The organism is Gymnodinialimonas mytili (assembly GCF_037544085.1).
Lineage (GTDB): Bacteria > Pseudomonadota > Alphaproteobacteria > Rhodobacterales > Rhodobacteraceae > Gymnodinialimonas > Gymnodinialimonas mytili.
Genome location: NZ_JBBIFW010000001.1, coordinates 338,094 through 395,764, shown reverse-complemented (window position 1 = coordinate 395,764; position 57,671 = coordinate 338,094). Strand labels below are relative to the sequence as shown.

49 protein-coding genes and 1 tRNA gene (2 of these 50 cut by a window edge) are annotated in these 57,671 nt (G+C 61.0%); 19 read left to right on the top strand and 31 right to left on the bottom strand.

Annotated elements, in window-relative coordinates:
* On the bottom strand, positions 1–668 hold the 5' portion of the coding sequence (locus V8J82_RS01975; protein ID WP_339971602.1) for a glycosyltransferase. 574 nt of this gene lie to the left of the window's left edge; only the first 668 of its 1,242 coding nucleotides appear in the window; it begins with the start codon at positions 666–668; its stop codon lies beyond the left edge, outside the window.
* An 11-nt stretch (positions 669–679) separates the two neighbouring features.
* On the bottom strand, positions 680–1,885 hold the full coding sequence (locus V8J82_RS01970) for a glycosyltransferase family protein (protein WP_339971600.1): 1,206 nt from the start codon (positions 1,883–1,885) through the stop codon (positions 680–682).
* A gap of 208 nt (positions 1,886–2,093) precedes the next feature.
* Between V8J82_RS01970 and V8J82_RS01965 the strand changes: the two genes are divergently transcribed.
* Both V8J82_RS01965 and V8J82_RS01960 read left to right on the top strand, forming a co-directional pair.
* On the top strand, positions 2,094–3,671 hold the full coding sequence (locus V8J82_RS01965; RefSeq protein ID WP_339971598.1) for a sensor histidine kinase: 1,578 nt from the start codon (positions 2,094–2,096) through the stop codon (positions 3,669–3,671).
* Positions 3,668–4,378, top strand: a complete 711-nt coding sequence (locus V8J82_RS01960; protein ID WP_339971596.1) for a response regulator transcription factor — start codon at positions 3,668–3,670, stop codon at positions 4,376–4,378. Before V8J82_RS01965 ends, V8J82_RS01960 begins: the two co-directional genes overlap by 4 nt.
* Positions 4,379–4,462: 84 nt before the next feature.
* On the opposite strand, the gene V8J82_RS01955 is transcribed toward V8J82_RS01960, so the two are convergent.
* Both V8J82_RS01955 and V8J82_RS01950 read right to left on the bottom strand, forming a co-directional pair.
* Complete coding sequence (locus V8J82_RS01955; RefSeq protein ID WP_439650043.1) at positions 4,463–6,841, bottom strand: YbcC family protein; 2,379 nt, start codon at positions 6,839–6,841, stop codon at positions 4,463–4,465.
* 16 nt (positions 6,842–6,857) lie between these two features.
* A complete protein-coding gene (locus V8J82_RS01950; protein ID WP_339971592.1) occupies positions 6,858–8,423 on the bottom strand; it encodes a proton-conducting transporter transmembrane domain-containing protein in 1,566 nt (521 codons plus the stop codon).
* 100 nt (positions 8,424–8,523) lie between these two features.
* On the opposite strand from V8J82_RS01950, the gene V8J82_RS01945 reads away from it, so the two are divergent.
* On the top strand, positions 8,524–9,417 hold the full coding sequence (locus V8J82_RS01945; RefSeq protein ID WP_339971589.1) for a LysR family transcriptional regulator: 894 nt from the start codon (positions 8,524–8,526) through the stop codon (positions 9,415–9,417).
* 11 nt (positions 9,418–9,428) lie between these two features.
* On the opposite strand, the gene egtD is transcribed toward V8J82_RS01945, so the two are convergent.
* The 8 genes from egtD to V8J82_RS01905 all read right to left on the bottom strand — a co-directional run bounded on the left by egtD (position 9,429) and on the right by V8J82_RS01905 (position 17,955).
* Positions 9,429–10,379 (bottom strand): L-histidine N(alpha)-methyltransferase, encoded by a 951-nt coding sequence (gene egtD, locus V8J82_RS01940; protein ID WP_339971587.1) that lies wholly within the window; start codon positions 10,377–10,379, stop codon positions 9,429–9,431.
* Positions 10,379–11,641, bottom strand: a complete 1,263-nt coding sequence (egtB, locus tag V8J82_RS01935) for an ergothioneine biosynthesis protein EgtB (protein ID WP_339971585.1) — start codon at positions 11,639–11,641, stop codon at positions 10,379–10,381. Before egtB ends, egtD begins: the two co-directional genes overlap by 1 nt.
* Positions 11,642–11,900: 259 nt before the next feature.
* Positions 11,901–13,049 carry an ABC transporter ATP-binding protein gene (locus V8J82_RS01930; protein WP_339971582.1) on the bottom strand — a complete coding sequence of 383 codons (1,149 nt, stop codon included), beginning with the start codon at positions 13,047–13,049 and terminating at the stop codon, positions 11,901–11,903.
* Positions 13,050–13,124: 75 nt separating this feature from the next.
* A complete protein-coding gene (locus tag V8J82_RS01925) occupies positions 13,125–14,342 on the bottom strand; it encodes an ABC transporter substrate-binding protein (protein WP_339971580.1) in 1,218 nt (405 codons plus the stop codon).
* Positions 14,343–14,367: 25 nt separating this feature from the next.
* Positions 14,368–15,210 (bottom strand): carbohydrate ABC transporter permease, encoded by an 843-nt coding sequence (locus V8J82_RS01920; protein ID WP_339971578.1) that lies wholly within the window; start codon positions 15,208–15,210, stop codon positions 14,368–14,370.
* A complete protein-coding gene (locus tag V8J82_RS01915) occupies positions 15,207–16,085 on the bottom strand; it encodes a carbohydrate ABC transporter permease (protein ID WP_339971576.1) in 879 nt (292 codons plus the stop codon). The genes V8J82_RS01920 and V8J82_RS01915 overlap by 4 nt, the downstream gene beginning before the upstream one ends.
* Positions 16,085–17,236, bottom strand: coding sequence for a Gfo/Idh/MocA family protein (locus V8J82_RS01910; RefSeq protein ID WP_339971574.1), 1,152 nt, complete (start codon positions 17,234–17,236; stop codon positions 16,085–16,087). Before V8J82_RS01910 ends, V8J82_RS01915 begins: the two co-directional genes overlap by 1 nt.
* Positions 17,233–17,955, bottom strand: a complete 723-nt coding sequence (locus V8J82_RS01905; RefSeq protein ID WP_339971572.1) for a copper homeostasis protein CutC — start codon at positions 17,953–17,955, stop codon at positions 17,233–17,235. Before V8J82_RS01905 ends, V8J82_RS01910 begins: the two co-directional genes overlap by 4 nt.
* A 145-nt stretch (positions 17,956–18,100) precedes the next feature.
* Between V8J82_RS01905 and V8J82_RS01900 the strand changes: the two genes are divergently transcribed.
* Genes V8J82_RS01900 through V8J82_RS01870 form a run of 7 tightly spaced genes read left to right on the top strand, consistent with a single transcriptional unit; the run spans position 18,101 to position 26,541 of the window.
* Positions 18,101–18,976 carry a DeoR/GlpR family DNA-binding transcription regulator gene (locus V8J82_RS01900; RefSeq protein WP_339971570.1) on the top strand — a complete coding sequence of 292 codons (876 nt, stop codon included), beginning with the start codon at positions 18,101–18,103 and terminating at the stop codon, positions 18,974–18,976.
* The gene (locus tag V8J82_RS01895) at positions 18,973–20,043 is read left to right on the top strand and encodes an AgaS family sugar isomerase (protein ID WP_339971568.1); all 1,071 of its coding nucleotides are present in this window, start codon (positions 18,973–18,975) and stop codon (positions 20,041–20,043) included. The genes V8J82_RS01900 and V8J82_RS01895 overlap by 4 nt, the downstream gene beginning before the upstream one ends.
* Entirely contained in the window at positions 20,040–20,954 is a 915-nt protein-coding gene (locus V8J82_RS01890) for an ROK family protein (RefSeq protein ID WP_339971566.1), read from the top strand. The genes V8J82_RS01895 and V8J82_RS01890 overlap by 4 nt, the downstream gene beginning before the upstream one ends.
* Positions 20,941–22,191, top strand: a complete 1,251-nt coding sequence (locus tag V8J82_RS01885) for a class II D-tagatose-bisphosphate aldolase non-catalytic subunit (RefSeq protein WP_339971564.1) — start codon at positions 20,941–20,943, stop codon at positions 22,189–22,191. The genes V8J82_RS01890 and V8J82_RS01885 overlap by 14 nt, the downstream gene beginning before the upstream one ends.
* Positions 22,185–23,267, top strand: a complete 1,083-nt coding sequence (locus tag V8J82_RS01880) for an N-acetylglucosamine-6-phosphate deacetylase (protein WP_339971562.1) — start codon at positions 22,185–22,187, stop codon at positions 23,265–23,267. The genes V8J82_RS01885 and V8J82_RS01880 overlap by 7 nt, the downstream gene beginning before the upstream one ends.
* Positions 23,264–25,171, top strand: coding sequence for a beta-N-acetylhexosaminidase (locus V8J82_RS01875; protein ID WP_339971560.1), 1,908 nt, complete (start codon positions 23,264–23,266; stop codon positions 25,169–25,171). The genes V8J82_RS01880 and V8J82_RS01875 overlap by 4 nt, the downstream gene beginning before the upstream one ends.
* The gene (locus V8J82_RS01870) at positions 25,168–26,541 is read left to right on the top strand and encodes a M81 family metallopeptidase (protein ID WP_339971558.1); all 1,374 of its coding nucleotides are present in this window, start codon (positions 25,168–25,170) and stop codon (positions 26,539–26,541) included. The genes V8J82_RS01875 and V8J82_RS01870 overlap by 4 nt, the downstream gene beginning before the upstream one ends.
* Positions 26,542–26,553: 12 nt before the next feature.
* Here the strand turns inward: V8J82_RS01870 and V8J82_RS01865 are convergent, their stop codons facing one another.
* Together V8J82_RS01865 and V8J82_RS01860 are read right to left on the bottom strand one after the other, a co-directional pair.
* A complete protein-coding gene (locus tag V8J82_RS01865) occupies positions 26,554–28,437 on the bottom strand; it encodes an SLC13 family permease (protein WP_339971556.1) in 1,884 nt (627 codons plus the stop codon).
* 60 nt (positions 28,438–28,497) lie between these two features.
* Positions 28,498–28,719, bottom strand: a complete 222-nt coding sequence (locus V8J82_RS01860; RefSeq protein WP_339971554.1) for a hypothetical protein — start codon at positions 28,717–28,719, stop codon at positions 28,498–28,500.
* Between the two features lie 441 nt (positions 28,720–29,160).
* On the opposite strand from V8J82_RS01860, the gene V8J82_RS01855 reads away from it, so the two are divergent.
* From V8J82_RS01855 to V8J82_RS01830, 6 genes are all read left to right on the top strand, one after another.
* Positions 29,161–30,258, top strand: coding sequence for an ABC transporter ATP-binding protein (locus V8J82_RS01855; protein WP_339971552.1), 1,098 nt, complete (start codon positions 29,161–29,163; stop codon positions 30,256–30,258).
* A 55-nt stretch (positions 30,259–30,313) separates the two neighbouring features.
* A complete protein-coding gene (locus V8J82_RS01850) occupies positions 30,314–31,429 on the top strand; it encodes an extracellular solute-binding protein (protein ID WP_339971550.1) in 1,116 nt (371 codons plus the stop codon).
* 67 nt (positions 31,430–31,496) lie between these two features.
* A complete protein-coding gene (locus V8J82_RS01845; protein WP_339971548.1) occupies positions 31,497–31,787 on the top strand; it encodes a DUF1330 domain-containing protein in 291 nt (96 codons plus the stop codon).
* The gene (locus tag V8J82_RS01840) at positions 31,784–33,403 is read left to right on the top strand and encodes an ABC transporter permease (protein ID WP_339971546.1); all 1,620 of its coding nucleotides are present in this window, start codon (positions 31,784–31,786) and stop codon (positions 33,401–33,403) included. Before V8J82_RS01845 ends, V8J82_RS01840 begins: the two co-directional genes overlap by 4 nt.
* A gap of 6 nt (positions 33,404–33,409) precedes the next feature.
* Positions 33,410–34,267: an ABC transporter permease gene (locus V8J82_RS01835; RefSeq protein ID WP_339971544.1), complete on the top strand. Its 858-nt coding sequence runs from the start codon at positions 33,410–33,412 to the stop codon at positions 34,265–34,267.
* 86 nt (positions 34,268–34,353) lie between these two features.
* A complete protein-coding gene (locus V8J82_RS01830; protein ID WP_339971542.1) occupies positions 34,354–35,394 on the top strand; it encodes a Hint domain-containing protein in 1,041 nt (346 codons plus the stop codon).
* Here V8J82_RS01830 and V8J82_RS01825 read toward each other — a convergent pair.
* The 7 genes from V8J82_RS01825 to V8J82_RS01795 form a co-directional block, all read right to left on the bottom strand.
* Positions 35,391–36,317 carry an AEC family transporter gene (locus V8J82_RS01825; RefSeq protein WP_339971540.1) on the bottom strand — a complete coding sequence of 309 codons (927 nt, stop codon included), beginning with the start codon at positions 36,315–36,317 and terminating at the stop codon, positions 35,391–35,393. The genes V8J82_RS01830 and V8J82_RS01825 overlap by 4 nt on opposite strands.
* Positions 36,318–37,115, bottom strand: coding sequence for an MBL fold metallo-hydrolase (locus V8J82_RS01820; protein ID WP_339971538.1), 798 nt, complete (start codon positions 37,113–37,115; stop codon positions 36,318–36,320).
* The gene (locus V8J82_RS01815) at positions 37,116–37,919 is read right to left on the bottom strand and encodes a TatD family hydrolase (RefSeq protein WP_339971536.1); all 804 of its coding nucleotides are present in this window, start codon (positions 37,917–37,919) and stop codon (positions 37,116–37,118) included. It abuts the gene before it with no gap.
* Positions 37,920–37,925: 6 nt separating this feature from the next.
* The gene (locus V8J82_RS01810) at positions 37,926–39,047 is read right to left on the bottom strand and encodes a DNA polymerase III subunit delta' (protein ID WP_339971534.1); all 1,122 of its coding nucleotides are present in this window, start codon (positions 39,045–39,047) and stop codon (positions 37,926–37,928) included.
* A 230-nt stretch (positions 39,048–39,277) separates the two neighbouring features.
* Positions 39,278–39,904: a dTMP kinase gene (gene tmk / locus V8J82_RS01805; RefSeq protein WP_339971532.1), complete on the bottom strand. Its 627-nt coding sequence runs from the start codon at positions 39,902–39,904 to the stop codon at positions 39,278–39,280.
* Positions 39,905–40,132: 228 nt separating this feature from the next.
* On the bottom strand, positions 40,133–41,314 hold the full coding sequence (locus V8J82_RS01800) for a D-alanyl-D-alanine carboxypeptidase family protein (protein WP_339971527.1): 1,182 nt from the start codon (positions 41,312–41,314) through the stop codon (positions 40,133–40,135).
* Positions 41,315–41,321: 7 nt separating this feature from the next.
* Complete coding sequence (locus V8J82_RS01795; protein WP_339971524.1) at positions 41,322–42,323, bottom strand: SPOR domain-containing protein; 1,002 nt, start codon at positions 42,321–42,323, stop codon at positions 41,322–41,324.
* A 216-nt stretch (positions 42,324–42,539) separates the two neighbouring features.
* Here V8J82_RS01795 and V8J82_RS01790 point away from each other — a divergent pair.
* A tRNA-Ser gene (locus tag V8J82_RS01790) sits at positions 42,540–42,629 on the top strand.
* Between the two features lie 557 nt (positions 42,630–43,186).
* Here the strand turns inward: V8J82_RS01790 and V8J82_RS01785 are convergent.
* The 3 genes from V8J82_RS01785 to V8J82_RS01775 all read right to left on the bottom strand — a co-directional run bounded on the left by V8J82_RS01785 (position 43,187) and on the right by V8J82_RS01775 (position 47,249).
* Positions 43,187–44,149, bottom strand: coding sequence for a YHYH protein (locus tag V8J82_RS01785; RefSeq protein ID WP_339971522.1), 963 nt, complete (start codon positions 44,147–44,149; stop codon positions 43,187–43,189).
* Positions 44,146–44,790 carry a PEBP family protein gene (locus V8J82_RS01780; protein WP_339971520.1) on the bottom strand — a complete coding sequence of 215 codons (645 nt, stop codon included), beginning with the start codon at positions 44,788–44,790 and terminating at the stop codon, positions 44,146–44,148. Before V8J82_RS01780 ends, V8J82_RS01785 begins: the two co-directional genes overlap by 4 nt.
* Positions 44,791–45,389: 599 nt before the next feature.
* Positions 45,390–47,249, bottom strand: a complete 1,860-nt coding sequence (locus V8J82_RS01775) for a glycoside hydrolase family 9 protein (RefSeq protein WP_339971518.1) — start codon at positions 47,247–47,249, stop codon at positions 45,390–45,392.
* 572 nt (positions 47,250–47,821) lie between these two features.
* Between V8J82_RS01775 and V8J82_RS01770 the strand changes: the two genes are divergently transcribed.
* Positions 47,822–49,477 carry a sulfatase-like hydrolase/transferase gene (locus tag V8J82_RS01770; RefSeq protein WP_339971516.1) on the top strand — a complete coding sequence of 552 codons (1,656 nt, stop codon included), beginning with the start codon at positions 47,822–47,824 and terminating at the stop codon, positions 49,475–49,477.
* Positions 49,478–49,858: 381 nt separating this feature from the next.
* A complete protein-coding gene (locus V8J82_RS01765; protein ID WP_339971514.1) occupies positions 49,859–51,895 on the top strand; it encodes a DEAD/DEAH box helicase in 2,037 nt (678 codons plus the stop codon).
* 88 nt (positions 51,896–51,983) lie between these two features.
* On the opposite strand, the gene V8J82_RS01760 is transcribed toward V8J82_RS01765, so the two are convergent.
* From V8J82_RS01760 to V8J82_RS01730, 7 genes are all read right to left on the bottom strand, one after another.
* On the bottom strand, positions 51,984–52,355 hold the full coding sequence (locus V8J82_RS01760) for a VOC family protein (protein WP_339971512.1): 372 nt from the start codon (positions 52,353–52,355) through the stop codon (positions 51,984–51,986).
* 212 nt (positions 52,356–52,567) lie between these two features.
* Positions 52,568–53,485, bottom strand: a complete 918-nt coding sequence (locus V8J82_RS01755; RefSeq protein ID WP_339971510.1) for a dihydrodipicolinate synthase family protein — start codon at positions 53,483–53,485, stop codon at positions 52,568–52,570.
* Entirely contained in the window at positions 53,478–54,158 is a 681-nt protein-coding gene (locus V8J82_RS01750) for an aspartate/glutamate racemase family protein (RefSeq protein WP_339971508.1), read from the bottom strand. Before V8J82_RS01750 ends, V8J82_RS01755 begins: the two co-directional genes overlap by 8 nt.
* Positions 54,155–54,544: a VOC family protein gene (locus V8J82_RS01745; RefSeq protein ID WP_339971506.1), complete on the bottom strand. Its 390-nt coding sequence runs from the start codon at positions 54,542–54,544 to the stop codon at positions 54,155–54,157. The genes V8J82_RS01750 and V8J82_RS01745 overlap by 4 nt, the downstream gene beginning before the upstream one ends.
* Positions 54,541–55,971: a dihydropyrimidinase gene (hydA, locus tag V8J82_RS01740; RefSeq protein WP_339971504.1), complete on the bottom strand. Its 1,431-nt coding sequence runs from the start codon at positions 55,969–55,971 to the stop codon at positions 54,541–54,543. The genes V8J82_RS01745 and hydA overlap by 4 nt, the downstream gene beginning before the upstream one ends.
* A 427-nt stretch (positions 55,972–56,398) precedes the next feature.
* Entirely contained in the window at positions 56,399–57,505 is a 1,107-nt protein-coding gene (locus V8J82_RS01735) for a catalase family protein (protein ID WP_339971502.1), read from the bottom strand.
* A protein-coding gene (locus V8J82_RS01730; RefSeq protein WP_339971499.1) for a lipoxygenase family protein crosses the window boundary here: on the bottom strand, positions 57,502–57,671 show its end. 2,050 nt of this gene lie beyond the right edge of the window; only the last 170 of its 2,220 coding nucleotides appear in the window; its start codon lies off the right edge, out of view — the gene reads right to left on this strand; the stop codon is at positions 57,502–57,504. The genes V8J82_RS01735 and V8J82_RS01730 overlap by 4 nt, the downstream gene beginning before the upstream one ends.

Sequence of the window (57,671 nt, the reverse complement as noted above, 5' to 3'; positions counted from 1 at the left end):
GCGAGGATCTCGGTCGCGTCCTTCCGGGGCGGCGCGTATTGAAACCGCGTCAGATCCAACCCGTTATAGATCCGCGCCAACCGTCCCGCGCCATAGGTCTCGCGCAGATAGGCAAGGTTATAATCCGAGACCGTGACGGTCACGTCGGCGTCGCGCAGTTTAAGATCCAGGTGCTGGGGTTTTTCATAGTGATGGTAGATGTCCTTGGCATGGGCGGTGAAGCTCCAACTGATGCTGGCCATGGCGGCTGCAAGGCGAGCAACGCTGGCTGACACGGTGCCGAAATGCGCATGCAGATGCGTGATTTCGCGGATCCGCACCTCGACTGCCAGTTCCAGCGCCTGCGCGACATCCTGACCTCCGGCGATCCCGTCAATCCGCGCCAGCGTATCCCATGCGTCAGGCAGTACGTCACGGGCGCGCGCCATGCGGTCCCAGATGGCGTCAGGTCCTGAGAAGCGATCCTTTATATGGGTCACCGGCGCCCGCACGCGGCCCAGAATATCCTGGTAGTGGGTCTCATCGACCGGGCGCAGGGCGAAGATCTCGATCTCTTGTCCCACCGCCTCATGGGCGAGGATTTCATTGATCACAAAGGTCTCAGAGAAGCGCGGATACCGCTTGAGTACATAGCCGATCCGGCCGATTGGGGGACAAATGTCGGTCACGTAGGCTCTCCTCAAGCGGCGGTCGGGATCAGGGTCGCGATGGACCGGGCCAGGGCCTGCACGCCAGCCAGGCCAGTCATGTTGGGCGCGGGACCTGGCTCTCCGACCGGGGATGCCATCCAATTCCCCAGGGCGGCGGGTGTCAGATCTTCGGGCAACAGCATCGAGACAAGCCCGCGTGCCGCCAGACGTTCGGTGCGCATGACCTGTTCGCGGCGCGGCGCACACCGCGGCACGATCAGGGACGGCCTGCGGAGGGCAAGCATCTCGACCGTGGTGTTGTACCCCCCCATGCCAATGATCCGGGCGGCCCGGTTCATCACCTCTATGGGTTCGCGCAAGAAGGGCAGAACCATCAGATCATCACGCCCGGCGGCCAAGGCGGCGATATGGGCCTTTTGATCCTCGGGCATCTGTGTGCCAGTCACCAATATACCGCGATGGCCCTGGGGCAGCGTTGCGGCTGCAAAAGCCTCGCACAAAGCGACCCCGTCTCGGCCACCACCGACAGCGCAATAGACATAGGGCCTGGGATCTGAGCCCATGACCTGTGCCAAATCGGCGGCGGCCTGAATCGCATCGCGGCGCCCCGTCGGATCGAGATAGCCGACAAACCGGCAGCGCGCACCGATCGGGTCGGACATGCCGCAATCTGTCAGGATGTCGTAAACATCAGGATCGCCGTAGATCCATACCTCGTCGAAATGGCGGCGCACGGTTTCAAAGTTGCGCTGACGCAACCATTGGCGACGTGTCACAGACCGCTCATCGATCACATCGCGCAGGCCCAGCACGACGCGGCAGCGATCTTGACGGGTCAACATCGCGAGTGTCTCGTCCAACTCGTATTGCGCACCGCGCGGCACGTTGTCGACGATCATCAGATCAGGATCAAAGCCTTTGACTGCGCTGCGGATCATGCGCGCGCGCAAGGCGGTCAAGCGCCTGAGATCCGAGCCGAGATCGCGCGGACGATAGCTGCCGTCACCCTGCTTGGCATAGGCGGGCAAGGTGACGCAATCGACGCCAGCGGGCAGCACGAAGGCACCCGCCTCGCGCATCCCGCCGATTAGCAGGATTTCAGGGCGCGGGGTCATCTCGGACAGGGCGGCGGCGATCAGAAGGTTCCGGCGCAAATGCCCATATCCCAGCGTGTCGTGCGAATAGAGCACAATCCGCTGCGGACGAGATGATATGCCATCTAGGATGTCGAACACGGGGGCGTTCCTCTCTGCATCGCCGCGGTATCGCGGTGTCATCAAACTGTCTTACTTTGTAGCGTCCGACCTGCCCGATCCCCTCATTAAAGTTTGATTAGAGACCCTGCCCGGCGGTGGCGCAGGCGGAAAACTGCTGTAGGATCAGAGGTGTCGTGAAGGCGGAACGCCGGAATGGTATGTATGAGTGAGTTCAGTGGGAGGCGACGTGCGGTTCAAGACCAAGATCGGGATCGCGCAGGCTGGACTGACTGCCATCGTTGCCACCCTGACGGCTGCGATGCTGATGTCTCTCGCGACCGGTGGCGATGCGGCCCGCGAAATCAGTTATTCCTACGAACAGACTTTGTCGGTCACCTCGATTGCCAAGGCGGCTGACGACTATTCCGAACAGATCGCCGAGATGTTCATTTTGGGCCCGAATCCCCGCCAAGCCGAAGCGGCGCGCAATGCGTTGCTGGAGGTGGTGGCGCGTATGGAAGCGGAGCTTGAAGAAGAACTGCTGGGGCTGATCGGACCACGCCATGCGGTTGAGCGCGAGGCGGAGCTTGAGGAGCTTGCCCGCATGCAGGCGATCCGCGGATTGATCGACCGAATCGAAGGCGCGCGGGTGCAGATCGGGTCGCATCTGCGCGATGGACGTTTCAACGACGCGATGACGATCTATCGCGATGAGATCGAGGGCAATCTTGACCGGACGTTGGATCGGCTTGCCGATGAGGCCATTGCGCGTGAGACGGGCGAGGTGGTCGAGGCCCTTGAACAAACCGCCGGTGTCGCGCAGCGGATGAGATTGGCGGTTCTGGCATTGGCCTTCGCGGCGGTGGCAGCGCTGATTGCCTTGTCGGTGTTTCTGTATCGCAGCGTCTTGCGTCCGGTCGGGGCGCTGGCCCACGGGGCCGAGGTCGTCGCTGCAGGCAATTTGGATCATATCGTCGCGGAAGACGGGCGCGGCGATGAGCTGGGCGAGCTGACGCGCCGTTTCAACCGGATGACGGCCCAGATCAGTGCACAGCGCACCGCCCTGTTGGGATCCAAGGCGGATCTTGAGCGCGAAGTGAGCGCCCGCACCGAAGAGCTTCGCGATGCCCTGGACAGCTTGAAGGTTCAATCCGAGGGCCGCGCGCGCTTCCTGGCCGATATCAGCCATGAATTGCGCACGCCGCTGACGGTTGTGCGCGGCAAGGCCGAGATCGCGCTGCGCGACCCGTCTGCCACCCCAGAGCAATTGCGCGGCGCGTTGGACCGGATCGTGCGCAAATCCGCGGATATGAGCCGTCTTGTCGAGGATCTGCTGTTCCTGGCCCGCAGCGAGGCCGGAACGATCCAGATCCAACGCGGCCCGGTGATCATGCAAGAGGTCTTGGATGATACCATCCTCGACAGTCGGACCCTGGCACTGCCCAAACGGGTCACGGTCTTGCCGAGTGAGCCGCAAGAACCTGTCATCGTCAACGGCGATGCCGACAGGTTGCGCCAGGCCATCCTGATCGTGTTGGACAATGCCGTGCGCGCGGCACCAACCGGAAGCAATGTGCATGTCGAGCTCGCCGTTGACGGCAATATGGCGCGCGTGACCATCACAGATGAGGGCACCGGCTTCGCGCCGGAAGAGATCGGAGAGGCGATGCGGCGGTTCTATCGCGGGCGATCCGGCGGTGCGGGTTTGGGTCTGTCGATTGCCCACTGGATCATGGAGGTTCATGGCGGCGATGTCCGGCTCGCCAATTCCGATGACGGTGGCGCTCAGGTCTCGCTGGTCCTGCCGTTCGGAGCGAGCGCATGACATCCGCGCATATTCTCGTCGTCGAAGACAATCCCGAGATTTGCGAGGTCATCGACGACGCGCTCACCATGGAGGGCTACGAGGTCGATGTTGTGAATGTCGGCGCGGGCTTGGCCCATCGCCTGGCCGAGGGGCGCTACGACCTTGTGGTGCTGGATCGGATGTTGCCCGATGCCGAAGGTGCTGATTTGTGTCGCGCGTTGCGCGCGGCTGGCAATGGTGTGCTGATCTTGATGCTCACCGCCCGCGACGCTTTGGATGAGAAGGTCGAAGGGCTGGAGGCGGGCGCCGACGATTATTTGACCAAACCGTTCGCGCTGTCTGAATTGGTGGCACGCGTGCAAAGTCTCTTGCGACGGGTTGGTCGGGGAGAGCCAAAACCGAACCTTTTGCGGCTCGGGCCGCTGATGCTGGACCGCGCGCGTGTTGCTGTGGAGGCCGATGGGCACGCGTTGACACTGACCGCGACCGAATTCGCGCTTCTCGAAGCGCTGTTGGCGAATGCGGGGCGTGTGCTCAGCAGGACTGAACTGCTCAAAGAGGTCTGGGGTTATGATTTCGATCCGCAGACCAATAGTGTTGAGGTCTATGTGTCGTATCTGCGTCGTAAATTGCGCGCGGTCACTGACCGCGTTGTGCTGCGCAATGTCCGTGGGTTCGGCTATACGATTGAGGTCCAGGAAAGCGAGGCGCGACAGGATCTGTGATCGGCGCTCTGCGTGATGGCCGATGTCCGCCCCCGACTGGACCAAAAGCCAAACGGGGACAGCGGCACCACAACCGCGGCTGTTCTAGGCGGCGAGAGGTTTGGCGATCTGATCTTCCCAGATCAAACCGGGCCGATACCGGGCATCCACTCGCCCGTCTTTGAGCGTGAACAGGTGCAACCAGCCATTGTCGACCAAGGCGCGGACATCCAGGTGAGCATTCAGGACATTGACGATGGCTTCACGCGGAGCCTCGATCATTACCGATAGGCGCAGTGGCTCATGCATCAGCTTGTCACCATCATGGACCGCTTGCCAGGGCAGGCCGGGGCGCAACCCGCCGCCATTGCCCTCGATCACACCGAGGCCTCCGACCACGTTGTGGATCAGTTTGTTGCCCCCGCCAAAGACCGACGGCGCCACGGCGGACCCATAATATTGCAGGCTGATCCAACTGGCGACGACAACAGGGGCGGTCAGGATCAATTCCAGCGTGCCAAAGCTCTCATCGGCCTGCCAATCGTAGCTGTGCAGGAAGGCCCGCCCGCCCAGATCCTTGCCAGAGGTCGCGCCGCGCGGTGCGGCGATGAACGCGGCGCAACCCGCCAACCCCCATTCGGGCCGCACCTCGGCCCAGTTATGGGCCCGCGCGGCAACGGTATCGGCGGTTGATCCCGGCAGGGTCGCCGCACGTTCGGCCCGCGCGATCTTGCCCGCCTGGGCCAACCAGCCTTTTGCCGTGGCAATCTGATCGGCCCAGGCGTTGACCTCAACATCATCGTAGAGCGTGATGTCGTCCGTGGTTGTGTCATGCAAACCGGCGACAAACAGCGTATCCTCAGGCACCAGGATGCCGCGCGCCGCCAGACCTGCGCGCGCCTCGGGATCGTTCAGCAACACGGCCAACAGCCGGGCCGAGACCTCACCGGTATGCCCACCGCACGCGCCGCAATGATAGGCGCTTTCGTGGGGATTATTTGTGACCTGACCACCATGGCCCAGCAGCAGGACAACCTTGCCGTGCCCCGTGGTCAGGCTCATCGCATTTAGGACGGCGGCCGCTGTTTCGGCCTTCGCCTCGGCGCTCATCCCGCCGATGACCTGCGGCACCGGGCTCTGCGCGCGCTCCTTGCCGCCAAGCCCCAGCGCATCCCGCACCAATTTGCCCGCGTAGAGCGGCCCCGCGGCCTCAACGAACGCAAAGGAGGACACCGCGGCCTGCCGGAACCGGCCCCATGCCCGCTGCGCCCGCGCGGCGATCCGCATCTCCGCCTCGGCGGCGGCATCGCCCTGACTGGTTGTCTCAACCGACGGGGTTAGCAGGACCGGCAGATGCGCCTCGACCACATCGGATCCCTGAGCCTTATGGGCCAGGGGCAGCCCGAAAAAGCCCGCAAAGCCAATCGTTTGGATGCAGGGGCTCACGCTTTCCAGCGCCCGCCTGAATACTTCGGACCGAACATCGATACAGAAGGCGGCTTGCAGTGTCGGCCTTTCGTCGGTGATTTTATTGCCATCGAGCGCTGTGCTGAGACTGCGTTGATGGGCGCGTTCGGCGGCCTCTTGCAAGATCGCCAGGGCGATTTGTGTGGCATTGGGCACGATGGGTGCGGCGTGCTGCGCCACGATCTCTTCCCACTCTGCGGCGATGCCTGGCACATGCGCCAACAGTGCCTCTTCCCAGATCAGGCGGATCGCCAGCAGATCGGCCAAGCTGCGATCGACGTCACCCACAAGCTCCGCCTGCCACAGCCGCCAGCGCGCATGCTGCGACCATCCGCCCAGATCCATATAGAGCCGATGAAATGCCGTCTCAGCCGCCTCATCGCTGAGCCCAAGCGCGTCGGCCGCGCGCAGAATGGCCCGCTCGGCGCTATCGGGAGCATGGGTGACATGGGCGCAAAATCCGGTCAGCCCGGCCACCTCTGGCGTCAGATCATGCATCGCCCAGGCTTTCCAAGCCGAATAGGCATCCGATCCCGGCGTCGGCGACCACAGCGCCTGGCCGCGGTCGAAATGTCCGGCGGCCCAGAGCCCGAAGGTCTTTTCGATGACCGAGGGCCAATCGATGCCCGTGGCCTTGGCGGCCAGATCGGCGACGGTGGGCAGCGGGACGGCCTCATTTTGAGCTTCGGCCAAGGTGGCCTTCAGCGCTGCGAGATCTGCGGGTTTGCCAGCCAGATCACAAGCATCCAGCGCGTCGCTCAGATCCGTGTCCGTGATCGTGCCATTAGCAATGGCTGCGGCGTAGTCGGTGGCACTTTGGGTGATCTGCGCACCGGCCACGCGGGTCATGCGCGCCGAGGCATTCGCCAGATCCTCGCCGGTTTGGCCTAGAAACGGATTCACCGCGACGGTCACATCCAGCGGGAAGGCCGGGGGTATAGCACGCGCCGCCGCTTCAGCCGAGGTTAGAATATCGGACAGCCGCGCCGGGGTGATCTGGGAATGCTTCATGAACATAGTCGTCTCCATCACGTCAGTCTGATTTTGCCACGCGGAACCCGCCAATGGCGCGGTCCAGCACTGCGTTTAGGTAGAGGCCATTGGCCAAATGTACGCGGAGCCCTGACGTCGCCGGATGATGCGCCCATAGTGGGAACAGGGCCTGGGCAAAGGCCACCAAGCCGAAGGACACGACCGCCAACCCGATCAACGCCCATTCCAGGGGCCCCGGAACAGGGGCCGCTGGCAACGACGCGCCCCAAATCGCCTCGGCCACAGCTTGGAAGGTGAAGTAGGCGATCGCGGTGATCAAAGAGGTCGTGACCGTGCGCTTGGTCAGGGCCGCAGGCGCCAAATCGGCCAGGCCCTGGGCCACCAGATAAGCGACACCAAAGATCAGGATGGCCCCCAAGGCCAGGGCTTGTGCGGTTTTCGGTCCAAGCAACAGCGTGAACAGAGCTGCGATGATCGCGTAAAGAACCAGCGCCAAGCCAAAGGATTTCAGCACAGCACCGATATCTGGCACCGCAACGGGGCCCGGGCGGCGCAGTCCCGCGACGGCGGCGACGGCCCCGCCTGAAGATAGGAAGGCATGCGCCTTGTAGAGCGAGTGCGCCACGATATGCAAAAGCGCCAAGGCCCACAGGCCCAAGCCGCATTGCAACAGCATGAAGCCCATCTGAGATACTGTGGACCACGCCAACGAGGTTTTCACCGCGCTTTGCGTCAGCATGACCGCCGCCCCGAAGAGGGCGGTGAACCCGCCGATCATGACCAAAGCCGCCATGGCCCCGGGGCTTAGCTGCACCAGGCTTGCGGCAGTGATTAGCAGTACGCCGCCCGAATTGATGATCCCGGCATGCAGCAGGGCGGAAACGGGGGTTGGCGCCTCCATCACTTCGGTCAACCAGCCGTGCAGCGGGAAGGCTGCGGTTTTCAGCACCGCCGCGAGGATAAGGAAGGCCACCGCGATGTTGCCCGACAGGCCCAAGCCAGCGGTCGCCGCCGCATTTCCGAGCGCTGCAAGATCTCCGGTGCCGAAGGCCAGTATCAGCAAGGCTGCCGCGACGGCCAGAGCCACATCGCCGCCATGCCAGACAAGGCCAAATTTCGTGGCCGCGCGGCGCGCCTCGGCCCGTTCGGGGTAGAACAACAACAGCCGTTTCAAACCGAGTCCGACGGCCAATGCCGCAGCAATCAGAACCAGCAGGCTGCCCGATTGCACGAAAACCAGCACAGCCGCCAAGGTGGCCAGCATCAATCCATGAAAGGTGCCTTCGCGCGCTTCACCATCCAGGTATGTTCGGCTGAACCGGATCACGACCCAGCCGATGAAGGCAACCAGAGTGGCCATGGTCAAGCTGACCAGATCGGCGCGCAGGGCCAGCATCACCCCCCCGTCCAGCAGCAAGATCCGTGCCGGACCAAATCCCAGAAACTGCACGAACCCGGCAACCGATAGGGCCAAAGCCGTAAGGGCGGCAATCTCGGACAATTTGGGGAATGCACCGGGGCGTCGGCCCGGCCGAGCCAAAGCCAACGCCGCGACGGCCAGCAGGGCCAGGGGCGCAAGGAACGATAGCGAAACCGCAGATGCCATAGTGTGAACTCCCGCTCAGTTGATCTTTCGGTGAATTAGCCCCTGGCACACTTCAAGAAAATTTCATATTTTCAGGAAAACCATTCTGTTTTGTGGAAGCATGTCCTCAATCAATCTGCATCATCTGCGTTTGTTCCGGGCTGTCGCGCGCGATGGAACGCTGACCGGGGCCGCGCGGGCACTGAATATCTCGCAATCCGCGGTTTCCACGCAGATCAAGGTACTGGAGGGCTCGCTTGGCCATGACCTTTTCGAGCGCAGTGGCCGGAACCTGGTTCTGACCGAGGCGGGGCGGATTGCCCTGGACCATGCCGAAGAGATTTTCCGCACAGCGGAGGATCTGTCGGCCACCCTGAAAACTTCAGGCGGTAAGCGGCAGGCATTGCGCGTCGGCGCGTTGGCCACGCTGTCGCGCAATTTTCAATTGTCGTTCCTTGAGCCAATCATCGGGCGCGATGACGTGGAGGTCATCCTGCGCTCAGGCTCTCAGGAAAATCTGCTTCGGGGGTTGGATGCGTTGGCGTTGGATGTGGTGCTGACCAATCTGGTACCGGCCCGCGACGCATCAAGCCCCTATCTGGTGCATCGTCTCGACGAGCAATCGGTCAGCCTGGTCGGAACACCCAGCCGTGTTGGGGCAGGGCAGGCGACGATTGCCGAGATCATCAAGGCGCATCCTTTGATCCTGCCGACACCGGAATCGGCGCTACGTGCCGGTTTTGACGCGATGCTCGAACGGTTGGGTCTGCTGCCTCGCATCGCCGCGGAAGCAGACGACATGGCCATGCTGCGGCTCTTGGCGAGGGCCGATGTGGGTGTTGCGGTGCTGCCGCCGATTGTGGTCAGGGATGAGCTGGAAACGGGCAAGCTGGTGGAATGCATCCGATTGGATGACATCACTGAAGTGTTTTGCGCCGTCACCATCCGGCGGACCTTTCCCAACACGCTATTGGGAGAGGTTTTGGCCGCGCAAGGCAAGGCCGCGCCCGGTTGATCATCCCGCTGCTAGTTCGGGCGCAATACGGCAATTGCAAATAGCCCATCCGGGTCGGTCAGCACTGTATTCACCGACCAGCCCGCTGCGCCGACCAGGGCCGACAAGCTTTGATCGGTGAATTTGCGTGCCGCGCTGACATGGATCGGCTCGTCTTTGGCAAAGGCAATTTCATGGCCTTGCAGATGAACGATCTGGCGGCGAGCACTAATCAATCGCATATCAATTCGGGCGAGCCTGTCGTTCCACAGCGCCTCGTATCTGAAATGATCCAGGTCGAAATCAGCGCCCAGTTCTGAATTGAGCCGCACGAGGATGTTGGAGATGAACGCCGCTGTGACGGCTTGCGCATCGTCATAGGCGGCGACCAGCGTGTCGGCGCTCTTGACCAGATCGGCGCCCAAAATGAACCCCTCCATGGCGGGCCATTTGCGCGCGTGAGCCAGAAGATCCCGGGCCGCATCCGGGGCTAGGTTTCCGATGGTCGAGCCCGGAAAAAACCCGATCTTCGGCAGATCGGCGACGGCATGGGGCAAAGTGAGAGGCCCGGTGAAATCCCCGACCTTGGGATGGATCGCAAGATCGGGATAGCGTTGCCGCAGACCATCAGCGGTGTCGTGCAGAAATCCCTCTGAGATATCCACCGGCACATAGGCCCCGAAATGCCCGCCCGCATCCAGCAAAATGCGCGTTTTGACCGAGGCGCCGGATCCAAGCTCGACCAATGCGCCATCCTCCGGCACCAAACCGGCCAAAAGATCGGAATTGGCCCGCAGAATGCCTGCTTCGGTTCGGGTCAGATAGTATTCAGGCAATGTGGTGATCTGTTCAAACAGCGCGCTGCCGCGCTGATCGTAGAGCCATTTGGGGCTCAACACTTTTTCCGGTCGGGTCAGCCCGTGCAGGGCGTCGTCCAGCAGGGCTGTCGCAGTGGGGTCAAGATACCTCGGATTGCCGTCCATCAAACGACATCCCGCGCTAGACGCAGCCCCATCATTTGCCACCGCTGATGCGGGTAGAAGAAGGTGCGATATGTGGCCCGCATCTGTTCGCGGGGCGTGGCGCAGGACCCGCCGCGCAGCACGCGCTGATTGACCATGAACTTGCCATTGTATTCGCCGAGCGCGCCCTCGGGCGGGCGAAAGCCGGGATAGGGCGCAAAATCGGAGGCTGTCCATTCCCAGACATCGCCCCAAATGCCGGGACCGGGCAGGGGGCGCAGCGCGCCAATGGCATCCGCATCACCCATCAGATTTCCGGTGAGGGGCACATCGCGAAAGGCAAGCTCATGCTCGGCCTCAGTTGGCAGACGTGCCCCTGCCCAACGCGCAAATGCGTCGGCCTCGTAATAGCTGACATGGACCACCGGCGCATCCAGCGCCACGGGTTGAGGGCCGCGCAACGTATAGGTCCACCATGCGCCAGCCTGCCGCCACCAGTAGAGCGGATGCTCCCAACCTTCGCGCTCGGCCACCGCATGGCCCTCCATCAGCCAATGGCGCGTTTCGGCATAGCCGCCGTCTTCCATGAACGCGATCCAGTCGCGGTTGGTGACGGGGCGGTCGCCGATCTCAAAGGGGCGCAGAAACGTCTTGTGGCGGGGGCCTTCACAATCATAGGCAAAGCCCGGGCCGTCATGGCCGATCTCGACCAGGCCACCCGCATGGCGCGTGTAGCTCAGCGGCACTTCTACGGTGACGGGCAAGGGCGCGGGGTCTTTGTAGACCGGCAAAAGCGGATTGAAGCTCAGCCCATGGAGCAGGTCTGTGACCAAAAGCTCCTGATGCTGCATCTCGTGGTGACAACCCAGTTCGACAAGGCCCGCAATCTCATCGGCATCCTCGCGCGACTGCGCCATTAGTGTCGCCAGACTGTCCTCGACATGGGCACGATAGGCGCGCACCGCCGCGCCGCCGGGGCGCGAGACCAAGCCCCGCCGATCCCGTGCATGGCGCGGTCCGGCCTGAGTGTAGTAGGAGTTGAACAGAAACGCGAAGCGATCATCGGGCGAGCTATAGTCGGAAACGCGGGGCTTGAGGATAAACTCCTCAAAAAACCATGTCGTATGGGCCAGGTGCCACTTCGCGGGCGAGGCATCCTCCATACTTTGTAACATCGTGTCCTCGGGGCTAAGAGCGGCTGCCAGCGCATCCGTGCGGGCACGGGTCCGGCTGAACAGATCCATCGCCTCGTTGGGGGCCAAAGGGGCTAGCGCTGCCGTCATGGCGATCCTCCGGTGTCGTCGCGCATCAAGTTCCGCATATGTGTCCCGCACCGTCGCGGTGCACCAGAACGCGCACCGAAAACCGGGATCAAAGCTGCGTGAAGCTTATGTCAGCCGTATCCGACATTGAACGTCAAACCCTCGGCCAAACTCAGTCTGGTGCCATCACATGCCATCGTGAGACGGGACTATTTCATCCGTGTGAGAGGGCTGCCACCAGTGTCGGGACGGGCGGCTTGGATTGTCGGATATCCGCCGATCAGCTGGCCGCGCCGGGCAAGCTCAGCGCTGCGTTTTCCAGATCAAACTCGCTGAGATTTATGCGCCGTGTCAGCGCATTACCGTCGGTGTCGAACAGATGCGCATCCGCTGGCTGAAAGGTCAGGGTAACCGATTGGCCCACCGTAACCCGCGCCGTTCCCGCGGTGGTGATGCAAATCGGGGTCTCGTCCGGCGTCCGGCCATAGCAGACGGTTTGGCTACCCAACCGCTCGACCACTTCGGGGATAAAGCTCAGCCCCGTTTGCGCGTCGGTCTGCTGTAATTCATCGGGCCGGATGCCAAGGGTCAGGGCCTCGCCGGGCTGCACCGTGTCGGGATCGACGGGCACCACGATATCGGCATTGCCGCCGCGCAGGGTGATCCGAACGCCATCTGGGCCAGTCCGCGTGCAGGTGACCGAGACGAAGTTCATATTCGGGTTGCCGATAAACCCGGCGACAAACTGATTGGCGGGTTTGTGGTAAAGTTCCAACGGCGTGCCAACCTGTTCAATCCGCCCGTCGCGCAACACCACGATCTTGTCGGCCATGGTCATCGCCTCGACCTGATCGTGGGTGACATAGACCATCGTATTGCCCAACGTGCTGTGCAGCCGCGACAGCTCCACCCGCATATCGGCGCGCAGGGCGGCGTCGAGGTTCGAGAGCGGCTCGTCAAACAGGAAGATCTTAGGCTGCCGCACGATCGCGCGCCCGATGGCCACACGCTGACGCTGGCCGCCCGAGAGTTGTCCGGGCCGTTGGGTCAGCCGCTCCTCCAGCTTCAGCACCTTTGCGGATTCAGTGACCAAGCGGTCAACCTCAGTCTCCGACAGTCGCGCGACACGCAAAGGGAAGGCGATATTCTCGTAAACGCTCATATGGGGGTAGAGCGCGTAGGATTGGAACACCATGGCAATGCCACGATCCACGGGCGCCATATCATTGACCACCTTGCCGTCGATCTCGATCCGACCCGAGGTGATTTCCTCCAGCCCGGCGATCATGCGCAGCATGGTGGATTTGCCGCAGCCTGAGGGGCCGACAAAGACGACAAATTCGCCCTCCTCGATCTCAAGATCGGTCGGATGGATTACCTTCGCCGTCCCGAAGCTCTTGGTGACGTCGCTGAGTTTCAGTTGTCCCATGGATCCTGTCCTGCCTCGGCTTGGGTCAAGAAATGCCCCGCCCGGATGCGTTGGCCGGGCGGGGCAGTGTGAGAATTAGCCGTCCTGAAGGTCGCGCAATTCTTCGGCGGCCTGAGTGGCGGCCTCTTCAGCAGTCAATTCACCCAGGATCACACCCTGCAAGGCTTCGTTGATCACGTCTTGCATCGACAGGAAATCGACCATCTGCGGCTCTGGCCCGCCGATTTCGATCGTATCCAGGAAGAACGCCCAATTGGCGTCATTCTCGCGCAGGGCGGCGGTGAATTCCGACTCGCGGATCGGGGTCCAACCGGCAGTGTCGTCGAAGACCGCTTGGCGCTCCGGCGCCGTGAGATACATCGCCAGCGACATCGCGGCCTCTTCCTGGCCCGAGCCGTCGAACACGGCCAGGCTATCGGTGATCAGCAATGTGGAGTGATCGCCATTGGGACCGGCCGGAACCGGGATGATCTGCCAATCCACATCGCCCGCCCGCGCCGCAAAGCTGTAGCCGTGAATCATCATCGCGATTTGACCGTTCTGGAACAGCGGCTCAAGCTCTGCGCGGTCGTAGGCGACAGGACCGTCTTGCGCATAGGGCGCCAGATCGGCGTAAAGCTGGAAGGCGGCGATGGCCTCGGGGCTGTCGATCACGACATTGCCCTCGGCATCGATCACTTCGGCCCCATTGGAATAAAACCAGCTCAGCCATTGGTGCATCGTGTTGTCAAAGCTGGCGGCGGGGATGCCGATACCCGCGGCCTCGGTGCCTTCGCTGATCGCCTGGGCGGCGGCGACGGTCTCTTCCCAGGTGGTGGGCGCTTCGACGCCAGCCTCCTCAAAAAGAGTCGCATTGATGAACAGCGCTTTGGTCGAGAAGGCGCGTGGCAGACCCCACATCTGACCATCAAATTGCACGGTCGAGCGCACCGACTCGCGATAGCTGTTGATCAATTCGTCGGAGGCCGGGATCGGCAGGATCAGCTCGCTTTCGGCCAGCTGGGGCAGGGTGCGGCTGCCCAGATAGGCCAGGGCCGGAGGATCGCCAGCCGAGGCCAGCGTAATCGCGCGCTCTTGGCATTGGCCCCAGGGCACGTATTCCTCGGTGACGGTGTAACCCGGATTTTCGGCCAGCCAGGCGTTGATATGCTCGGTCTGTAAGGCGGGCGCTTCCCCGTCGTTGGCGCCGCAATTGATGAACTGAATTTCCTCTTGCGCCTGGGCGGAGGCAGTCACCGCCAGGCCCGACAAACCCGCCAGAAGCGCGGCGGTGATCGGTTTCATATGAGACATTTGTCTTCTCCCTCTTGGATGGTGGTTATTCTTTCACCGCCCCGGCGGTCAGCCCGGCGACAATGTATTTTTGCAAGAACAGATAAACGATCAGGACCGGTAGGATGCCGACCAGCGTGGCGGCCATCAGCTCGTTCCACAGCACATCTTCGCGACCGAAGAACTGGAACAGGCCCATGGGCAGCGTGTGCAATGCGTCGCGGGAATTGAACGTCAGCGCGAATAGGAATTGTTGCGCGTAGACGGTCAGGAACATCGTGACTGCCACAACGACCATTCCCGGCAGCGCCAGGGGCAGGACCACCCGGCGCAACGTATAAAACCGCGAGGCACCGTCGACGAAGGCGGCTTCTTCCAGCTCTTTCGGGATACGCAGGAAGTAGGTGCGCATCAGGAAGATACCGGTGGGAATGACGAAGGCGGCGCCGGGGATGATGGTGGCAAAGTACGTGTTCAGGATCTGTAGGGTCAGCATCAGCTTGTAGAGCGGGATGATCAGGACCGCGGCACCGATCATGTTGATCGACAAGAACGCGCCAAGCAAAAATCCACGCCCGCGATAGTCGAACTTGGCGAAAGAATAGGCCGCCGGCACCACGCAGATCAGTGCCAGTAAGGTTGCCGCGGTCGAAATCACCAGCGAATTGACCATGTAGCGCCACAGGCGCGGGACCGAGACCAGCATATCGCTATAGGCCTGAAACGACATATCGCCGCCAAACAGCGAGTAAGGCACGCGGAACACCTGATCGATAGGCCGCAGTGAGACCATGAAGGCCTCAAGGAAGGGCGCCAGAATGAAGATCAGGAAAGCGAGCATTCCGGCATAGATCGCCAGCTTTTCACGGAGGGTGTATTTGTGGATCATCGCTGCCCCTCTTGTTGCCCGACGCGGAACAGAAGCGCCATGTAAGTGGCCGCGAATATCATCAGTACCAGCAGGAACATGACCGCGCGGGCCGCACCCTCGCCAAAACGGAACCGGCTTATCCCGGTTTTGTAGAGGTCGATGATCAGCGTCTCAGTGCTGCCGCGCGGGCCGCCTTCGGTCAGGATCCAGATCACGTCAAAGCTGTTGAAGGTCCAGATCGCGGTCAGCAGGCCGATGGTGATGATCGAGGGCATGATCAGTGGCAGGGTGATGCGGCGGAACCGATAGAACCGGCTAGCGCCATCGGTCCAGGCGGCCTCGTACAGATCCTTGGGGATCGATTGCATCGCGGCCAGCAGGTAGAGCGCAATCAGCGGCGCCCCGATCCAGACATCGGTGATGACAGCCGCCACAAGCGCGGTGTCGCCGCGGGCCAGAAACTCAAACGGGCCGTCGAGCAAGCCGATATATTGCCCGACGCCGGAGATCATGCCGAATTGGCCGTTATACATCCACGACCACATGAAGACCGCCATCGGGATGGGCACGATCCAGGGCGGCATCAGCAGCACCCGAAAGGCTGTGCGTCCTGCCACCGCTGCGTTGAGCAACACGGCCCCTGCAAGCCCGACAAGCAGCTTCAAGGACACGCCCATGATCATCCACAGAAAGGTGCGGCCGAGGATCTCCCAGAAATCGTCCTCGAAGATCTCAATGTAGTTTTCGAACCCGACATTGCGGACCCGGGGCCTGAGAGAGGCATTGGTGAAAGACAGTCGGAAGGTTTCGATCAAGGGCCATGCCACAATGATCAGGATGATCACCAGCGCCGGGACCAGCAGCAGAAACGGAAAAAGCTCACGCCGCCGCATCATGCCGCCTCCGCGCTTAGGGCGGCGTCGAAGTCTGACCAGAAGGGGGCCAGGTCTATGATTTGACCTTGCGCCCGGGCGCGGTCCATCGCCATCGCGGTCACCCCGGCCTCCAACGCGTCTGTCATGGTCAGCGGCAGGCTGTCGCGCGCCCCGCGGACGTAATCCATCACATCGCTGGCCATCGCCGCATCGGCGCCATAGTGCCCGACCATTTGCCCGTCTGCGAACGCTTCCGCATCCACCAGCTTTGCGCCGCTATCTGAGCTGGTCACACGGAAGGTGTTGCGAATGAAATCCCCCTCCGCCATGCCGTCGCGCCCGATCACCGCAAACCGGCGAAACTCGTCCGGCACGTTAAGATTGGTGTGAAAGGACAGCGCCGCGCCATTGGCATAGCGCACCAGACCGACCTGATAATCGACGATATCCCCGTCGCCGCCAAAGGCGTCCGCCACGCCGTTCCAGCGCGGCGTCATCGCCGCGAGGTAGCCGGGGGCGGCTTCGGGGCGGTGATCGGGCAGGTATTTTTTGCGCCCGCCAAAGCTGGCGATCTGCATTGCCCGCGCGCCCACAACGCCTTGATAGAGGTCGAGATCGTGGCAGCACTTTTCCAGCATGAAGCCACCGGACAGACGGCTGTCCCGCCGCCAGTCGCGCATGAAGAACGATCCGTGATAGGGGCCGATATGCTCGCTGGCCTCAATCGACATGATCTCGCCCAATGCGCCGTCGGCCTGCGCCTGTCTCAAAGCGCGGTAAAGCGGGGCGTAGCGCAGAACCAGGCCAACCATAACACGCCGGACACCGTCATGCCGCGCGGCCAGCCGAGCCAGCTCCAGCGTTTCGTCTTCGGTGATGACCAGCGGTTTTTCGGCGAAGATATGTGGCGTGTCGCTTTGCAACGCTTGACGCAGATGGTCGAGATGCAGGTGATTTGGCGAGCCAATCATCAACATGTCGAAAGTCTGATCCAACATCTGCTCCGCAGTGTCGTAGCGGGTCGGCGTATGGCCAAGCGCGCCAAGGGCGCCCATCCGGTCATCCGAGGGGTCGGCGACGCCGGTCACGGTCAGATCCGGCGCGGCCGCCTGGAAATGAGGCATCAGGCTGGCAATGCGTGCGCCTAGGCCGATGATCCCAACTCTCATGCGACGGCCCCTGCATCGGTCAAGGCGCGGCGCATTGCGCGGACCAGATCAACGCTTGTCTCGGAATGGGGCGGGATGCCGATGGCCTCGGCGCTATGGGCTTTGCCCGGCTGCGAAGCCGAGCCATGGATGGCATCAATGCCGAGACAGGCGATATCGGCCACGTGTTCAGGGCGGATGCCGCCACCTGCCATGATTTCGATGCGTCCGCCCGCCGCCTCAACCATGGCCGCGATTCGGTCGAGGCCGGTTGCCGCGGTGCTGGCTCCGCCAGAGGTGAGAATGCGGCGAATACCCAGATCCACGGCGCTTTCCAGGGCGCTGTGCCAATCCGCAACCAGATCGATGGCGCGATGTAGAACGACGGGAATATCACCCGCTGTCTCCACCATTGCGGACATCGCAGCCACGTCCAATGCATGCTCCGCCGTGCACGCCCCGCACACAATCGCATCGGCCCCATTATCGACCAGCGCGCTGATATCGACCAAAAGCGCGGTCAGATCCTCAGGGTCCAGCACCAGCCCGCCCGCGCGGGGCCGGGCCATCGCTGCAATCGGCAACCCGGTCGAACGCGCGGCCGCCATAAGGCCCACGCCGGGCGTCAATCCGCCGAGGGGCAACGCGGCGCAGAGCTCAAGGCGATCCGCCCCGCCTTGCGCTGCCGCAGCAATGCTGGCGGGGCTATCCACGCAGATCTCGATCATTGGTGTTGTCACAAGCCCCTCCTGAGGATTGCTAAAAAAGCTGCCCTGTATTCTTTTGCATTGCAAATGTATTTTTTAGTTGAACTTATTTTTTTGGAGTGAAAAATGAGTTCAACTGGAAAACTCGCTATAAGAGCGGGCAGATTTGCAAGTTGGGATGCGCATGACTGCGGCCGAAAAACCCGAAGATCTGATTGCGGCGATCGCGTCCCTTCGGGGCAGCGGGACCCGTAAGATGCAGGCGATTGCGGCGGCGGCGGCGGATGATCCCGAACGGTTTATTCGCGATTCCAGCAAAGAATTATGCGCGCGCCTGGATGCGTCGGAGCCGACATTGATTCGGTTTTGTCAAAGTTTTGGCTATAGTGGTCTGTCCGATTTCCGCATCGACCTGGCGCTGGCCTATGCGCGAAATCGGCGTGGGATCGGTCTGGTCGAACCCCTGGCCCAGGACCGCCGCAATGTGAATCGTGACGCCAAGATGCTGATCGCGCAGGCGGCCTTGCCATTGATCGCGGGGGATCAGACATTGCTGATCGACAATGGCTCGACCGCGGAATGCTTTGCGGAGTGCCTGGCCGAGGCACAGCCGCTGACCGTGATGACCACAAGCCTCACCGTGGCGCATATTCTTCTGACCCAGGGTCACCATGAGGTCATGCTGACCGGCGGGCGGGTTCGCCCTAATGCGCGGGCGCTGAGCGGGCGTTTGGTTGAGGTCTCTCTGGCTGAGTTCCGCTTTGATACGCTGATCATGGGGGCCGATAGCATCGATCCCAAAAGCGGGCTCAGCACCTTCCGCGAGGATGAGGCGCAGGTCAACCGGGCGCTATTGGCGGGGGCCGAGCGCGCCGTTGCGCTAGCTGACAGCACCAAATTCGGTAAACCCAGCCTGCATCGCATTTGCGGGTTTGAGGCGCTGTCGCATCTCGTGACAAATCTCGATGAGACCGACGACAATTTGGAGGCGATCCGCCAAACCGGTTTGCAGGTCCAGATTGCCCACCCCCACAGCCAGGAGGCCGCGGAATGACCCCATTGGACCAGACAGCAACTTGGGCCGAAACGCATCGTCAGCCCGAGATCTGGCGCGCCTGGGCCGAGCCGCTTGCCGAGAAGGCTGCGGAATTGTCCGGTTGGATCACATCGCGCGGCATAGAAGAGGTCTGGTTGTCCGGCGCGGGCAGTTCCAGCTTCATCGGTCAGATCGCCGCGGCTGAAGCGCAAACGGGCCTGCGGCTGATCCCAGCTTCGACCACCGATATCGTCTCGGCCCCGAAGCCTTGGATTGCGCGGAAAGCGCGGATTTTGTCGATACAATTCGGGCGGTCTGGCGATAGTTCGGAAAGCGTTGGTTTGTTGGACATTCTGGATGCGCATCGCCCGGACATTGATCGGCTGAACATTACCTGCAATCCGAATGGCGCCTTGGCGACACGGCAGGGGCCGGGGCCGGGCGAAAGCCGCGCGCTTGTTTTGCCCGAGGCGACCCATGATGTGGGATTTGCGATGACCTCTAGCGTGACAACGATGCTGCTGTCGGCTTTGGCGGTGCTGGGGCAGATCGATGCATCGGAGGCACTGCCGAAGCTCGCCGATGCGGCGGGGCCGATCCTGGCCGCGCCCATGCTGGCCGACAGGCCACGCCCGGATCGCGCAATCTTTCTGGGCACCGGCGCGATGCAATTCGTGGCGCGCGAATCCGCGTTGAAAGTGTTGGAATTGACCGCAGGCAAAACCATGGCGATCTGGGACAGTTCGCTAGGGTTTCGGCACGGCCCGAAAGCCGCGATCGAAGACGGAACGCAGGTTTACATCCTGCTCCATCCAGATCCGCATTCGCGGGCTTATGACCTGGATTTGGCTGCTGAACTAAAACAACAATTCCCCGATGCCAGCGTCACGACAATTGGGCCGGGCGGTGACATCGCCTATGGCGGCACCGGGCAGGCTTGTGTCGACGCGGTTCTGGCCGTTTTGCCCTCACAGGTGCTGAGCGCCCGGTGGTCTGCGGATCTTGGCCTGCATGTGGATGACCCGTTCCAGGGTCAGGGGCTGAGCCGCGTTGTGGCTGGCGTGACGCTATATCCGCTGCCATGACATTGGGCGGGATCGACCTGGGCGGCACCAAGATCGAGGCGCGGCTGTTCGATGCTGCGGGCGCCGAAACCTTGGCCGTGCATCGCATCCCGACGCCAACCGACAGCTTTGCGTCGCTTCTATCGGCGCTGTCGCAGGTTGTGACTTGGTTAGAGGCCGAAGGCGGCGGCCCGATGCCGATTGGCCTATCCATTGCAGGCATGATCGACCCGGATAGCGGCGTGTCCTTCGCGGCGAACCTGCCCTCCAGCGGCTATGCGATTGCCCATGAGCTAGAGATCGCGACGGGGCGCCACATCTCCGTTCTCAACGACTGCATGGCGTTCACTTATTCCGAGGCGAATGGCGGTGCGGGCGAAGGAGCGCGCAATGCTGTCGGCCTGATCATCGGCACAGGTGTGGGGGCAGGTCTTTGTGTGGATTGCCAGTTGCCGTATCGCCACGGAGGGCTGGCGGTCGAGATCGGCCATCTGGGCCTGACCGCCGCAACCCTTGCGCGCCACGATCTGCCGGTCTTGCGCTGTGGCTGTGGCCAAGAAGGCTGTGTTGAAACCTACGTGGCCGGTCCCGGCCTGTCGCATTTGGCCCAGCTGCGGCTGGGCCGTGCGTTGACACCGCAAGAGCTGTCCGCTGACCAAAGCGCTGAGGCGCAAGCGGTGCTGGAGATTTGGGCCGACTTGGCCGCTGATGCCTTATATGCAATTCAGATCACCTTGGCGCCCGACCGGATCATCTTGGGCGGCGGGCTGTCGAACCTGCCCGATTGTGCGGATCGTCTGACATCCAGCCTTGCGCGCCGCGGCCTGTCGGATGCGCCGCGGCCGCAGATCGTGACCGCGCGGTTTGGCGACACATCGGGCGCACGCGGGGCGGCGCTTGTCGCGAAGGAGCATATGCGTGTCAGAGCTTGACCGGATCATCACCGCCAACCGAACCGCCGGCGGCCCGCCATTGCCGTCGATCTGCTCGGCCCATGGCGATGTGCTGACCGCCGCCTTGCTCCTGGCCGCGGAATTGGACCGGACGTTACTGGTCGAGGCGACGTCGAACCAGGTCAACCATCAGGGCGGCTATACGGGCCAGACCCCATCCGATTTTCTGGCGGCTCAGCGCGCACGGGCCAAGGCGTTAAACGTTGATGCCGATCGGATGATTTTGGGCGGAGATCACCTAGGCCCGCAGGCCTGGAAAAGCGCGCCCCCGGATGAGGCCATGGCCGAGGCTGAGGCGATGATTGCGGCCTATGTGCAGGCGGGATTCACCAAGATTCACCTGGATTGCTCGGAAGGCTGCACCGGTGAACCCGCGCAATTGTCCGATGGTCCAGCCGCCGCCCGCGCTGCGTTTCTGGCCAATGTGGCCGAGACCCATGCGCCTGATCCGGGCGCCTTGCGCTATATCATCGGGACCGAGGTGCCGCCCCCCGGCGGCGCACGCGAGGGCCATGCCGGGATCGATCCGACGCCACCTGATCGTGCGACCGCCACCCTGACCGCCCATGCCGAGGCTTTTGCGGCGGCGGGTCTGGACGCGGCCTTCGACCGTGTGCGCGCGTTGGTGGTGCAGCCCGGCGTCGAATTCGGCCCGGACCACGTGGACCACTTCGATCCGGCCGCGCCGGATCATCTGTCGTCGGTGCTCGATCCGCATCCGCTGCTCTGTTTCGAGGCGCATTCCACCGATTACCAGCATCCGAACGTTTTCGCCGAATTGGCCCGGCGGCGCTTTGCGATCCTCAAGGTCGGTCCAGCGCTGACCTTCGCCTGGCGCGAAGCGGCCTATGCGCTGTCGCATCTGGCCGGATGGCTGGATCGGCCCGTGGACCTGCCCCGTGTCATGGGCGCGCTGATGGAGGCGCACCCCGATCACTGGCGCGGTCACTATCCAGTAGATCAGCCCTTGCTGCGCCATTTCGGCCTGGCCGACCGCATTCGATATTACTGGGCAACGCCCGAGGCGCAGGGCGCGGTGGCAGAATTGCATGGGGCCTTGGCGGACGCGCATTTGCCTCGAGCCTTGGTCACGCAATATGTGCCCGAGGCGACGCTTCAACGGGCTGAAGGGTTGGATCTGCCCTGGCCGCAGGCCATCCTCGTGGCCCATGTGCAGCGGGCGCTGCTGCCTTACTATGAGGCGTCCCCATGCTGATCGGGGCGCGATTTCTTTGGTCGGGCGGCGCATTGGCCCGCGACATGGCGGTGGATTGGCAGGACGGCGCTGTGCGCGCGGTCCGCCCCTTGGGCGGTGATACACCTGATCGGATGGCACATTTGATTATGCCCTGCTTGACGGATCTGCAGGTCAATGGCGGCGGTGGGGTGCTGTTCAACGCCGACCCGACACCCGAAGGGCTCGACGCGATCGCCGACGCCCACGGGCAGCTGGGCACCGGTGCGTTGTTGCCCACCGTGATCACCGACACCGCCGAGGTGATGGAGGCGGCCGCCGACGCCGTGCGCACCCGACGGGACGATCCGCGCATTCTTGGCATCCATCTTGAAGGGCCGCATATCGCTGAAGCGCGCCGTGGGACCCATGACGCTGGTCATATTCGCCCGCTCGACGCCTGGACCGTTACTCTGGTCGAGGCGCTGCGCAACGAGGGGATCCGCGTGAAGATCACACTCGCGCCCGAAATGGCGCCGCTGGATCTGCTCACCCGTCTGGTGGACACCGGCGCGCTGGTTTCCATCGGCCATTCCGCTGCCAGCGCCAAGGCCACGCGAGCCGCGTTGGCCGCCGGGGCAGGGTGCTTCACGCATCTCTATAATGCGATGCCGCCGATGACCTCGCGCGATCCGGGCCTATTGGGCGTGGCGCTGAACGCCGATTGCCCGGCGGGCATCATCGCCGATGGCATCCACGTGGATTGGGATATGCTGCGCATCGCGGTCCGTGCACGACCCGGGCCGACCTTTGCGGTGTCCGATGCCATGCCAACCGTCGGCGGGCCCGATCACTTCACGCTTTATGGGCGCCGGATCGAGGTGCAGGAGGGACGTTTGGTTAATGATGAGGGCTCTCTGGCCGGAGCGCATATCGACATGGCGCAATCCCTGGCGAACCTGGCCGGTCCGGCCGGGCTGCCCCTGGATCTGGCCTGCGCGATGGTCAGTGACCGTCCGCGCGCCGCTCTGGGTCTGCCCCCGCAAATCATCGCGCCTGAAGGGGAGGCGTTTTTGTGTTTCGATGCCGAGTTCGAGCGGATGGTGTCAGAGCAATGAGCCAATTTTTCTTGGACCAAGCCGCCTTGTCCGAAGCCGAGGCGGATGCGCCGGGGGGTGGTATCCGCTTCACCATCTTCAATTTCAGCGGCGAGGATATCGACGCTGTGCGGTTCGCCTATACGGGGGTGATGCGCCCATTGGCGGCGCCCGCAGGCGCGGTGCGTGTGACCGGGGGCTGCTTTGTCGAGACGCTCGGCAGCTACACGGCCATCGCGCTGGACACGCAGATCAAAGCGGGAGCGCAGCATGAGGTGACGCTGCGCGGCATGGCCTATCCCGCAACGGCGCGCGCGCGGGGCGCAATCACGGCTTGGCTTGAAGATGCATCTGGCACGACGATTGTGATGGATGTGGGCGATGTCTCACCCTCGAAAACCCACGATGCCACGCCCGCTGCGCTTCCTGCCGGACGGATTGAGCTGCCGCTTGGTCTGCTCCCATGGCCCCGTGCGGTCTCGGTTGAGGATTGGTGGGACAGGCCGCACCGCTATGCGCCCGCCAATGACACCACCGGCAAAGCGATGGCGCAAGTTGCCGCGTTGCATCGCCGCTTGTTCCCAACCGAGCCGTCGCCGTTTCAGATCAAGGCGCGCCACGATACGGTCGCGGTCGTCGCGGCGGAGGATCGGGGCCTCGACCCGGGCGCTTTCGTTTTGGAGTTCGGGTCAGAGGTCAGCCTGCGCCACAAAGATGCGGATGGGCTGCGGCACGGCATGGTCACCCTGGCGCAGATTGGCCATGCGGCGCTGATCGATCCGGCGTTTCGGCAGCCGAAAGGCGGGCAAATCAACGATGCGCCACGCTTTGATTGGCGCGGATGCCATCTGGACGTCGTGCGCAGTTTCCATGGGATCGAAACGATCAAGCGCCTGCTCGACATCATGGCCTGGCTGAAGATGAATTGGTTCCACTGGCATGGCACCGAGGATGAGGGGTGGCGGTTTCCGTCGCGCGCTTTCCAAGGCCTGAACGCGCTGGCCAATGACAGGCGGCGCGACTCCGATCTGCGCCCGCAATATGGTGACGGGCCCGAAGGCAGCAATGTCAGCTATAGCGCCGAACAGGTGGCCGAAATCATCTCTTATGCGGCGGATCTGGGCATTCAGGTCATGCCCGAGATTGAGATCCCGGGCCATGCGACGGCGCTGCTGAATGTAGTCGAGGGCCTGCGCGACCCGGACGAGCCGCCGGAAAGCTATCGCTCGGTCCAAGGTTTTCCAAACAACGCCCTGAATCCCGCCTTGCCGCGCAGCTATGAGGTGGTCGAGGCTTTGTTGCGTGAAACGGCTGAGACGTTTCCGGGGCCGGTGCTGCATATCGGGTCGGACGAGGTGGAACAGAAAGCCTGGCGTCACTCCCCCGCGGTGCGGGCTTTGGCCGAGGCCGAAGGCCTCAGCAGTGCGATGGAATTGCAGGCCCATTTCTTGCGCCGCGTACAGAAGATGGTCGTTGGCTTGGGCAAGACCTTGGCGGGTTGGGATGAATGCGCCGAAGGCGGCGGGATTGCGCCCGACGACACCATCCTTTTTGCCTGGCGCAACAAGGCAAAGATGGCCGAGTTGATCGGACGCGGCTACGACGTGGTGGCGACGCCCGGCCAGGCCTATTACCTGGATATGATGCAGCGCGGTGGTTGGGATGGCTATGGGATCGGTTGGGCGGGTCTGGCCGACCCTGAATCCACCTACTGCTATGATCCGGGCGCTGACCTGCCGGACGGCCCCGGGCGGCTTTTGGGGGTGCAGGCCTGTATCTGGACCGAGTATTTGCCGACAACCGCGCATCTGAATGCGATGATGTTCCCGCGTCTGGGCGCCATCGCGGAGGCAGGGTGGACCGCGCAAGAGGCGCGCGATTGGTTGTCATTCTGTGCCCGTCGCCATCTGGTGCCGCAGCTATGACCAAGCGGGTCGCCATTGGCGGGTTGCACACCGAATGCTCCAGCATGAACCCGCTTTTTCAACAGGCATCCGACTTTAAGCGCATCGTTGGTGAGGATCTGCTTGCCCAGATCCCCTTTGACTTCGACGCTGAAGGTCTCACGCCGCTGCCTCTGTTTCAGGATCGCTCGGTGCCCGGCGGGCCGGTCGCGCCCGAGACCTATGCCGCGCAGCGCGACGCGTTGTTGACGGCGATCAAAGACGCGATGCCGCTCGATGCTGTGCTTCTATTGATGCATGGCGCGATGTTTGTGCCTGGGATTGGTGACCCTGAGGGCGAGCTGATCAATGATATCCGCGATATCATCGGGCCAGAGGCGATGCTTGCAGGCTCGTTCGATCTGCACGGGCAAATCACGGCACATTTGACCGACGCGCTGGACATCTTCGCCGCCTACCGGACTGCGCCCCATGTGGATGTGGCCGAAACCCATCGCCGCGCGGCGGCCATGTTGGCGCGCGCGCTGCAGGGTGGCCCGCGGCCGTCTGTTTATCGGCGGGCGGTACCGCTGCTGATGTCAGGTGAAATGTCGTCCACCTTTGTCGAGCCCTGCGCGAGCCTTTACGCGGCCTTGCCAGAGCATGATGCGCGCCCCGGCATCTGGGATGCCAACTTGATGATCGGCTATGTCTGGGCCGACATTCCCCGCGCGACGGCGGCGGCTGTTGTGACGGCTACGGATGCCGCGGCGGGGCAGGCGGCGGCGGATGACATCGCGCAAAGCTATTGGGATGCGCGCCACGATCTGACCTTCGATATGGACAGCCTGCCGCTGGATGAAGCCCTCGCGGCGCTGCCCGACGGCGGTATCCTGGCCGATAGCGGCGATAACCCCACCGGCGGCGGCGTCGGGGACCGTGCGGATGTGCTCGAGGCATTGCTGCGCAGCAATGTCGAAGGCGCGGCTTTGGTCGGGATTGCCGACCCCGCGGCATTCTCGGCGCTCCAGGCGGGCGGACGCCAGATTGACACCGGTGGCAGCCTTGGCGGCGGGGGCCCGTGTGTCCGTTTGCAGATCGAAGGCGTGCGCTTCGCGATGGACTGCGCGGTGGCGCAGGTCGGTGGCGTGACTGTGGTGATCTCGGAAAAACGACGCCCGTTCCACAATCTGGAGGATTTTGACGGTCTTGGCTTGGACCTGGACGCCATTCGGCTGCTGGTGGTGAAATCCGGCTATCTCTCCCCCGATCTGCGGGCTTTGCCGCGCAGGCAGATCATGGCCCTGACCGATGGGGCTGTGAACCAGGACATCGCGGCGTTGCCGAACCACCATCGTCCCAGACCGACCTGGCCAATGCAGCGCGATTTCGACTGGTCGGCGTATGAATGATGGTACAGCTCGCTAGAAAAGCAGGTTCATCACCGACAGCGAGACGATCAGAAACAGGATCGTCATGACCCCGCCGCTTTTCATGAAGTCGACCACGCGATACCCCGCCGGGCCCATGATCAGTGCATTCACCTGATGGGTGGGGATGATGAAGGAGTTCGACGTGGCGATAGCCACGGTCAAGGCGAAAATCGCGGGATCGCCGCCCGCGGCAATGGCGATTGAAATGGCGAGTGGCACCAGCAAAACAGTGGCCCCGACATTTGACATGATCAAGGTGAATACCGTGGCCAGAACGGCGATCCCCGCCTGTAGCGACCAGATCGGCCAACCCTCCAGCAGCGACAGCACCTGTTGCGCGATCCACCCGGCAGTGCCGGTATTTTGCACGGCCTGACCCAGCGGGATCAAAGAGGCGAGCAGGAATACCGTGCTCCAACTGACCGCACGGTAGGCGTCATCGATGTCCAGCACCTTGGTCAGCACCATGCCAACCGCGCCCGTCAAAAGGCATAGTGACAACCGCATATCTGTGAAGATGATCAGGGATATCGAGATCAGGAAAAACAGCAATGCCCAACCGACTTTCTTCGGGCGCAATTCCTCTTGCGGGAAATCTGTGGTCACCACCACGAAGTCGCGATCCTTGGTCAGCCGGGTCAGCGCCTCCCATGTGGAGTGGATGACCAATGTGTCGCCCGCATGGAATGGCACCTCGCCCACTGCCGTTGGCTCGTGCTCCTCCGTATCGACATAGCTGAGCGTTTCGCCGTCGCGATGGATCGCCAATAGACTGGCGCCATAGGTCTTGCGAAAGACCAGATCATGGGCGCATTTGCCGATCACGGATGAGCCGGGCGGAACCACCATCTCGGCGACGCCCGACTTCGTGGGCGCATAATCCTCGGCAAACACATCCAGACGGTCATGCAGAATATAGCCACCTTCCTCTGCCATCTGGCGCACGACCTTTTCACGGCCAAGGACGGCGATGCGGCAGGGGGCCTCGATCTGCGTTTGAATGACGGGCGCAAACCAACGCTTCCCGCGATACGCACTGCCGATGATGTACACATGATAGCGCTGCATCACCTCGTCGAAAGTGTCGCCGACGCAGGAATGATCCTCCGGGATGGTAATCTCGAAAATATCGGTCTTCAGGCCGTAGATGGTTTTTAGGTAATCCTTCAGGGATTGCCCGCTTGTCGCGTCTTGGCCCCGTTGCCCGCTGGGCAAGACCCAGCGGCCGAACAACGTGAAGTACAAGATCCCCGTCAGCACCAGCGACACACCGATAGGCGTGACCGAGAACAGCCCAAAGGGCCGCATTTGCTGATCTTCGGCAAGGGTCTGGTTCGCGCTGAGCAACAGGTCATTCAGCAGGATAAGGGGGGATGAGCCTACCATTGTCATGGTGCCGCCAAGGATCGCGCAAAACCCCATCGGCATCAGCAACCTGCTCAGCGGCAATTCCGTACGTACGGAGATCCGGCTGACCACTGGCAAAAACAGGGCGGCGGCCCCTACATTTTGCATGAACGAAGAGATGACCCCAACTGTGCCAGAGATGATCGGAATGATACGCCGTTCGGTCCGTCCGCCATGCCTGAGGATCAGCGCGGCGACCTTGCTCATCAATCCGGTCTTGTCCAGGCCCGCGCCGATGATCATCACCGCGATGATCGACACGACGGCGTTGCTGGCCAGCCCGTTGAACAGGACGCTGACATCGGCCAGGTTCGACAAGGCCGGGAGCTGACTGAGAAGCCCCAGCAAGACCATGACCATGATCGCGGCCAGATCCACCCGTACGATTTCTGAGACAAACAAAAAGACCGTGAATGCCAGCAGGCCAAGCACCACCGACATTTCCAACGTAAGACGTATTTCTTCCAAGTGCGGCCTCCCGGTTCAATTCTTATACAGGGAGGTGTGGAGGCGCAATAATGTGACGCTTCACTTATGTGCATGCCATGTGTCTTCACAGAACATTTGCCGTCCGCGAAGGCGGGCATAGGCGCCATTTCGGGCCGAGAGTTCGGCTTGCAAGCTGTCTTCGATCAGGTGGCCGACCTCCAGCACGACGATCAGGTCAGCGTCTCGGAGGCTCAGTAATCGGTGTGCGATGACAATGGCGGTGCGCCCGATGGCCGATGGGTCAAAGGGATCGCATGCCACTTGGCGGTTTTTGTCTTGTCCGACGGTGAAATCCCTATGGCGATACCAGCGACCATAGTCGCGTCAGACGCGGTCATGTCCTGACCAGCAATTGCGAAAGCCTGCCTGCGCTATGCAGCCGACAGTTTTCTGGCTGGCTCTCGGGTTTGCGCCGTCACTTGGGCAAAGGGTCAGCGTTTTGCCATCCCGCCAAGACCAACGGTGTCTTTGGTCGCGGGACACGGGGTGCGCTGAAAGGTTTTTGGCGATTTGCCTGAATGGCTAAGCATTCTTGGGCCAATTGCCCACCAAAACGGCTCGATCCCGACGAAACGCATCTCAATTCCCCGCACGCGTGCAGAATGGTTGAAACCGAGGCCCATCGGCGACTAAGGTCACGTAACAGCGCATCGGCCTGCACAAACGGGCTGCAATAAGCGCAAGACAACAGGGGAGAGGCGTTTGACCTCAAACGGGACGTCGGCGTTCGTCGCCTTTGAACGCGTGCAGAAAAGCTATGATGGTGAGATTCTGGTGGTCAAGGACCTCAATCTGTCCATCGCGAAGGGCGAATTCCTGACCATGCTAGGCCCATCTGGGTCGGGCAAGACAACCTGCCTGATGATGCTGGCCGGGTTTGAAACGGCGACCCACGGCGAAATTACGCTCGACGGCAAGCCGATCAACAATATCCCGCCCCATAAGCGCGGCATCGGGATGGTGTTTCAAAACTACGCGCTGTTTCCGCATATGACGGTGGGCGAGAACCTCGCCTTTCCGCTGGAAGTGCGCGGCATGGCGAAATCGGAGCGCGAGGACAAGATCCTGCGCGCGCTGGATATGGTGCAGATGCGTGATTTCATCGGGCGACGCCCGGCGCAGCTATCGGGTGGACAGCAACAGCGGATCGCCCTCGCCCGCGCATTGGTGTTTGAGCCCGAATTGGTGTTGATGGACGAGCCGTTGGGCGCCCTCGACAAGCAATTGCGCGAGACCTTGCAATTCGAGATCACCAATCTGGCCCATGAATTGGGGATCACGACGGTCTATGTGACCCACGACCAGACCGAAGCGTTGACCATGAGCGACCGCGTGGCTGTGTTCGACGATGGCCGCATTCAACAATTGGCTGCACCCGATACGCTCTATGAACAGCCGCAGAACAGTTTCGTTGCCCAGTTCATCGGAGAGAACAACACCCTGACCGGGAATGTCAGCAAGATCGACGATACGATGTGCGAGGTCACCCTGGATGGCGGTGAGGTCATCGATGCGGTGCCGGTCAATGTCAGTGCCGTGGGCGAAAAAACCCAAGTGTCGATCCGTCCCGAACGTGTCGAAATGAACCGCGACCGCCTGCCCGAAAATGCCCATACGTTGAAGGCGGAGGTGAAGGAATTCATTTATATGGGGGATATCTACCGCACCCGCCTGAGTGTTGCTGGGACGGATGATTTCATCATCAAAACCCGAAATGCCCCCGATCAGCGCAGACTGACCCCGGGAGAGCAGATCGAGATCGGCTGGCGTCCACAGGATTGCCGCGCGCTCGATGCCTAAGGCCTTTGGCCAAATCCAAAGATCAAAAAAAGAAGTCCAACCAAGGAGAAACCACATGAAATTGAAAAGCTTGATGCTTTTGACAACCGGCGCAACGCTGGCTGCCACCGGCGCGATTGCCGATGGCCATATGGCCGATTCCATGACCCTTGTGTCCTGGGGCGGCGCCTATCAATCCAGTCAGATCAACGCCTATTCGGATCCCTACCAGGAGATGAATCCGGGCGTTGAGGTGATCTGGGACGAAAGCTCCCCCGAAGCCGTTGCGCGCCTGCGCGCCATGGAAGAGGCGGGCAACATCACCTGGGACCTGGTCGATGTGGAAGCCGCTGACGCGATCCGCCTGTGCGATGAGGGCCTGGCGATGGAGATCGATCCCGACGAGATTCTGGCCGCGGCCCCCGATGGCACCTCGGCCACCGATGATTTCGGCGACATGCTGGTGTCTGATTGCTTCATTCCGCAGATCGTCTTTTCGACCGTTGCTGCTTATCGCACAGATCTGATGCCCGAGGGTGCGGAGCCGCCCCAGGGCGCCTGCGACCTGTTCGATCTTGAGACCTATCCCGGTCAGCGTGCACTGAACCGTCAGCCGATTGCCAATATGGAATGGGCGCTGCTGTGCGATGGCGTTGCCTATGAAGACGTCTATGACGTGCTGGAGACCGAGGAAGGCATCGCGCAAGCCTTCGCCATGCTCGACACGATCAAGGATCAAACGATCTGGTGGTCATCGGCGGCCGAAGCGGTACAGCTTTTGGCGGATGGTGAGGTTGTGATGGCGACCTCGTTCAACGGACGCTGGTTCTCGGCGATTGAAGAGCAGGGCCAACCCATCGCAATGGCATGGGAATGGCAGATGTTGGATCTGGACGGTTGGGTGATCCCCAACGGTCTGCCTGAGGATCGTTTGGCGCGGGTTCTGGATTTCGTCGAATTCGCGACCGACACGCAGCGCCTGGCAGATCAGGCGGCCTATATCTCCTACGGTCCGGCGCGGGCCTCGTCAGCGCCGCTGGTGGGTCAACATGCCGAATTGGGTATCGATATGGCGCCTCATATGCCGACTGATCCGAACAACGCCGAAAACACCTTTGTTAACAACTACCTGTGGTGGGCCGATTATCGCGATGATCTGGATTCGCGGTTCCAGGCCTGGCTGGTTCAGTAACCTGATCCTGTGATCCCTGCCGGGGCGGAGCCTGTCGCCCCGGCATCCCAAACCAAAGAGGCGCAAGATGCCCAAAGGCTATATTATCGGCCACATCACGGTGAACGATCCGGAAGGCTACCAGGAATACATCCGGCTCGATACGCCGATCCTGCTGCGGAATGGGGCCAAACCGATTGTGCGCGGTGGCAAATCCGAAATCATGGAAGGCGAGACCTTTCAGCGTCACGTGGTTTTTGAATTCGAAAGCTATGATGCTGCGATGGCGGCCTATAACGACCCCGAGTATCAGGAGGTGGCGGAGATCCGGCGCCGCACTGCCGATAGCGTGATTTTGGTGGTGGAAGGCACCGAATGAGCGACGCGGCCTCTCAAAACGGACCGATGCTTGCCGCCGACGGCACGCCGTTGAAGCGGTCTTTGGCGCGGGCCCTGCGCGCGCAAAAGCTGCGTGCGCTGGCGCTGATCGCGCCGCTTTTGGTGTTTATCCTCGTCACCTTTATCGCCCCGATCGTGGACATGCTGTTTCGATCGGTCGAAAATCAGATCGTGTCCGAGACGCTGCCCCGCACGGTGATCGCACTTGAAGACTGGGATCCGTCAGATCTTCCGTCGGATGCGGTTTATGCGGCGCTGGCCTATGACGTGATGGAGGCTTCCGAGCGGCGGCTGCACACGCGGCTCGGATCCCGTTTGAACTATGAGACAACGGGCATGTCATCGCTGTTTCGCCGCACCGGGCGCGGGGTGGACGATGTCGGCGAGGACTTCGCCGAGCAATTTCACGATCTGGATCCGATGTGGGAAGATCCAGCGACCTTGGCTGCGATTTACGGCGACCCCGATTGGGTCGTGGCGCAAAGTGCGGATCTGGACGGACCCGGGGAGCGGTTCGCATCGAATGCACAGGCCCGGCAATTCCTGCCGGAATCTGCGGATGCGTACCGGTCCTTCGCGCTGACGATCCAACAGCTCGACGATGACAATCCTGCGGCGGAGGAGCCCTGGAACACCTTCTATCTCGCCCTTTGGCGCGATCTGACACTGCTCGATCAGACCGGGTATGATGGGCCAAACGCCGATTTGATCCAAGCCGCCGCGATCGCGGCGCAGGATTTCGACGGGCTTGGCCCGCGCGCCGCCTTTGAGGATATCGATGACGATTGGCTTGATCTTGAGATCTGGGCGACCATCGACGCATTCTCCGATCCCTACACGGCGGGATATTTTCTGGCTGCGATCGATCTACAATTGACCCCACAAGGGGTTGAGGCGCAGCCGGAAGATCAGCGCATCTATCTGTTGCTGTTCCAGCGAACGATCCTGATGTCACTGGCGATTATGATGTTGTGCGTATTGCTGGGATATCCGGTGGCATACTTGCTGTCGAACCTGCCCTCTCGCACTTCGAACCTGCTGTTGATCCTTGTTCTTTTGCCCTTCTGGACCTCGCTTTTGGTGCGCACGAGCGCCTGGAAAGTGCTGCTGCAACAGCAAGGTGTGGTGAATGACGTCCTGGTTTGGTTGGGCGTGGTGGCGGATGGCGCCCGGCTGGCTCTTATCAACAACCAGCTCGGCACGGTCATCGCCATGACGCATATTCTGCTGCCCTTCATGATCTTGCCGCTGTTCTCGGTGATGAAGACCATCCCGCCCTCCTATATGCGGGCCGCGAAATCGTTGGGGGCAACGAATTTCACCGCCTTCCGCCGGGTCTATTTCCCCCAAAGCGTTCCGGGGATTGGAGCGGGCTGTATCCTCGTCTTCATCCTGGCGATTGGTTACTACATCACGCCCGAGCTGGTCGGGGGACGCACGGGGACGTTCATCTCGAACCGGATCGCCTTCCACATCTCCAGTAGCTTGAACTGGGGCCTGGCGGCGGCCCTGGGTTCGATCCTGCTGGCATTGGTGCTGGTGCTCTATTGGCTCTACGACCGGATCGTGGGCATCGACAATGTGAAGCTGGGGTAACGCGCCATGGATACCAAATTACCGCCCTACGCGACGCTCGGCCAGCGGATCTGGTTCTACGGATTTCGCGTACTTTGTGGGTTGATCTTCTTTTTCCTGATCGCACCGATCCTGATCATCATTCCGCTCAGCTTCAATGCCGAGAACTTCTTTACGTTCACGCCGGGTATGCTTGCATTGGACCCCGAGGCCTACAGCCTGCGCCATTATCGGGATTTCTTCACCAATCCCGACTGGCAGCAAGCGTTGTGGAATTCGGTCCGTATCGCGCCGGTCGCGACGCTTTTGTCTGTCAGCCTGGGCACGCTTGCAGCGATCGGGCTGAGCCAAAGCCATGTGCCGTTGAAGGGTGCGATCATGGCAATCCTGATCTCGCCGATGATTGTGCCGCTGATCATCTCGGCGGCTGGGATGTATTTTTTCTATAGCCGTGTGGGCCTTCAGGGCACCTATTGGGGCGTTGTGCTGGCCCATGCCGCCTTAGGCATTCCTTTTGTCATCATCACCGTCACAGCCACCTTGGTGGGCTTCGATCGGTCGCTGACACGGGCCGCGGCAAATTTAGGGGCCAACCCGGTCACCACGTTCTTCCGCATCCAGATGCCCCTGATCCTGCCCGGCGTCATCTCGGGCGGCTTGTTTGCCTTCATCACCTCGTTTGACGAGGTTGTGGTGGTGATCTTTGTGGGCTCCGCCGCGCAACAGACCTTGCCCTGGCAGATGTTCACCGGCCTGCGCGAACAGATCAGCCCGGTGATCCTGGCCACAGCCACGATCCTGGTCGCAGTTTCGATCATTCTGTTGACGGTGGTGGAATTGCTGCGGCGCCGGTCAGAGCGGTTGCGCGGGATGAGCCCGAGTTAACCCATCATGGTTTTGACATCGTTCGCCCGAGATTGGGTCAATTTGTATAGGTAGGTGCTCGGCGTTCCATTCCTTCCGAGATCGCCATGCCGTTTACGATCTATATGCTGCCCGAAGCCTTGATGAGTGTGACCGGCGTCACCGCAAGCGGCGATGGTCTTGATGGTGTGACCCAGGGCGATGGCAGCCACTTGGATAACGCCACGATCACGCTGAATTCCAATGCCTGGCAGGCCATTGAGATCAATGACAACGACACTGATTTCGCCGACAACGACTCAGGCCAACAATTGGTGAATTCCGAAACCGTCGAAACCGAGCCCGGCGTCTTCGAGACCTTTCCGCCGGGTACGGTGGTGGAGGCGGAGTTCGGCATCACCGTCACGGACCCTGACGGCAACAGCTACCAATTGGTCGCCTTCAACTTTCGAACCGGAAGCCCCGGTTATGCCACTGTAGAGGGTCTGGCATTCATCGGGCCGCAAGGCGGCTTCCCCCCGGTCGGGCAGCCGCTGACCGTGACGGGATCGCAAGAGGGACCGTCGTTTGCCGCACCCACCTATGCGACACCGATTTGCTTTGTGGCAGGCACACGGATTGCGACGCCAAATGGCGAGGTGGCGATAGAAGATTTGTGTGCGGGTGATCTGGTGATCACATGCGAGGGCGGGGCCGAGCCGATCCGGTGGATCGGCAGCAGCCGCTTTCCGGCGGAGGGGCGGTTGGCACCGGTGGAATTCGCGCGGGGCGCACTCGGCAATGCGCGCCCTTTGTGGGTGTCGCGTCAGCATCGGATCCGATTGTCCGGCTGGCGAGCCGAGTTGTATTTCGGCGAAGATGCCGTTTGGGTGCCCGCCGCGCATTTCCTGGGCCGTGCGGGTGTCTCGGTGGTCGAAGGCGGTGAGGTCACCTACTACCACTTGCTGCTTGACGCACATCGGACGCTTCTCGCCGAAGGGGTCGAGGCCGAAAGCCTCCATCCCGGCGAGATTGCGCGTGAGACAATTGGTGCGGCAGCAGAGGCGGAGTTGATGGCCCGGTTCCCGGATTTGGGACCGTTGTCGCGCAGATGTATCTCGCACCTGTCTCTCACCGCGCGCGAGGCGCGGATCCTCGTCGCGGCCTAAGGTAGGATCGCCAACCAGAAGGCCGCGCCCAGAATGGTCAATCCGGTGCCGATCAGGACGGTTGAAGCAACGACGCGTCGGGCCACACCGTACATATCGGCGAAGATATAGGCATTGATCCCGGGCGCCATGGCGGCCGTTACCACGGCAGAGCGCATTTGGCCGGTTGTCAGTCCGCCCACCGCACCCAGCGCATAGGTCAGGCCCGGCTGAACCAACAGCGACAGGCCGCACAGGAACACGATGGTGCCTGCATCGCCTTCGGGTTTGTAGCGGTAGAGCACCCCACCCAAACCAAACAGCGCGGCGGGCAGCGCGGCTCGGATCATCAGATCCAACGCATCCTGCGCGACAATGGGGATCGGCAGGCCGCTGAAATTCACCAAAAAACCCGCCCCGATGCCGATCATCAACGCGTTTCGAAACATCGCGTTGCCCACGGTGCGTAACAATTGCAGCCCTTTGGCCTGAGCCCGCACGATCTCCATCGTGGTGATGCCAACGAGGTAACAGAAGGCGGCATTGAAGGCGATGATCGTGTAATTCGGGCCTAGCGCGCCGGTGCCAAAGGCGCGCTCGGTCACCGGCAGCCCCAAAAGCACGGAATTGGCAAACATCGCGGCAAAGCCGATGGCGATGCTGTCGGGCCAAGGGCGCCGGAACAACGCACGCGCGGCCAGCACGCCGAAGGCAAAGCAGGCAGAGGCCGCACCGTAATAGCTGACCAGCAGCCACAGATCGAACTCCGCCGACAGATCCAGCGTTGCGATGGCCGTGAACAAGAGGCAAGGGATGGCGAATTTCTGGGTGAAAACCATCAAGCCATCCACGGCGCTGTCTTTGAACAGCCCGCGCCAAACCGCAAGATACCCAGCCCCCACCACCAAGAAGACCGGCACAACGATGGCGAGCAAGTCGAGCATTCAGATGTCGGTGATCACGACCATGCCGTCATAGGCCGGTTCGATATGATCGGGTGTCTCGGTCCGCACGCGCTCATAATCCAGATCGATATGCATGTTGGTCAGCACAGCGCGTTGCGGCGCCGCACGGTCGATCCAGGCCAGTGTATTGTCCAGGTGGCTATGGCTGGGATGGGGCGTGCGCCGCAACGCGTCGACGATCCAGCAATCGAGCCCCTCCAAAACCGGCCAGACCTCATCGGGAATGTCAGAGACATCGGGCAAATAGGCCAGGTTTCCAATGCGAAAGCCAAGCGCATCTATATTGCCATGGGTAACCTCGAACGGCGTGAAGGTGATCGGGCCACCTTCACCCTCGATCGTGACATCGCCGTCGATGGAATGCAGATCCAGGATTGGCGGATAGGCCGAGCCCGGTGGCTGCACGAACGCATAGCCGAACCGGCTGACCAGATCGTTTTGGGTGGCGCCATCGGCATAGACCGGCAAGCGCGCCTTCATGTTGAAGACGATCATCCGCAGGTCATCGAGCCCGTGGACATGGTCGGCATGGGGATGGGTGTAAAGCACCGCGTCCAGCCGTCCGACCCCGGCATCCAGCAATTGCGCGCGCAGATCGGGTGAACTGTCGATCAGGACATTGGTGGTGCCCTCCGCGCCCTCGCGCTGCACCAGGATCGAGCATCGGCGGCGCATATTCTTGGGATTGTTCGGATCGCATTCGCCCCACAAACCGCCCAGCCGCGGCACGCCGCCCGAGGATCCGCAGCCCAGAATGGTGACCTTCACCTGACCCATTCAGGCGGCCTTCTGGCCAGGGACGGCCTTCCAGAACAGCCGGTCGAAATTGGTGCTGGTCTGCGCTGCCAGCTCTGCATAACCCATGCCAAACGCCTCGGCGACGATCTGACCGGTCAGCGCGGTAAATGCAGGTTCGTTGCGCTTTCCGCGATGGGGCGGCGGGGCCAGATAGGGACTGTCGGTTTCCAGCAGCAGCCGGTCGCGCGGGGCGGCGGCAAAGATGTCGCGCAAAGCCCCGGATTTCGGGAAGGCGGCGATGCCCGACATGCTGAGATAGAAGCCCAGATCCAGCGCGGCTTCGGCCAAGGCGGCGCCCGAACTGAAGCAATGCATGACGCAATTGTAAGCGCCTGCGCGATGCTCTTCGGTCAGGATGCGCGCCATATCCTCATCCGCGTCGCGGGAATGGATGATCAGCGGCAGATTCGTCTTCCGCGCGGCTTCGATATGCAGGCGCAGACTGTCTTGCTGAGCGGGGGCGCTGTCGGCGGTATAGTGGTAATCCAGCCCTGTCTCGCCGATGCCGACGAACTTTGGATGCTTGGCCAAGCTCGTCAACTCGTCCAAGGTGGCCATCGGCTCGTCCAAAACCGACATCGGATGCGTGCCAGCGGCCCAGAAAACCGGCGCATGGGCCTCGGCGATGGTTTGCACCTGCGATGCGGTGCGCAATTTGGTGCAGATCGTCACCATCCGCGTGACGCCCGCCGCCTGTGCGCGGGCAATCACCTCAGGCAACTCGTCGGAGAGGCTGTCGAAATCGAGGTGGCAGTGGCTGTCGACGATTGTGGGCTGGGTCATGATCCGTCACGCGGCAAGGCGGGCCGCGGTGCGGTCCAGGTCGAGGAAGATATCGAAGATGAGCGCGGCGGGGTCAAGGTTGACCGCTTTGCCTTGGCGTGCCCGGGCGGTGAGCGAAGCGGCCAGATCCGCCCAAGCCCGCGCATGGGTGGGGGACGGGGCCAGCCGGTTGAGGGCGGCGGCTTCTCCCGGCACGATTTCGGGCAGCGTCAGCCCCGTGGCGCCGATACGGGCGGCGCGCGCCAGGGCAGTGTCGAGCAGCGTCAATGTCAGATCAAATCGCGCCTCTGCCTGCCGCCCTGCCGTCGCCTCGGCCAGTTTCAGCGCGACAACGCGGTCCATATCCGGCAGGCTGCCCAGCAGCGCCACCAGATCGCCATAAAGCGCCGGGCCGCCATCGGCCATCAACCGCAATGCGGCCCCGACCGAACCCTCGGCCAGGGTGGCCAGGGCCGGGCCATCCGGCGGTGCTGCGCCCGCCTGGACGAGCGCCGAGGCGAGATCGCCATCAGAGAGCGGGCCGAACCGCAAGGTCCGGCAGCGTGAGCGGATCGTGGGCAGCAGGCCCGATGGACGGTGCGAGATCAGAAATAAGACCGCACCTGTGGGCGGCTCTTCCAACTCCTTCAAAAGCGCATTGGCCGCCGAGGCGTTCATCTCATCGGCGCTGTCGACAATCACGACGCGACGATTCCCGCCCGCAGACATATGGAAAAACCCTTTGAGGTTGCGCACCTCATCCACCGTAAGCTGGGTCTTGAGCCGCTTGGCCTCCCTGTCCCAGGGGCGGCGCAATAGGCACAATCCCGGCTCGCTCAAAGCGCGCAGCCGGGTTGCAACGGGATGGTCTGGATCGATGTCCAGGGAGGTGGGCGGCGGCGGCGCGCCGAACAGGCCATCCCCATCGACCGGCGGGGTGGCCAACAGAAATCGCGCTGCGCGCCAGGCGAAGGTGGCTTTGCCGACGCCCCTTGGTCCGGTCAGAAGCCAGCCGTGGGGCAGGCGCCCGGACTGTGCTGCGGCGAGAAAATCAGCTTCGGCGGCGGAGTGACCGAACAGATCGCGTGTATGGCGTGGATGTGGGGCATCCCCGTTACGGTCGGATTCGGGTAGGACGTCATCGGACATGGGCTGTGTGTAGCACGCAGTTTGACCGGGGGGCAGGGCGGTCGGAAGAGTTTGCGCTTTGCTTCGCAAATCGCCCAGCGAGGCCCCCTACGCGCGTCGCTCGGAAGGAGGGATTTTGAGGCACCGATTCCGCCACGTTAGCGGCGAGACGCGGCGTCAGATGCTCGATCCGTTCGTGGGACCATTACGCGATATGGTCCGGACCAGTGTCTACGCGTGAGATAAGGGCGTCAGAGGCGTGTTTGCACAACGTCACGAATGCGAGCGGCAACGCGATCTGGATCTGCATCCGCGTCGATCAAATGGCACCGTTCGGGCTCCGCCGCGGCCAGGTCCTGAAATCCGCGCCGCAGCGCCTGCTGAAAGGGAAGCCCAAATTCCTCGAACCGATCCTCCCCTGAGCCGCGCGCCAGACCGCGGCTGAGCGAGATGGCGGGGTCCATGTCTAGGATCAGGGTCAGGTCGGGTTCCACCCCAATGGTCGTGGCGTGAATTTGATCAACGATATTGCGCAGATCACCGCGGGTGGCGCCCTGATAAACCCGCGTGGAATCCGCAAACCGGTCAGTGATCACATCGCGCCCGGCCTTTAGGGCCGGGCGAATGGTGCTCTCAAGATGATCGCGCCGCGCGGCGGTGAATAGCAAAATCTCAGTCTCCGGGCTCCAACGGTTGGGATCTCCTTCAACCAACAGACGCCGGATATCCTCCGCACCCGGTGCGCCGCCCGGTTCACGGGTCAAGACAGGGTCGCGCCCAAGCGAGCGAAACCATTCTGCAAGCTGCCGAGCTTGGGTGGATTTCCCGGAACCGTCAATGCCCTCGAGGCTAATGAACAGGCCGTTATTCGTGGCCATCAGTGGATGCCTAACCTATGAAATGTCGTTGAAAATCTGCATGGCACGGGTCGCTCGGGAAGGGCAACCCACCTGATCCATCGGCGTTTGGATTGGAGCAACGCGGTGTCGCGCCGACGCGGGGCAGGGGCGTAAGCCCTAGCGCCGCCCGGCGCGCCGGGCCCAACCATTGCAGGCCGAAGGCCGAGATGGGCGGGAGAGCCTGGCTCACAAGGCTGGTGACCCTTTTCAGCTGTCGGGTGTTCCAGCCACGCGGCCAATCACATCGCTCCAGGCGGCGCCCAAACGCACCATCGGCCCACCTCGCGCGACATCGGCCATCGTCACCACTGGAACACGGGCTTCGAAACCATGGACTGCTTGCACCACATGCAATTCGCCCACCACCGTGCCTTCGGCGACAGGGGCTGAAATCGGCGCCGAATAGGTCAGCGTTGCTTCGATTTCTGGATCCAACAAAGCAGGGATCAGCATCTCGATCCCCTCCGACGGCGCCAGACCAACGCTGGTCGTCTCGCCCAGAAAGACCGGGGCCTGAGCGATCTCGATACCTGCCTCCACCACATCACGCATGACAAATTGCCGGAAGCCCCAATTCACGATCCGCTCTGCCTCAGTGGCGCGCGCTTCGGAGGAGGCCAGACCGGTGATCACGAAAGTCACCCGGCGGTCCCCCTGAACGGCCGAGCCGACAAGACCAAAGCCTGCTTCGTTCGTATGCCCGGTTTTCAAACCATCCGCGCCGATTCCCATTCCCAAAAGCGGGTTGCGGTTGAACCGGTTCGCAGGGCTGCGCTCTTCATAGTCGAATTCAGTTTCGGCGAAGTAGACATAGTATTCCGGAAACTCCTCGATCAGGCGCACTGCCAGGATCCCAAGGTCTCGCATTGACATTCGGTGTCCGTCGGCGGGCCAGCCCGACGCGTTGACGAATGTGGAATTCATCATCCCCAATTGCCGCGCGCGTTGGGTCATCATCTCGGCAAACCCGGCTTCCGTCCCATCGGGGCTCAGAGCCTCCCCCAACACCACCGACGCATCGTTCCCCGACACGATCACCACACCCCGCACCAATTCTTCGACGGTTGGCCGATCCTGTGTGTTTAGAAACATGGTCGAGCCGCCAAATGACATCGCATGTTCGCTGACCGGCAAGCGGGTCTCCAATGTCAGGCGTCCGTCCCGCAACGCCTCGAACGTCATCAACAATGTCATCAGCTTTGACATGGAGGCAGGTGGAAGTGCCTCATCGGCATTTTGAGCAAACAGGACCTGGCCGGACCCGTGGTCATAGATATAGGCCGCGCGGGCCTGGGTCTGAAAACCTTGGGCCGAAACGGGGAGGGGGGCAAAAACAAAAACCGCCGCGATCAGGGTCGCGGCGGCTCGGCTGAACAGCGTTATGGGCATAAAAACCTCAGCGTCTCACGAAATAGGCATCATCGAAGCCAAGCTGCCGGACGTTTTCGACAATCGCATCGCGCGTGGCCACGCTGTCAGCGGGTCCGACGACGACGCGCCAGAACTGGCGACCGTTGCTCGACTGATCATAGATTGTGGGCTCCAGCCCGACGCCGCGCAAGGCCTGCCCGGTATTGTTGGCGTTTTCTTGCACAGAAAAGATCCCGATCTGAACATAAGGCCGGTCCAGCGCGCTGACTGGTGTCGCAGCCGGTTGTGCCGCGGCGGGTGTTGGGGCTGGGGTAGCTTCCTGTTCAACGACGGCGGATGCCTCAGGCAGTGGAGCGTCAGCCCTGGACGATAGACTTGCCAAGACGGCACTGGCGGAGGTCACCGGTTCGCTATTCGGGGTGGCTTCGACCTCGGCGATGGCTGCGGCGGCGACCGCAATCGTGTCGGCCGGTACTTCAGCGGGGCTGTCTAAAGGTGTTGCCGTGATGCCACCATTGGGTGTAGCGGCCACTGCTTCGGCTGTTAGGTCACCCGCGGGCGCGGCCTCTTCCGCACCTGTGGTCTCTTCACGACGCAAGGCAGTTACGTTCAGCATGGTCGGGTTGCCCGCGAGCACACCCAAGGCTGCAGCGGCATCTGACGACAATTGCAATTCCGGACCGGGATTGTCCCGTTCGCGGCGGAACAATGCGCCGATCACGAAGCGGCCGTTTTCCTCGTTGCGGATCAGCACGCGCTCGGGGTCGGTGACTGTTGGATGGGCCACCCAAACGCCGCCGAGCGACGGGCGGCCATCCCACAGGCCCTCATCCATTATTTCAAATATTTCAGGGGCTTCTACATCGCGCTCCACCAGCCGAGTGGCGCCGATCGGGGCCGGTCCATCGGCATCGGCGTTGCGCGAACCGAAGTTGAATTCGCCTTCTTCCATACAGGCGGTCAGGGCCATCATCGGAACCAGCACAAGTGCCAAACGGAGTCGGGGCGTGGTGCGAAATGGGGTCATCACTGCTCTTCTCTGCGCTCTGATCCCGTCCATTGCTGACGGGTTTTTATGTCAATCCGGTCGTTGCCGGGCCGCGCCGCAGATTGCTGGGCGCACCTGTATTGATTTGAAGATACCCGAGCGATTCGCATCTGAAAAGACGCGAAGTTCACGAAGGCGCCGCAACCGGGTTTCAGAATCACACAGGCGAAGGTATCGCCAACGAACCGACCCGCCGGAGGAGTGGCAGAGTGGTCGAATGCACCGGTCTTGAAAACCGGCGTGCGTGAAAGCGTACCGTGGGTTCGAATCCCACCTCCTCCGCCATGCTTGTCGAAATCACCGTCTCGAAACTTGCTGATGCCACAGGAACATTGGACGTTCTGGTACTCGCGACGGCTTTAGATCCACTGGATTTGCTACACAGAACGCGGGATCTTTCGCCGCGCGCATCGCGAGACCGGGAAGCCTCTCATGCCGGTATCTCTGCGCTGAATCGCGTGAAACTGAAACAATCAGCGTGCATGCTGACCGGGAAAGGGGCGCCAGCAGCAAGACAGATCGGGCGTTGAGCCAAATTGTTGAAGCCTAGGAACTGCGATCGCCTGGATCGCCTTTGCGATCATTGTTGTGAATGTGTGTTTGGTTAAGTCGAAATCCGACACGAAAGAACTCGTGATAGAACGCAAGTTCTGAACCGTCTTGAAACTCGCAGGCTACATTGCGCGTCGGCATAAAAGATCGACCGTCCTACTTAGGGGAAGCGTTTGGCGCAGACGATCCTAAGGAACGGCAGGGCCATTACGAACTACTGCATTTCGGATTGGTTTTCCCGGGGCTAAACACATCGCGCAGATTGACTGCAGCCTTCGGAGTTGCCGCAATCATCGGCAGAATTCCCCAGTGAGCACGTCGCCGCCGTTTGTAATGGTTCTCGTCGAGAAGTCGTAGCAACCGGGTTCACCCGATGGAGCATAGCGGATGTAGTAGCTTTCACCTTCATATGTATAATCCATGCTTCGGCGACCATCTTCGTTTTGCACGAAGGTAAGATTTTCGACCCCGCCGCTGGGTGGGCGTCCCGTTGAAACCGCTTCGCCTGTCGCGGCTTCGAGTGGGCGAACCCGCGGAAGACGATCAAACTCGACAACTTGTCCCATCAGGCATTGTACGATGTAAGGTGCGTCCGGAGACGTATGATAACGGTAGCCAAAGGTCTCATCGGGCTGACCGTTGCAGACATCCAGATCGCCCTCAGCAATAGCGGACCCATCTGGGTTGGTATCGCCATAGATCGGATAGCCGTCAAAGGCCCAACCTATGATCGCATCCGGGCCGCTATTGGCCATCTGCTCGATCATGCAAGTGGGCGCCATGTGATAGTGGTAGTCGTCACCTCGCCCGGCATGGCCGCCGCATATGTCCAGTTGTCCTGTCTGAAAAGTATCGTGCTGTGCTTGGTGATGGACCAAATCGGCCTCCGTCATCTCGCCTCCTGCAGTATAGTCGTAGATCGGCACTCCGTTGACGGCGACACCCAGAGCGGCATCTCGCGTGAGCGGCACGTCTCCAAGTTCGGGGTCAAGTAGGATTGGGGCGGTATACTCCGCCGGTACCGGCACCTGTTCGTTGGTGCCCACAATGCCGGTCATCAGGTCATGGTCCGGATAAGTATCTGAGGAGATCATTGCATGATCATCGGTGCAGGTGACGGTGACGCTGTCGTCAAACCCCGCCTCCGCCACTGAGGCTGCGATTGCGGGGCAATGATCGCCATGGGCTGCGGCGGTTTCCGGCATGCTCAAACTCAGGAGGCCGAGTGCCAGGAATGAGGTCAGATGCGTCATTCGACGACTGCCCGGCAGAGCACCGTATTGCTCCGCTCCAGATCGGGGCCCCAGATGAAGGCGGCTGAAGGATCCCATGTGATGTCATCGTAGCCATCCTTCGGATCCACAGCAGCCGCGGAATGGATGGTCGCGGCAGGCCAATAGGACGCATCGAAATCGGCGTTATCCCAACCTTCGGGCTCGGCCATTGCTTCGAACCTGCAGGCGCCTTCACCAGCGATGGGGCTGGCCTCGTCCTCGCAAGACGTGTCGGTGGGGGCAGTATGGATCACCAGGCATCGCCAATCCGCATCGCTGACCACAGCCAGAGCGCCGGTTGCATCACGGATCTGAAGAATGACACCGCCATCGCCCATCTGCTGGCGTTGGGTCCCGATATATTCAAGGCCAGTGTCATTCTCCCTGAAATCCATCGCCACCAGGCCGATCACGAAGGGCCGGTCGGCATCGAAGGTGAAGCGTTCGGCGTTGAAAGAGCGTTCGGTGGTGATCGGAACACTGTCTTCGGCCACCTGCAGTCCGTCGATGCGCATCTCGAACCAATTGTCGGCCCAGACATCCGCTGTAAAAGGTTCGGAATGCAGGGCCGAGGTGGTGGTGGTCACCAAAAGTGCGGAAGCAACTACAAATCTGAACAACGGTTTCTCTCCTTCACAATCAGACAAGTGTTGTACGTCGTGGGTGTTGATTTCCGTCGCGCGGAGGCCCGCTTATGCCAATTGCGACGTCGTAGCACCCTCCTGTTGCCAGCTATTGCACACTGTCAAAAACCAGTCCGGATACGCGAGTTTTGGTCGATCCATGCGTTCGACCTGGCGGGATGGATTTGTGACGACCAAACGAAGCGAATACTTCGCGAGCGATAGCCAGGCACACCGATTTGCGTCGTCACGCGTTTCGTTTGAAAACCATGCCCATTGTGGCGCGCGAGATGGTGAGGTGCGGTCAGAACTACATCCACTGCGCGAGCGCTGTAGACGGATCGACGCAGGGATCTTTTGGATTGAGCAGGTTTGATTGAAGACAAACTCAGACACGATTTGTAAAGCTCACCGCCCTTTCTCAAGTAATTGGCGCTCCAATATGACTTGATCTCAGGGCGGTGGATTAGGATCGTTTCGATGCGAGCGTCATGAATGCGGATGTCCGTGTTGGATCACACAAACATCCGCCATGGATTACACTCAAAGCTTGGTGTGATGACAGGCCCCTGAACTAGATGTCCTGATCGGCGGCGCTACATCCAATTGTCGTCGACCAAGCTTTCATAGACGCCTGCCAGTGCGCCCGAGAAGCCAGCGTTGTAATCCGTTGCGACCTCGTTCGCGATGTAGTCGCTGCGCACATCCTCGTAGCTGCCATCTTGGTCCGGGCCACCGACCAGCGCGCCATGAAGAATGTAGGCGTTTGGTGCCGAATCTCCGACATGGGTCGTGCCAGATGCGCCGCGGTGATGCGGGTTCAGCGGGAAGTCTTCGCCGAAGCCAACCACAAAGCTTTGCTCATCCGGATTGTCGCCCATCATGAAATCCAGTTGATCGGTAGAGAAATCCAACAAATCCTCCACCCGGTCTGAATTGCCCTCGGGATCGGTCTCGGCCAGGTGCTTTGCATGAACGGTGGCCAGAAGCGATGTATTGGCCGCATAGCGGTTCGATCCCCATTCATCGGCCCATGCCAAACCATCATTGGTGTCGGTTCCGGGCGTGGTGGTGATGTCGTTCAGCCAATAATCCAAATGCTGGTTCAGATCTTCGATATAACGCTCTTCCCCTGTCTGCTGCGCCAGCAAAAGCGTTGCTCCATTGCTCATATTCTCCCAACCAAAGGCGAAATATGTATTCGGATCAACGTAATAATCGATGGATTTCTGCAGATAGGCTTCATCATCGGTCGCCTGATAGAGCCAGTTCGCGGCCCATGAGAGTTCATCCTCATACCCCCAAGAGCCGTAGAATTGTGCGGCATCGGTGACGGTATCGGTGTATTTGCCCTGATAGGTCTCTGAGAATTCGAACAGCTGAATCGCATTGTCTAGCAGCTCATCGGCATAGGCCGTATCGCCTTGCTCGCGGAAGAACATGGATGCGGACGCCATTGCGGCGGCCGTTTGCGCGGTGACCTCTGTTCCGGGGTTTTCTGCATCGAGGGAATAGACCGGACGGTCCATCAACATGTCCTCGGGCGCGCCCCAAAAAGCGTGGTCGTCATTGCCGTCGCCCACCTGCGCATGGAATACGTCGTCGGACAGATCTGCCGTGCCATTATCGTCATAGGCATTCAGGAAATAGTCGTTGAGCTGCCGCAAGTGATCGCCGAGCGCATCATAGGCGCCGGTCTCTTTATACCCATCCTCGAATTCCAGACCGCCCCAGGCGAGGGTCGTCGCAGTGCCAGCCATCGGCAGGCCAAACTTCACGTGATCGCCTGCGTCGAACATGCCGCCGGACAGATCGCGCCCGACCTCTTCGCCATCATCAAGCGTTGAGTCCCAACGCCACGAGATCGGGTGATCGTCTGGTAGGTCGCCCGCGTAATTGGCGTAGTAAAACTGCATGGATTTATTGAGGACGGCATCGTAATCGGCGACACCAAAGGGCGCACCATTCTCGCCCCCGACTGGCAATGTCACCCCGTCGTCTTCTTTGATCGCTGGAAAAGGTGTCGCGTTTTCCGGCACCGTGATCGTGCTGCCGTCTTCCATATTTGCTAAAAACGCGAGGCTGCCCAGATCCGAGGGCGGAGCGCCAACGGCCGAGAAGCCGAACGTGATCGACGCGCCGGGCGGAATATCGGTTGTCCAACCCTTCGCTTCGAGGCTGGCCATATTCCCGTGAATATCAAGATCACCACCCCATGCGCCGCGGATCGCAAAGCCGGTCGTGTCAAAGTCCAAAGACCAGTCTTCTATGGTTTGGTCCGTGGTGTTCCTGATGGTGATCTTGCCCATGAAACCACCATTCCAGGTATCACCAACCTCAAAGCTAAGCGTCGGAATTTCCACGTTCATTTCCGTGGATACCGTATTGCGTTGCTCTGTTTCGGTGGTTGTATCTGGCTTGGGGCTAGGCGTCGTGCGTGCGTGAAGCTCTGTCATACGAAATCCCTTTCGAGGGCTGCGTCACCAGTGGATTCGTGTATGTCTTCAACGCAGATGCTGCGCGACCACTAATGCGCTTCCGCAAGCCAGTGCGCAAAAACCTGCTGCCAAGGCGGGGCTCTGCGCCCAGTGATCATGCAGATAGGAAATCGTGGGTCGGCGGATTGGCTGCGTCAACGAACGGTTTCGGTCCAGCAGTGCGGTCATTTTCACACGCCAATGGCGCCCTCGGGCGATAGTTCAAGGTGATGCCCAACGCCGCGACTGCGCGCGCTCGACCCGCGCTTGCGTCACCGGATTGTCGATTTGTCCCCGCGAGAATCGTCTCCCAGCAGTTTCGGGTACGCGCTTCTCGTAAAGTGAAAGACAGAGAAGTCGGAACAACTCGACTCAGACATCATTAAGGCATGGACAGGCGAGAACCCTGGAAATGCTTCTCAGCCGGCTGGCTCCTGTTCGAAAACATACACCCGAGTGCGAATAATCGCGGTAGGTCATGCGTAACGCTGTTGAGACCACAGGCGGCAACGCCTCCGATCGTCATCGCTTCTTTCACAGGACACAACGCCATGAATATTCTTTTCATAATGTACGATCAGCTTCGCTTTGATTACCTGAGCTGTGCAGGCCATCCGCATTTGCAGACCCCCAACTTTGACCGTGTCGCGAAGATGGGCGTGCGGTTCACCAATGCCTATGTGCAATCGCCGATCTGTGGGTCCAGCCGGATGTCGTACTACACCGGTCGCTACCCTTCGAGCCACGGCGCGCAATGGAACAACTTTCCCCTGCGGGTCGGTGAACTGACGCTGGGCGATCACCTGCGGAAACTTGGCATGGATTGCTGGCTGATTGGCAAGACGCATATGCATGCTGATGCCGACGGGATGGCGCGTCTGGGCCTTGATGCGGACAGCGTGATTGGCGCCCGCCAGGCCGAATGCGGGTTCGATATCTTCATCCGCGATGACGGTCTCTGGGCGCAAGGCATTGCCGGATATTACGATGAAAGCCGCTCACCCTATAACGAATACCTCAAGGCGAAAGGCTACATTGACAGCGACAACCCCTGGGCGGATCATGCCAATGCAGGTGTGAAGGATGGCGATCAGATCGCCTCGGGCTGGTTTTACGAAAATGCCGACAGACCAGCCCATATTCACGAGGAGGATTCCGAGACCGCGTGGCTGACCAGCCGCACGATCGATTTCCTGAAACAGGCAAAGGGCCGGTGGTGCGCCCATGTCAGTTATATCAAGCCGCACTGGCCCTATATCGTCGCGGCGCCCTACCACGATATGTTTGGTTCTGAACATGTGCCGGAGCCCCGCCGCCACGATGTCGAGCTGGAAGATACCCATCCGGTGTTCAAGGGGTATATGGACAACCAGGTCGGCACCGCATTCCGGTGCGAAAAGGTCCGCCAAAAGGTTATCCCGGCCTATATGGGCCTGATCAAGCAATGCGACGATCATCTGGGCCGTATCCTCGATCATCTCGAAGACACCGGTGAGATCAATGACACGATGATTGTGCTGACCTCGGACCATGGTGACTATCTGGGCGATCATTGGATGGGGGAGAAATCGCTGTTCCACGACCAATCCGCCAAGGTGCCGATGATCATCTACGATCCGCGCGACGCCGCCAACGCGACCCGGGGGACAACATGCGATGCGCTGGTCGAAAGCTTGGATCTGGCGGCCACTTTTGTCGAAGCGGCCGATGGCGAAGTACCCCGGCATATCATCGAGGGGCGCTCATTGGCGCCCTGGCTCCACGGCGAGTGCCCGGATTGGCGTGACTTCGTGATCAGCGAATTCGACTATTCGGCAAGCCCTGTGGGCGGTGCTTTGGCCAAGGAATACAGTCTGGAGCCGCGCGATTGCCGCCTGTTCATGGTCTTTGATGGCCGCTGGAAGATGATGCATGCCGAAGGCGGTTTTCGCCCGATGTTGTTCGACCTGGAGAATGATCCCGACGAGTTTATCGATCTGGCCAAAAACGATGCCCACCAAGACGTGCTCGACAGGCTCTACGGATATCTCGCGCAATGGGGGCGACGGATGTCGCAACGGGTCACAAAATCCGATGACCAGATCGAGAAGATGCGCGGCAAGGCCGGGTTCAGGGGCGTCTTGCCGTTCATGTATGACGGCAGCGAAGTTCCCGAGAAGATGATCCAACACTATATCGGCAAAGCGCCGAAATTGCCTGAGGCTTGACTCTTTCGGATTGGGGCGCGTTGGAAACACCGTCGCGCCCCCAAATATCGCTTGGATATCCAACGAAGGCTGTCCGCTATGCACTAACCACGCGAAATAGCCCCAACTGGCATCGCGAGAGATGGTCCGCCATAGGCATAGTTGCCTTACTTCAGTGAACTATCTCAGCTGATCGCCAACGAAGAGCATCCTGGTCTGGAGACTTATGTGTTGTTCTGGAACGAATACGCGCCAGGTGGCTAAAACCCCGCGTAACCGGTGGCCAATCTGTACCTCGAGCCCATAGATCGGCAACGCCTATACAAACCGTGCCGCACCCGGTATTGCGCGTGACTTCCGGTTGGATTGCGCGCATGTGCAGTTTCGCGGGGCCCATATCCGATGCCCAAGAAAAGAACCTGGACCTTGAAAAAGACGATTGCAGACGCTCTGGCCCGGAAGGGTTATGCGCAGTTAACGCCTGTTCAGCAGGCCGTAACCAAACCCGAATTGAACGGGCGGGACCTTCTGGTGTCGGCGCAGACCGGATCGGGAAAGACCATCGCGTTTGGTTTGGCGATTGCGCCGAGCTTGCTGGCCGAGGATGACATGTTCGGACAGGCGGGCGCTCCTCTGGCCTTGGTCATCGCCCCGACCCGCGAATTGGCGATGCAGGTCAAACGGGAACTGGCGTGGCTTTATGCCGATGCGGGCGCTGCGTTGGCATCTTGTGTCGGCGGCATGGATATGCGGGATGAACGGCGCGCATTGGCGCGCGGGGCCCATATCGTGGTCGCCACGCCGGGTCGTTTGCGGGACCATATCATGCGTGGCTCGATTGATCTGGGCGCGGTTCGCGCGGTGGTGTTGGACGAGGCCGATGAGATGCTGGATCTCGGCTTTCGGGAGGATCTTGAATTCATTCTCGATGAAACGCCGCGGACACGTCAGACGCTGCTGTTTTCGGCCACCGTTCCAAACGCGATTGCGAAACTTGCGCAAAGCTATCAACGAGATGCCGAGCGAATTTCGACAATTGCTGAACAGAAACAACATGCCGATATTCAATATCGCGCCATGATGGTGGCGGCGCGCGACAGTGAAAACGCGGTGATCAATGTGCTGCGCTACTACGAAGCCCCGAACGCGATTGTGTTCTGCAACACGCGGGCCATGGTGGCGCGGTTGACAACGCGCCTGTCCAACCGCGGCTTTTCCGTTGTGGCCTTGTCGGGGGAACTGACCCAGAGCGAACGCTCCAACGCGTTGCAAGCCATGCGGGATGGGCGCGCACGGGTCTGCGTGGCCACGGATGTGGCCGCGCGCGGGATCGATTTGCCGAAGCTTGACCTGGTGGTTCACGCCGAATTGCCTGGCAGCCACGATACGCTGCTGCATCGGTCAGGGCGCACGGGCCGGGCAGGGCGCAAGGGCGTCAGCGCCTTGGTCGTGGTGCCGTCGTCTCGCAAGAAAGCCGAGCGCATCTTGAAATTTGCGAAGCTGGCCGCCGATTGGGGGGCTGCGCCCTCAGCGGCCGATGTCGATGCGCGCGATCAGGTGCGCATGTTGGAGGCCGATGAGTGGCAGGCGGAGATCACTGAAAGCGAGCGCGCATCGGTGGATCAACTGGTTACCACCTTCACGGCAGAGCAAATCGCCGCCGCCTATCTGCGTCAATACAAGATGCGCCATTCCGCGCCCGAAGACTTGAGCTTGGTTCAGCTCGAAAAACCTAAACAACGTGCCGCGTTCGGCCCCAGCGTTTGGTTTTCGCTGTCCGAGGGGCGCAACCAAGCGGCCTCTCCGCGTCACTTGCTGCCGATGTTGTGCAAGGCCGGCGACATCACCAAAGACGATATCGGTGCCATCCGGATAGCAGATGACCTGTCCTATATCGAAATCCGAGAAACCAGCGTGGCGGGGTTTCTGGCGGCCATTGGCCCGAATATGAAGATCGAGGGCAACAAAGATATTACCCGTTTGGAGAAGGCTCCCGATTTACCCGATTTCAAACGCGGCAAGCTCGATCGCCCTCCAAAGGCGAAGTCGGGTACCCGAAAAACCAACAATGCGCCCATCGATTGGAACGATGCGCCGGAGCCGCGCCGCCGCAAACCAAAGCCCGAAAATCGCAAACCGGCAAAGCCGCGCGCGCGCAAGCCCGCGGCTGAAGCGCCGGATCCAGCGGTTCATGCGCCCCTCGCCAACCGAAAACGTGGAGGGGAGGACCCCCAAGCCACATCAAAGGCAAGGTCGAAGACCGGTCAGGTCAAGACCTCGGGTCAGAAGACGGCTCAAGATGAGGCGCACACAAAGCGCGGCGGGTCCGGAAAAGGCCCTCCACCGCCCAAAGGCAAGCCCAGCAGCAAGAAAAATCGCGCGCGCGCCGCGGCCAAGAAAGCTGGCAAAGGTGGAAATGCGGTGCCGAAGCGCCGATAAGCTGCAGGGTGAGGCGCTCGGCTGAGAGAAATCGCACTTGCGCACTAGGTTGGCGCCTTAAATTCCGATTTCCGCTTGGTTGCGTAGATCATGAATTCATTGCGTTCAGCGCGATCCGGTTGCCTTCGCTGTCTTCTATCTCAGCGACGAAGCCGCCCTCTCCGATATCCTTCTTGGGGTATAGCAGTGTGGCGCCCTCATTCTTCGACCTCAGAAGTACCTCATCAATGTCTTCCACGTCGAAATAGAGCACACATCCCGTCTGCGATGGCTTGTAGGCGTCGCCCTTCGCGAGGGCACCACTGGCGCCTGGTTTATCGTCTGCGCGTGGAAAAAATGCCATCTCATACCCGTCAACGACCTGGCGCTCAAAAGTGAAGCCGAAAACGCGTTCGTAGAAGATGACGGCACGATCCAAATCGTTCACCGGTATCTCAAAATGGTAGACCGGGTTCCGCATTTGTCATTTGTCCCCATTTTATCAGATCATGCCATCGTATCTCGCTCGACGCGTTCAGGCACGATGTCATTGTATCGTGTTTGTACGCTGGCTTCACTCTTGCACGGCAGCCCGCATGCAAATTGGTGCCTGCGTAAGACGCCGACAACGAATGGTGACTGCCGCATGTCGAGCTTTCTAGATCACGCGCCGTTGCACTCCGTATCTCGTGTTTAGAGCCCCAAGTCACGCAACCGACTTTCCTGCCGTGCCGCCAGCGCATGGATTTCAGCCATTGTGGCTTGTGTCAGACCCGGGCCGGGCTTGCGCAGCGTCGGATGGGCGATGATGCCTTGCTTGGCGAGGGAATACTTGCGGATCGCCAGTCCCATACCTGGTTGGGCCTCATACCGGATCATCGGCATATAGGCGTCGAAGATATCACGCGCGCGGTCGACATCACCCTCCGCGACTGCATCGACGACCCGTCGCATCATTTCCGGGTAACCAAACCCTGTCATGGCGCCATCCGCGCCGCGCAGCATTTCTTCTAGCAGGTACAATCCGCCATTTCCGCACAGAATCGAAATGCGTCGCGCGCCCGCATCCGAGGCCGCGCGCAAGGCTGAGATCTTTTCCAGACCGGGCCAATCTTCGTGTTTCAGCATCACGCAGGTCGGGCAATCTTCGACAATCTGAAGAATGACGGAGGGTGAGATCTGCACCCCGGTCACCAGGGGAAAATCTTGCAAGACGAAGGGTATGTCGGCCAGCGCCTCGGCTGCATTGCGGAAGTAGCCCAAAATCTGCGCATCGGTCTGCACTCCCTTGGGCGGTGCGACCATAACGCCCGCCGCACCTGCGCCCATCGCCACATCGCTGAGCGCGGTCATCGCGGCAAAACCCGGCGCGGACACACCGACGATGACCGGTACCGAACTGCGCCTGATCACGCGATCCACCACAGCGGCGGATTCCGCCGCAGACAATTTGCCGGCTTCGCCCATCATGCCCAAGATCGTCAGGCCCGATGCGCCTTTCTCGATATAGGCATCAACCATCGGGTCGATACTGTCGAAATCCAATGCGCCATCGGGCAGGAACGGGGTGACGGCGATGGTAAAGACGCCTTTGGCGGTTTCATCAAGCATGGGGGGCGGTCTGCTTTCTGTGGGACAGGGAAAGATGGATATGGCTCAGCGCCATGGATGCAGCGGCCTGGCTGGGCTCGATAACAGGAAGGCCGGTCGCGTTTTCCAGGGGCGCACGGTAGCGGGCCATCCCGGCGCATCCCATGATCAGAACATCGGCGCCGTCCTCATCACGCAGCCGTTTGCCTGTCGCGATCATCGCGGCAAGGCTTTTGTCGGCATCTTCCAGGTCGGCGACGCCCAAGCCGAGGGCGCGGTCGCCCGCCAAACGGTCCAGCACGCCCATGGCGCCGAAAGCCCGCAAATGTCGCGGGATCGAGGCGGGCAGGATCGCGATCACGCCGAACCTTTGGCCTAGGGTCAAAGCCGTCATCACCGAGGCCTCTTGAATGCCGAGGACGGGCAGGGTGGTCTGGTCGCGCAGGGCGTGCAGGCCCGGATCGCTGAAACAGGCAATGACATAGCCCGCCGCATCCCCCTGAGCCGCGGCAAGGGCCAGCATCGGGGCGATGGTCAGATCCGCTTGTCGCTGACTTTCGATGCCTGGAGGACCTTCGGCCAGGGTCAGGCAGCGGATCGGCGTACCTAACCGGCGCAACGGCTCCATCGCCGCATCGATGCCATCGGTGACCGCCTGCGACGAGTTGGGATTTATGACGATCAGCGAACTCACGCGCCGGGCCGCGTCGCGGATTGGATTTCGATCTGGTAGCCCTCGGGATCGTTGAAGACAAAGGCTCGGATACCGATCTCGTCATTCACGAACAGGTCAGACAGGTTGTCGAGATCTTCGGCCTTTGCGTAAGCATACCAGGCATCCACATCGGGTACGCGTATGCACAATTGCACCGGCTTGACTGCCGCCCATTTGTTCATGCCCTTGGTCTCATCCACCAGGCCCACATGGGCGCCCGGGCATATGGCGTAGATCTTGCACCAGCCCTGATCGATGGCGAGCGACAGCCCCAACACATCTTCGTAAAAGCGCATCGCAGCGGGCAGATCGCGGTAGTAGAAGAACGTGATCGCCAGCTGATTGGCCGCTTCGGGTCGGGTCATGTCATCTCCATCTGCGCATCGGGTTGAGTCGGTGGAGTGGCCAGAACCGGGCGATCTATCCATCGTCCGCCGCCGGGTATGCCGAAAAACGCACCGTCCTGCACCAATATCTGGCCGCGCAGCAGGACGATTTCCGGCCAACCGGTCACTTCATGCCCTTGCCACGGATTGTAGCCCACATTGTCATGCAGATCGTCGCCGCCATAGGTGACGTGCTTGTGCGGGTCCCAAACCACGATATCCGCGTCCATGCCTTCGGCAATCATACCCTTGCTTTGCAAGCCGTAAAGCGCGGCTGGCGCTTGGGACGTAAGCCGCGCGAAGGCTTCCGCCCCGCCGCGTCCTTGGGACACCATCGCATCGAACAGAAGCGGCAGCCGGGTCTCCAAACCCGGAAGCCCATTGGCGATTTCGTGAAAGCCCGCCGTAGGCCCCGCCGCCAGTTTGCCCGTTTGGTCAAAGCGATAGGGCGCGTGATCGGAGGAGACCAGATTGAGTGTTCCGTCCAGCAAGGCCGCCCATAGCGCCTCTTGATCCGATGGCATGCGCTGCGGTGGAGAGCACATCCATTTCGCGCCCTCAAGTCCCGGTTTGTCGAGCACGTCTTCGGTCATGAAAAGGTAATGCGGACACGTCTCGGCCCAGACCGGTGCGCCGCGCGATTTGGCGGCTCGGATGGCGGCGGCGCCTTCGCGGGTTGATATGTGAAACAGCATCACCGGCTGATCGAGGTATTCGGCAAAGCGGCAGATCCGTTCGACGGCCTCGATTTCCGCCATCCGAGGCCGCGATCGCACATGATCGCGCGGGGTGACACGCCCTGCCGCGATCAACGCGCCTTTGGCCTGTGCGATAATGGCGTCGTTTTCCGCATGTACACAGACCAGCGCACCGCTGGCCCGCGCCAGACTAAAGATCCGCAGCAAGGCGGCATCGTCTAGGCGGATATTGTAGGTCGTGAACACTTTTAGCGACCGGTGACCCGCGCCAATCAATTCGGACAGGTCCTCATCGAACCGCTCTACCGCCGGATCGGTCAGCGTCATGTGAAATGCGTAGTCGATCATCGCGCCGCGTGTCGCCCGGGCGGTGTAGTCGGCCACCGTCTCGGTCAGCGTCTGTCCACTGCCTTGCGCCGCGAAGGAGATCACGCTGGTCGTACCTCCCATCGCTGCGGATTTCGTCGCTGTTTCAAATGTGTCCGCGTTCCACTGGCCCATGCCGGACATCTGTTCGATATGGGCATGGGGGTCGACACCCCCGGGCATGACCCATTTGCCCTTGGCCAAAATGTATTTCGCGGCATCTGGAACAGATTGGCCAACGGAGACGATCTTACCGCCGCCAATGGCGACGTCCCCTTCCACAATACCCTGCGGCGTCACGACCTGACCGCCTTGCAGAACCAGCTCTACGCTCGGCGCCATCCATTCCCACTTTCAATACTTGAGATCCACAGCATGGCGTCAAATACCTGTTCTGAAAAGTGATGAAACGCGCGGTCTCTTGAACACGGTGCTACAGAATAAGCGCCAAGAATGGTTGCGTGCGGTCATATTTCAGGTCGGCAAAGAACGCATCGGGCGCGCCAGCCTCAACGATCTCGCCCTGGTCCATGAAGACTATCCTGCCTAACATCCGGCGGGTACAAGCTGGCCGGACTGTTCAATGATCAGCAGGGTTCTTCGGTGCCTAGGGCGGCGTGATCAACGTCACCGCATTGCCAGAGCGACTTGAAGTATCGAAGCTTGTCTCAAGTCTTGTGGCGCAGCCATCGCTAGGTCGGCAGCTTTTGATTGCCGAACTGAGGCAACGCGAGACCTACCTGCATTTGCTTTCCGAGGATGCTTCCCCTCAAACACCCCAATCTTCGACGTTGCGATTGTCGTTGTCTGGGATGGGCGGGACCATTCCGAAAAGCTTGTAAGACAGCAGCCGCGCCTTGCGGGCGATTTCGGAATGGGCGCGCATGTAATTGACGGAATTGTAGTCAAAAATCGACTGCGCCGGGATGACCCCCAGCGATTTCGGCATGTTGTTGACTGAAAATGTCGTCATAGTGCTTTCGCGCCAATCCAGCGTTTCGGTGATCGTGATCTCTGCCAGATCATGCCAGGGATGCGCGACCTCATCCCAGAGAACCATGTTGTTGAACACTTCGGGATCTTCGCCGTCCGAGGCCGGATGGGTCTGGATCTGCAGTTTATAATGGGCGCCTCGGCGGGCCACGCGATCTTCGTATTCGTGTTTGAGGTAATTTCGCCCCCGTGTCTCATGGGGCAGGATGCGCTGATTGCACTGGTCCCATTCGCTGGGATCGGGATCAATGCCGGTTTCCGGCGCGCCATCTGCGGGGATGACACGGTATTTCGCGTAACGTCTAAGCCCGTCGCTCCCATTGTAAAGAAACGGGGTTTTGCAATTGTAGCGCAGGTTCTCAAACGAACTGGCATGGCGGCGCCCAGCCTCCATGCTTCCTTTTAACCCGTCGGGATATCGGCGGTTAAAGTCGCGATACTCCACCCCGTATTTCTGTCTGCGCAGCTTGGCGAATTTCAGAAAACTGACGGCCGACCAAAACAGGCTGGTCTGACCGGTATTCATCTCGATATCGAAAGGGCTTTTGAACCGGTCATGTGAGAATTTGATCGACATCGACCGGATGCAATTCATCGCATCATCCAGGAATGTGGCGGAGGCGTGCCGGATGCGGACGGGAAACTCTCGGCCCGGCGCAAAGAAGTCATGCGCAGGGAAACTTGGGTTGTCTACTATGCGCAACGTGCCAGTACCGGCGATGCCGTTATCGTGGCTCATGCGTTTGCGGCCCGGCAGGCACAGAAACATGGCCAGCAGAAGGGCGAACACCTTACAATAGATCCAAAGCACCGCCTTATCGAAGATGCGCCGGGTCCAGAACGCGATCATATGGCCGAGCGAATGGTGGGCTTTGGCGCTCATATGTTGGTCCTCGATTCAATGGAGTCTACGTCGACCCCAAGGGCTGCGAACGCCTCGCGCCTTTCTTCCAGCAGACGGGCAAAATGCGGGTTCACGTCATTCTCTTCGTTCACGGTGATGAAGCCGTATTCGGTGCGCGACAGCAGGTTTGTGAACCACAGCATTT

What these genes read in the sequence shown, in the direction of transcription:
- V8J82_RS01910 (WP_339971574.1), bottom strand. Translation starts at nt 17,236, where the DNA reads ATGAGAGTTGGGATCATCGGCCTAGGCGCACGCATTGCCAGCCTGATG.
- V8J82_RS01830 (WP_339971542.1), top strand. Translation starts at nt 34,354, where the DNA reads ATGCCGTTTACGATCTATATGCTGCCCGAAGCCTTGATGAGTGTGACC.
- V8J82_RS01845 (WP_339971548.1), top strand. Translation starts at nt 31,497, where the DNA reads ATGCCCAAAGGCTATATTATCGGCCACATCACGGTGAACGATCCGGAA.
- V8J82_RS01945 (WP_339971589.1), top strand. Translation starts at nt 8,524, where the DNA reads ATGTCCTCAATCAATCTGCATCATCTGCGTTTGTTCCGGGCTGTCGCG.
- V8J82_RS01880 (WP_339971562.1), top strand. Translation starts at nt 22,185, where the DNA reads ATGCTGATCGGGGCGCGATTTCTTTGGTCGGGCGGCGCATTGGCCCGC.
- V8J82_RS01775 (WP_339971518.1), bottom strand. Translation starts at nt 47,249, where the DNA reads ATGACAGAGCTTCACGCACGCACGACGCCTAGCCCCAAGCCAGATACA.
- V8J82_RS01875 (WP_339971560.1), top strand. Translation starts at nt 23,264, where the DNA reads ATGAGCCAATTTTTCTTGGACCAAGCCGCCTTGTCCGAAGCCGAGGCG.
- V8J82_RS01930 (WP_339971582.1), bottom strand. Translation starts at nt 13,049, where the DNA reads ATGGGACAACTGAAACTCAGCGACGTCACCAAGAGCTTCGGGACGGCG.
- hydA (WP_339971504.1), bottom strand. Translation starts at nt 55,971, where the DNA reads ATGGCGCCGAGCGTAGAGCTGGTTCTGCAAGGCGGTCAGGTCGTGACG.
- V8J82_RS01745 (WP_339971506.1), bottom strand. Translation starts at nt 54,544, where the DNA reads ATGACCCGACCCGAAGCGGCCAATCAGCTGGCGATCACGTTCTTCTAC.
- egtD (WP_339971587.1), bottom strand. Translation starts at nt 10,379, where the DNA reads ATGGACGGCAATCCGAGGTATCTTGACCCCACTGCGACAGCCCTGCTG.
- V8J82_RS01800 (WP_339971527.1), bottom strand. Translation starts at nt 41,314, where the DNA reads ATGCCCATAACGCTGTTCAGCCGAGCCGCCGCGACCCTGATCGCGGCG.
- V8J82_RS01770 (WP_339971516.1), top strand. Translation starts at nt 47,822, where the DNA reads ATGAATATTCTTTTCATAATGTACGATCAGCTTCGCTTTGATTACCTG.
- V8J82_RS01765 (WP_339971514.1), top strand. Translation starts at nt 49,859, where the DNA reads ATGCCCAAGAAAAGAACCTGGACCTTGAAAAAGACGATTGCAGACGCT.
- V8J82_RS01955 (WP_439650043.1), bottom strand. Translation starts at nt 6,841, where the DNA reads ATGTTCATGAAGCATTCCCAGATCACCCCGGCGCGGCTGTCCGATATT.
- V8J82_RS01890 (WP_339971566.1), top strand. Translation starts at nt 20,040, where the DNA reads ATGACATTGGGCGGGATCGACCTGGGCGGCACCAAGATCGAGGCGCGG.
- V8J82_RS01840 (WP_339971546.1), top strand. Translation starts at nt 31,784, where the DNA reads ATGAGCGACGCGGCCTCTCAAAACGGACCGATGCTTGCCGCCGACGGC.
- V8J82_RS01795 (WP_339971524.1), bottom strand. Translation starts at nt 42,323, where the DNA reads ATGACCCCATTTCGCACCACGCCCCGACTCCGTTTGGCACTTGTGCTG.
- V8J82_RS01915 (WP_339971576.1), bottom strand. Translation starts at nt 16,085, where the DNA reads ATGCGGCGGCGTGAGCTTTTTCCGTTTCTGCTGCTGGTCCCGGCGCTG.
- V8J82_RS01755 (WP_339971510.1), bottom strand. Translation starts at nt 53,485, where the DNA reads ATGCTTGATGAAACCGCCAAAGGCGTCTTTACCATCGCCGTCACCCCG.
- V8J82_RS01820 (WP_339971538.1), bottom strand. Translation starts at nt 37,115, where the DNA reads ATGGGTCAGGTGAAGGTCACCATTCTGGGCTGCGGATCCTCGGGCGGC.
- V8J82_RS01850 (WP_339971550.1), top strand. Translation starts at nt 30,314, where the DNA reads ATGAAATTGAAAAGCTTGATGCTTTTGACAACCGGCGCAACGCTGGCT.
- V8J82_RS01895 (WP_339971568.1), top strand. Translation starts at nt 18,973, where the DNA reads ATGACCCCATTGGACCAGACAGCAACTTGGGCCGAAACGCATCGTCAG.
- V8J82_RS01920 (WP_339971578.1), bottom strand. Translation starts at nt 15,210, where the DNA reads ATGATCCACAAATACACCCTCCGTGAAAAGCTGGCGATCTATGCCGGA.
- V8J82_RS01925 (WP_339971580.1), bottom strand. Translation starts at nt 14,342, where the DNA reads ATGTCTCATATGAAACCGATCACCGCCGCGCTTCTGGCGGGTTTGTCG.
- V8J82_RS01960 (WP_339971596.1), top strand. Translation starts at nt 3,668, where the DNA reads ATGACATCCGCGCATATTCTCGTCGTCGAAGACAATCCCGAGATTTGC.
- V8J82_RS01760 (WP_339971512.1), bottom strand. Translation starts at nt 52,355, where the DNA reads ATGCGGAACCCGGTCTACCATTTTGAGATACCGGTGAACGATTTGGAT.
- V8J82_RS01810 (WP_339971534.1), bottom strand. Translation starts at nt 39,047, where the DNA reads ATGTCCGATGACGTCCTACCCGAATCCGACCGTAACGGGGATGCCCCA.
- V8J82_RS01815 (WP_339971536.1), bottom strand. Translation starts at nt 37,919, where the DNA reads ATGACCCAGCCCACAATCGTCGACAGCCACTGCCACCTCGATTTCGAC.
- tmk (WP_339971532.1), bottom strand. Translation starts at nt 39,904, where the DNA reads ATGGCCACGAATAACGGCCTGTTCATTAGCCTCGAGGGCATTGACGGT.
- V8J82_RS01735 (WP_339971502.1), bottom strand. Translation starts at nt 57,505, where the DNA reads ATGAGCGCCAAAGCCCACCATTCGCTCGGCCATATGATCGCGTTCTGG.
- V8J82_RS01870 (WP_339971558.1), top strand. Translation starts at nt 25,168, where the DNA reads ATGACCAAGCGGGTCGCCATTGGCGGGTTGCACACCGAATGCTCCAGC.
- V8J82_RS01900 (WP_339971570.1), top strand. Translation starts at nt 18,101, where the DNA reads ATGCGCATGACTGCGGCCGAAAAACCCGAAGATCTGATTGCGGCGATC.
- V8J82_RS01835 (WP_339971544.1), top strand. Translation starts at nt 33,410, where the DNA reads ATGGATACCAAATTACCGCCCTACGCGACGCTCGGCCAGCGGATCTGG.
- V8J82_RS01950 (WP_339971592.1), bottom strand. Translation starts at nt 8,423, where the DNA reads ATGGCATCTGCGGTTTCGCTATCGTTCCTTGCGCCCCTGGCCCTGCTG.
- V8J82_RS01825 (WP_339971540.1), bottom strand. Translation starts at nt 36,317, where the DNA reads ATGCTCGACTTGCTCGCCATCGTTGTGCCGGTCTTCTTGGTGGTGGGG.
- V8J82_RS01785 (WP_339971522.1), bottom strand. Translation starts at nt 44,149, where the DNA reads ATGACGCATCTGACCTCATTCCTGGCACTCGGCCTCCTGAGTTTGAGC.
- egtB (WP_339971585.1), bottom strand. Translation starts at nt 11,641, where the DNA reads ATGACGGCAGCGCTAGCCCCTTTGGCCCCCAACGAGGCGATGGATCTG.